Here is a 55952-nt window from a genome sequence, read left to right as displayed (position 1 = left end):
TAATCTGCGGGGCATAGAAGGTCTGTGCACCGCTCCAGCGGGCAGATGGAATGGAATTCAGGTGGATGCTCAGGAAAAAGTCTGCCTCGGATTCATTAATCATCTTAAGCCGCTGCTTAAGATCCTCCACTTTCCTCCTGCTGTAGCCTTTAGTACCCTCCGGAGCCAGGTCACGATCATCTTCCCTTGTCATAATGACAAGCGCCCCCTGCTCTTGCAGATAGTCCCTGACCTTTAAGGATACGTTCAATGCGATATCCTTCTCTAAAGCATTTGAGTCCCCGGCTCCGCCGTCCGGTCCGCCATGTCCTGGGTCCAGGAGAATGATTTCGCCTGTGAGCGGCAAATTCCATGACTTCCAGGAGTTATTTTCAAGAAAATCGTATCGAAAGATTAAAAATAGGATTATAAGTCCGGCTGCAAAAGCAGCCATCTGCAGTTTTCGCTTCATTGTCTAACCCATCCCTCCGCTTGTCCTCATTCATATATATGGGACAAGGGAAGGGGATAGAACATCTTTAGAGAGATCAATGAAGCCTCAGCTTATGCCGCCGCTGGCCTTTTTGAAAACCTTCCATCCACCAATGGCGCACATAATGCTCACATGTGCCAGCCAGCGACTCGTTCGCGGCCGCTTCTTCTCCGCTCCCCCAGTATAGGAGGAAATTATAGAGGGTATCAACAAAATGCTTTTCCTCGCTCCTGCATCTTTCGAGAACCTGTTCGACGCCTTCTCCATAATAGCCGAACCGGCTGAAATGGGCGCCAAGGAGGTAGGCTTCGATTGCGACATCATAACAGGCCTCCTCCACACCAGTATTCAGCAGGAGCCCCGACGTGAACCTTATACTTCCAAAATGCTGTTTGACGCTTTCCTTTAGAGATTTTATCGAAATGTCCTTCAGGACCGTTTTTTCATATTTGATCTGCTTTTCACGCTGTCTATCTGTAAAGGTTGTAATCACACTCACAGCTTTCTTCACCCCTTAAAGATAGTCTTCATCCGCCCAATGGGTGTCATTCAAGAAAGCACTGGCAATTTTGACAGAGAATATAGCGGATGAAGGCCAATCATTTTTCAAAAGCTATGGGTGTCTCTTTGCACATACAGCAAAAAAGACCCCCAGACATAAGCCTGGGAGCCTTTGATAGTGTAAAGATTAACGCTTTGAGAACTGAGGAGCACGACGAGCACCTTTAAGACCGTATTTCTTACGCTCTTTCATACGTGCGTCACGAGTCAATAGTCCAGCGCGCTTTAATGTTGGACGGAATTCCGGATCAGCTTGAAGCAATGCACGAGCGATGCCGTGACGGATTGCGCCAGCTTGGCCAGTGTATCCACCGCCATTAACGTTTACTAGGATATCGTAGCTGTTTAGTGTTTCAGTAGCAACAAGCGGCTGCTTAACTACTTCACGCAAAGCTGCGAATGGGATATAGCTTTCGATCTCACGACCATTGATGATGATTTTGCCATCGCCAGGAACTAAACGAACACGGGCAACGGAGCTTTTACGACGACCAGTACCGATATATTGAACTTGTGCCAAGATAATAACCTCCCTTTAAAAATTATCCACGAAGTTCGTAAACTTCAGGTTGTTGTGCTTGGTGCGGATGTTCGCTGCCAGCATATACGTGTAATTTTTTGAACATTTGACGGCCAAGTGAATTCTTTGGAAGCATGCCTTTGATAGCAAGCTCAAGCATTTTCACAGGATAGTTTGTACGCATCTCAAGAGCAGTTCTTGTTTTAAGACCGCCTGGGTGCATAGTGTGACGGTAATAGATCTTGTCAGTAAGCTTCTTACCTGTCAGTTCGATTTTCTCAGCGTTGATGATGATCACATTGTCACCAGTGTCAACGTGCGGTGTGAAAGTTGGTTTATTTTTGCCGCGCAGGACTGCTGCTACTTCACTTGCAAGGCGACCTAGAGTCTTGCCTTCAGCGTCAACAACATACCATTTACGCTCGATATTGTTTGCGTTAGCCATAAACGTACGCATGGATTTCCCTCCTAAATAATCAATCATATTCATGTTCTTTGATTTCGTATATTATCACACAGATAAGTTCCGGGGCTTATTTGTGGGGTTAAAATACATACCATATTATGATATATCCTATATAGTACAATGTCAAGGGAATGTTACGCCAGGTTTAGTTGTTTTGAAAAAAATAATTTTTTCCTTTTCCCCTTTAGTAAAATACCTTCCATAGATACAATCCCTCGGCAGGTGCTGTCTTGCCTGCCAGGCTCCTGTCTTTGCCTGATATGATTTCCGGGATGCTCCCCGGCTCTCTTGTTCCTGCTCCTGCTTCGAGGAGTGTGCCAGTCAGGATGCGGACCATATTATACAGAAAACCGCTGCCCGTAAAATGAAGCTCCAGCATATCCCCCGCTTCCTCGACACGAACCTTCCTGATTTCCCTTACTTTGTCCTCTACGTCTGTTTTGGAGGCGCAGAAGCTTGAGAAGTCGTGGGTGCCGAGAAGATGCTCCGCAGCTTCCCTCATCGCTCCGATATCAAGGTGATAAGGGTAGTGATAGGCATAGTGCCGCTCAAATGGGCTGCGTATTTTCCCTCTGTAGATAAAATACCGGTATTCCTTCCCGTTTGCATCAAAACGGGCATGAAAGCCTTCAGCGGCCTTCTCAGTGCTCCCCACGGCAATGTCCTTAGGGAGGAGGGAATTCAGGGCTGTCACCCATCTGTCCTCTGGAATGGCGAGCGGTGAGTCAAAGTGGATGACCTGCCCTCTCGCATGCACCCCGGCGTCCGTCCTGCCGGAGGCAAAGATCTTCACCGGGTTTCCTTTATGGATTTTGGCCAATGCCCTTTCCACTTCCAGCTGCACCGTCCGCTTTCCCGGCTGCACCTGGTAGCCGGAGAACTGTGAGCCGTCATAGGCAATCTCGCATTTGAATCTTTGCATTTGTTCACCCCATTATGTGCGGAATACAGCAAGCAGTGCCGCAACGGCAAGGAGCAGGATCAGCATAAGGGTGTCCCTTGTGCTCCAGTTCAGCTGCCGGTACTTCGTTCTGCCTTCCCCTCCGCGGTAGCCTCTTGCCTCCATTGCAGTGGCAAGCTCCTCAGCGCGTTTGAATGAGCTGACGAATAAAGGGATCAGCAGCGGGATGATCGATTTTACACGGTCCTTGATCGGTCCTCCTGAAAAATCGACTCCCCTGGCAGTCTGCGCCTTCATGATCTTATCTGTTTCCTGCATGAGGGTCGGGATGAACCGAAGCGAAATCGACATCATCAGAGCCAGCTCATGGACAGGGAACTTCACCTTGTTCAAAGGACCCAGCAGGCTTTCCAGCCCATCTGTAATTTCAATGGGGGTCGTCGTCAGGGTTAATAGCGACGTCATCATGATCAGCAGGAAAAAGCGCATAGAGATGAACAGTCCCTGCTTCAGGCCTTCTTCATATATTTTCAGCCAGCCAAGATCGAGGATGACCTCTCCGCCCTTTGTCATGAATACATGCAGCAGCAGGGTAAACAGCACAAGCCACAACACCGGCCGCAGTCCCATATAAATGAACCTGGCAGGCACCTTAGATGAGCTGACCATCATCAGCGTGTAAACAGTGAGGATAGCATAAGTCAGGATATTATTGGCTAAAAAGACAACACATACAAATAAAAAGATAATGGCAAGCTTGGCACGGGGATCCATCCGGTGAAGGACAGAGTCGGCCGGCACATAGCGGCCAAAGATCATTTTATCCATCATTTGGCCTCACCCCGCTTCACTGCGCCTGCGATCTCTTCAGTCAGCTGCTCCATCGTCAGGCAGGTCCTTTCGAGCTTCAATCCAAATGCCTTCTCGAACTTCTGCTGAAATTTGACAACTTCCGGAACATCCAGGCCGAGCTCAAGAAGTCCTGCCGGATCCGCAAAAATTTCTACCGGAACGCCTTTTCTGTATACCTCGCCTTTATGCATGATCACAATCTGATCGGCGTAGGCAGCAGCGTCCTCCATGCTGTGGGTCACCAGGATAGTGGAAAGTCCCCTTTCCTTATGAAGCGAATAGAACATCTCCATGATCTCTTTCCGCCCGCGCGGGTCCAGGCCTGCTGTCGGTTCATCCAAAACGATTACATCCGGGTTCATGGCCAGCACACCGGCAATGGCCACTCTCCTCATTTGGCCGCCGGATAGATCGAAAGGAGATTTCTCAAGTACGGACTCGGTCAGGCCAACCTGAATAATTGCCTTCCTTGCCCTTTCCTTAGCCTCAGCCTCACTGACGCCAAAGTTCATCGGTCCGAAGCAAATATCCTTTTCGACTGTTTCTTCGAAAAGCTGATGCTCAGGGAATTGAAAGACAATCCCCACCTTTTGGCGGACGGCCTTGAGGTTTTTCTCCTTTTTCCCGGCATTGATCACCCTGTCCCCTATTCTTACACTCCCTTTTGTCGGCTTTAAAAGGGCATTCAAGTGCTGAAGGACAGTAGATTTGCCTGAACCGGTATGGCCGATCAGGGCAAGATAGGTGCCTGTTGGGATATCAATCGATACATCCTTGATGGCCAGGCGCTCAAATGGTGTGTTTATCTGGTATCTATGCTCTACATTTTGGAGTGAGATGTCCATAGCTCTTCCACCAACTCTTCTTCTGTTAAGTAAAATTTCGGGATGGGCAGCCCTTTTTCACGCAGTGCCTTGCTCATCTTTACTGGGAATGGGATGTCCAGGCCGAGCTTTACGAGCTCCTCATCCATCTGGAAGATTTCCTCGGGTGTCCCTTCCCTGTATAATTGCCCCTGGTTCATGACGATGATCCGGTCTGCCTTGGCCGCCTCTTCGAGATCATGCGTGATGGAAATAACCGTCATCTGATGCTCGCTCTTTAACTCTCTTACCGTCTTCAGGACCTCTTCTCTTCCGCGGGGGTCCAGCATGCTTGTAGCTTCATCCAGTATGATCAGCGAAGGCCGAAGGGCAATAACCCCTGCAATGGCGACCCTTTGTTTCTGGCCGCCTGAAAGATGGTGCGGCTCTTGATCTAGAAATTGGCCCATATTGACCATCTCTAATGAGGAACTCACTCTTTCTTTCATCTCTCCCTGGGGGACACCATTGTTTTCTAAACCAAAAGCCACATCATCCTGCACCGTTGTTCCGACAAACTGGTTATCAGGATTTTGGAATACCATCCCTACAGCTCTTCTGACATCCCAGACGGTCTCTTCTGCCAGCTCAGTCCCCTTCACCAGGATCCTGCCTTCCTGGGCATACTGCAGACCATTTAACAGCTTGGCCAATGTAGACTTGCCCGAACCGTTGTGACCGACAATGGCAAGCCATTCCCCTTCATGTATGTTAAAGGAAACGTTTCTTAGGGCATACTGGCTGCCGGCATCGTATTGAAAAGAAATGTTTTCTAATTGAACAAGTGGATTTGACATAGGATCCTCCTCTCTGCTCTTCTTGCAGCTGCATATACAGCCTTGGCTTCACAGCTTCAGTGCCTGCCTTTTTTAAAGGGATGAGTTATTGCATAATATATCTCCCGAAAATAAAAATAACTCGCCTTTTGGCGAGCCTGATTTGCAGAAGACATTGAATTATTAGCTGAAGTCAGATGGCTGCCGGCACATATGCGCTTGTGTCGTTAATTGCATCAAAGCTCAATAATCGCTTTAGCTGCCTCTCTAATCTGTGCTCTCTGCCAAAAAAACTGAAACTTATAAAAAAGCCTGCACCTCATTCCGGCTGCAGAATTCTCATTCTGTGCGCATAAAACAGGTCCGGAAGAGGTGCATGAGCTAGACGAGACAAGTCAGGGATGCATATGCTGCATCCGTCAGTATGGAACTTGCACTGAGAGGCCCGAAATTCAGGCACAGCAGAATCTTGCTCATCGTAACGCTCGTGTTTGGCTTGAATATAAGGCTTATGAAGATAATGGAAGATAAGCCTTTTACAGAAAAAGGGCAAAGAACAAGTTCATGATAAACTGTCCAGCGCCCTTGTTATCTGCTGCAGCAATTATACTAACTCGATGATAACCATTGGTGCTCCGTCTCCACGACGAGGCCCAAGCTTCATGATTCGAGTGTATCCACCTTGGCGCTCTTCATAACGAGTTGCGATGTCGCTGAATAACTTTTGTACTGCATCTTGGTTTGTCTCAGCATTAGCTACCTCATTGCGAATGAATGCAGCTGCTTGACGGCGAGCATGCAGGTCTCCGCGCTTGCCTAAAGTGATCATTTTCTCAACAACTGAACGCAGCTCTTTCGCACGAGCTTCAGTTGTTTCGATGCGCTCACTGATGATTAAGTCTGTAGCTAAGTCACGTAGCATAGCTTTACGTTGAGCACTAGTGCGTCCTAACTTTCTGTATCCCATGAAAGTTTCCCTCCTTTGTTGAAGTGATCAGTCGGTGATAGGCCTAAAAGTGATAGATCCTAAGATCAGTCATCCTTGCGTAAGCCTAATCCCAGCTCTTCTAATTTATGTTTTACCTCTTCAAGAGATTTTCTGCCAAGGTTGCGGACTTTCATCATATCCTCTTCGGTCTTGTTGGCCAATTCCTGAACAGTATTGATGCCTGCGCGCTTTAAGCAGTTATATGAACGGACTGAGAGATCGAGTTCTTCAATGGTCATTTCAAGAACTTTTTCCTTTTGGTCCTCTTCTTTCTCAACCATGATTTCAGCATTTTGTGCTTCGTCAGTAAGGCCGACAAAGATATTTAAATGCTCAGTTAAAATCTTCGCTCCAAGAGCAACCGCATCTTGTGGACCAGTGCTTCCATCAGTCCATACATCGAATGTTAACTTATCATAGTTAGTCATTTGCCCGACGCGTGTATTTTCTACCTGGTAGGAAATACGCGATACTGGAGTGTAGATGGAATCGATAGGAATGACACCGATTGGTTGATCTTCTCGCTTGTTTTGATCAGCTGGTGTATAACCGCGTCCTCTTTTGGCAGTCAAGCGCATGCGCAAGTGCCCATTGGACCCAAGGGTAGCAATATGAAGATCCGGATTGAGGATCTCGACATCACTGTCATGCGTTACGTCAGCTGCAGTAACAGCACCTTCACCTTGAATATCAATTTCCAGCGTCTTTTCATCATCAGAATAGATTTTAAGAGCCAGTTTTTTAATATTTAAGATTACAGATGTTACATCTTCTACGACGCCTTCAATTGTTGAGAACTCATGAAGTACCCCATCAATTTGAATAGATGTGACAGCGGCACCAGGGAGTGAGGATAAAAGGATACGACGTAAGGAGTTACCCAAAGTAGTACCATACCCACGCTCAAGCGGCTCTACGACGAACTTTCCATACTTGGCATCATCGCTGATCTCAACCGTTTCGATTTTTGGTTTTTCTATTTCGATCATCAAAATATACCCTCCTTCAAAACGTCGAAACCCCGGCTAGCTTCTGCCTGCCGAAATTCCCCCATGTATACGTTCCCGTTTGTGCACAACAACTGGAATAAAGTTTCTGTATAACGGAAAATTGTATCATAACCCATTATAGACAAGGATACAAATTCTATACAGAAAAAATTATACGCGGCGACGTTTTGGCGGGCGGCATCCGTTATGAGGAACCGGAGTAACATCTCTGATAGCCGTTACTTCTAGACCAGCAGCCTGAAGGGCACGAATGGCAGCTTCACGTCCTGCACCAGGTCCTTTAACAGTAACTTCAAGAGTTTTCATACCATGTTCCATAGATGTCTTCGCTGCAGTTTCAGCAGCCATTTGAGCAGCAAATGGAGTAGATTTACGAGAACCTCTGAATCCAAGAGCTCCAGCACTTGACCAAGAAAGAGCGTTACCATGAACGTCTGTGATTGTTACGATAGTGTTATTGAATGTTGAACGGATGTGGGCGATACCACTTTCAATATTCTTTTTAACACGGCGTTTGCGTGTATTAGTTTTACGAGCCATTGTATATTACCTCCTTTACCGATTATTTCTTCTTGTTAGCTACAGTCTTACGAGGACCTTTACGTGTACGGGCATTGTTCTTAGTGTTCTGTCCGCGTACAGGAAGGCCACGGCGGTGACGAAGACCGCGGTAAGAACCGATTTCCATAAGACGCTTGATGTTGAGTGAAACTTCACGGCGAAGGTCACCTTCAACTTTAAGTCTGTCGATTACTTCACGGATTTTGTTAAGCTCATCTTCTGTAAGGTCGCGAACGCGAGTGTCTTCAGAAACACCAGCTTCAGCCAGTACCTTTTGAGCAGTATTTTTACCGATACCATAAATGTAAGTCAATGAGATTACTACACGTTTTTCACGTGGAATATCTACACCAGCAATACGTGCCATTCTATGCGCACCTCCTTGTTATTAGCCTTGTTTTTGTTTATGCTTAGGGTTTTCACAGATAACCATAACTTTACCACGTCTGCGGATAACTTTGCACTTTTCGCAGATCGGCTTAACTGATGGTCTTACTTTCATTATCCTAACCTCCTTGATATTACGGAGTGCAATCAGTCTATTTGAAGCGGTAAGTGATTCTTCCGCGAGTCAAGTCATATGGTGAAAGCTCAACTGTTACTTTATCTCCTGGCAGGATGCGGATGAAGTGCATGCGGATCTTGCCGGAAACATGAGCCAAAACAGTATGACCGTTTTCCAATTCTACCTTAAACATAGCGTTTGGCAAAGTTTCAATAACTGTGCCTTCTATTTCGATTACATCGTCTTTCGCCATCGAACATGTCTCCCTTCTTCTTTTCAGAATCTCACCTATTCATACGCTGCTTACGCAAAACGTAATTTTCCCTTCATTGCACGGCCGGTTTCATTTATGCTGCGTTCGATTTCCGGAGAAACATAATCAGTCAGCTCCAGATGCCGGATACTCTTCAGCAAAGGACTGCCGGACTTCCGCCTGGCTCCATCGGCTATAGAGACAAACCGTCCATCTATCAACCTTATAATTATATCATATTCACCGGCATCCCGCCCAATTTTAATCAAAACAATTTGATCGGGGATCAAATGATCTTGTCAGGGCTGCAGAACATTCTAAGAATCAGCTAATGCAATCACCTGAACATCAAGCTTTAGTGAGGATTTCATAGCCTGTTTCAGTAATGGCAATGGTATGCTCAAAATGCGCACACATGCTGCCGTCCACCGTAACGACTGTCCAGTCATCAGCCAAGGTCCTTACATACCTGCTTCCGGCATTGACCATCGGCTCGATGCACAGTACCATCCCCGGCTTAAGCACCGGCCCTTTATTAGGCGGACCATAGTGAGGGATTTGCGGTTCCTCATGTAAGTCTTGCCCGATTCCGTGGCCAACATACTCACGCACAATGGAAAAACCGTTTGCTTCCGCATACGTCTGAATCGCATGAGAGATGTTCGATAAACGCACATCCGGCTTTGACTCTTTAAGACCTTCATACAATGACTGCTCTGTGACATCCAGCAGCTGCTGGACTTGTCTGTCAACAATGCCTACTGGGTAGGTCCAGGCGGAATCGCCATGGTAGCCATTATACTCAGCACCAATATCGATGCTGATAATGTCGCCGTCGTTAAGCACCCGATCCCCGGGAATCCCATGCACAAGTTCATTGTTCACAGATGCACAGATGCTGCCACGGAAACCATTATAACCTTTAAAAGATGGAATTGCATTATGTTTGCGTATAAACGCCTCGGCAATTGTATCCAGCTCTCCGGTTGTAATGCCCGGTGCAACATGCTTCTGCAGCTCCTGGTGAGTCAGGGCAACAATACGCCCGGCTTCACGCATGATTTCAATTTCACGCGGTGTTTTGCAGATGATCATTAACGCAGGCCTCCGAGGAGCGCATCAAGATCAGTGAACACCTTGGAAATTTCCTGCTGGCCATCAATATTGCGCAGGTACCCTTTGGTTTCGTAGAAATCAAGAAGAGGCTTTGTCTGCTTAATGTTGACATCAAGACGGTTTTTAACAGTTTCGGCGTTATCATCAGCACGCTGATAAAGTTCGCCGCCGCACCGGTCGCATTCGTCTGCCTTTGCTGGAGGATTGAATACCAAATGGTATGTTGCCCCGCAGTTCTTGCAGATGCGTCTGCCAGTCAGGCGCTCCATTAAAATGCTTTGGTCAACGTCAATGTTGATGACATAATCAATCTTTTTATCCAATTCAGAAAGAATGACTTCAAGGGCATCAGCCTGGGCAACCGTTCGCGGGAAGCCATCAAGCAAAAAGCCTTTGCTGCAATCTTCCTTGCTTAGCCTTTCGCGGACAATGCCGATTGTCACCTGATCAGGGACAAGCTCACCTTTATCCATGAAAGATTTAGCTTCTAAACCTAGTTCCGTGCCTTCTTTAATAGCTGCACGAAACATATCTCCTGTTGAGATATGAGGGATGCCGTATTTCTCGACAATTTTCTCGGCTTGCGTACCTTTGCCGGCACCTGGGAGCCCCATCAATACTAAATTCACAAGATTTCCCCCTCAGTCTCTAATAAGGTTAATGGGAACTAAAAGTTCCCAAAACCGAATTATTTAATGAAACCTTTATAATGACGCTTAACCATTTGGGCTTCAAGCTGCTTCATAGTTTCGAGTGCAACACCCACAACAATCAGAAGGCTTGTTCCGCCAATCTGGGCTGATTGCGGCAGTCCGGCAAAATTAATGAAGAAAACCGGAAGGATCGCAATGGCAGTCAAGAAAAGCGCACCGACAAATGTCAAACGATATAAGACACGAGTCAGATATTCCTGAGTGTTTTTACCTGGGCGTATACCCGGGATATAGCCGCCTTGCTTTTTCAAGTTGTCGGCAACCTGCTCCGGATTCACCTGGATAAAAGCATAGAAATACGTAAAGGCGATGATCAATGCACTGTACACGATCATACCAATTGGGTGGGTATAGTCAAACACTCTTTGGATCCACATCGTCACATCGTTCTGCTCAAAGAAAGAAGCAATCGTTCTTGGCGTTACGATGAACGACACAGCAAAGATAACTGGAATAACTCCGGCTGCATTCACCTTTAAAGGCAAATGAGTTGATTGTCCACCCGCAGGATTGCCTCCTGTGGCCATACGCTTGGCGTACTGAATCGGAATTTTCCTTAATGCCTGCTGGATGAAGATCGTTCCAACGATGATGGCAATGACCGCAACCAGGATCAGTACTACTGTAACGATGCTAAGGAAAAGCTGTTCACCTGCATCTTCAATTTTCTGGGCGTAGATCTGGTTGACCGTTGAAGGTATGGCCGCTACGATACCAGCAAAAATGATGATGGAAATGCCGTTACCGACACCTTTGGATGTGATCTGCTCTCCAAGCCACATTAAGAAGGCTGTTCCTGCTGTCAGTACAGTTGCAATCAGAAGGTAAGTTCCGATGCCCGGATTTTCAATCAGCATGCCGCCGGCCATGTTATTAAAGCCGTAAGACATACCCAGCGCCTGGATGAATCCAAGCACGATGGTAAAGTAGCGGGTAAATTGGGCCAACTTACGGCGCCCCACTTCCCCTTGCTTTGACCATTCAGTAAACTTCGGGACTACGTCCATCTGCAATAGCTGAATGATGATCGAGGCCGTGATATACGGCATGATACCCATTGCAAGGATAGAGAAGTTGAGAAGCGCTCCTCCGCCGAATGTATTCAGGATACCGAATACGCTCAAGTCATCCTGTGCTTTTAACAGATCAGCATTCACATGCGGTACAGGAATGAAAGTACCGATGCGGAATACGATCAGCATTAAAAGGGTGAATAGGATTTTTCGTCTTATATCACCCACGCGCATAAAATTGGAGATTGTCTGAAACATTAGATCACCTCTGTTTGACCGCCGGCAGCTTCAATAGCTTCCTTTGCAGCAGAGGAGAATTTATGAGCTTTAACAGTAAGCTTTTTCTCTACTTTGCCTTTAGCAAGAATTTTCACTCCTGCTTTTTCGTTGCTTACGACTCCTGTTTCGATAAGAAGTTCTGGTGTAACTTCTGTTCCGTCTTCAAAACGGTTTAGTGCATCAAGGTTAACAACTGCATATTCTTTGCGGTTGATGTTTGTGAAACCGCGCTTAGGCAAGCGTCGGAATAAAGGTGTTTGACCACCTTCGAAACCAAGACGTACACCGCCGCCTGAACGTGCGTTTTGACCTTTATGACCTTTACCAGCAGTTTTACCATTGCCTGAACCGATACCGCGACCTTTGCGCTTGCGTTCTTGACGAGAACCCTCTGCAGGTTTTAATTCATGAAGTTTCATTTTGGCACCTCCTTATTGAAAAAATCGAACTTATTTCTCAGAGACCTTTACAAGGTGAGCAACCTTGTTGATCATGCCGCGGATAGCAGCATTATCCTGGTGCTCAACTGTTTGGTTCATCTTACGTAATCCTAGAGCTTTAACTGTTTCGCGCTGGTCTTGAGGACGACCAATCACGCTGCGAGTGAGGGTAACTTCTAGTTTATTCGCCATTTGATTTCCCTCCTTATCCTAACAGTTCTTCTACTGATTTACCGCGTAACTTAGCTACGTCTTCAGCACGTTTTAAGTTATTTAGTCCTTCAAGAGTTGCGCGAACCATGTTGATTGGTGTGTTTGTGCCTAATGACTTAGACAGGATATCAGCTACACCAGCCAATTCAAGAACCGCACGAACCGGACCACCAGCGATAACTCCAGTACCTTCAGAAGCAGGCTTCAAAAGGATTTCGCCAGCACCGAAATGACCGATGATTTGGTGTGGAATAGTTGTTCCAACCATAGGTACTTCGATAAGGTTTTTCTTAGCATCTTCAATTGCTTTGCGGATCGCGTCCGGAACTTCCTGGGCTTTACCAGTTCCAAAGCCTACATGTCCGTTCTTATCGCCAACTACTACAAGAGCAGTAAAACGGAAACGACGTCCACCTTTAACAACTTTCGCTACACGATTGATTGTAACTACGCGTTCTTCAAGTTCAAGTTTGTTTGGGTCAATACGAAGCATCTTTATGTGTCCCTCCTTCTATTAAAATTCTAAGCCGTTTTCACGAGCAGCATCTGCTAATGCTTTAACACGTCCGTGATACAGGTAGCCTCCGCGGTCAAAAACGACAGCTTTAACACCTTTTTCAACAGCGCGCTTAGCAACTAGTTCTCCAACCTTAACAGCAGCATCTGTGTTTCCTGTAGCAGTAAGTTCAACTTCTTTATCAAGTGTTGACGCACTTGCAACAGTCACTTTGTTCACATCATCGATCAGCTGAGCATAGATATGCTTGTTAGAGCGGAACACGTTTAAACGAGGACGAGCTTCAGTACCGCTAAGTTTAGCACGCACGCGGGCATGTCTTTTTTTGCGGACTTGATTTTTATCAGCCTTCGTAATCATTTAGGTCACTCCTTTCGTTTGCCTATGCGGCATTACTTACCTGTTTTACCTTCTTTACGACGCACATATTCGCCTTCGTAGCGGATACCTTTACCTTTGTAAGGCTCTGGAGGACGAACGTCACGAATGTTAGCAGCAAGTGCACCAACACGTTCTTTGCTTGTGCCTTTTACGATAACCTTCGTGTTAGAAGGCACTTCGATCTCGATTCCTTCTTCAGGAACGATTTCAACAGGGTGAGAGTAGCCAACGTTCAGGATCAGGTTCTTCCCCTGCTTTTGAGCACGGTAACCGACACCGATAAGCTCAAGGCCTCTTTCGAATCCTTTAGAAACACCTTCAACCATGTTTGCGATCAGGGCGCGAGTAGTTCCGTGCAGTGCGCGGTGCTCCTTCGCTTCTGATGGACGAGAAACATTAATGATGTTCTCTTCCACGCTGATTGCCATATCAGGGCTGAATGAACGAGTTAATTCGCCTTTAGGGCCTTTAACTGTCACATTGTTATTATCTACAGTGATTGTAACACCACTTGGAATTTCAATTGGTTTTTTACCTACGCGAGACATTTATTGCACCTCCATTCTTGAGAAACTCTATTACCAAACGTATGCTAATACTTCTCCGCCAGCTTGCTTAGCGCGGGCTTCTTTATCTGTAAGAACTCCTTGAGAAGTAGATACTAATGCGATTCCTAGACCGTTTAACACGCGAGGAACTTCGTTTGATTTTGCATATACACGAAGACCAGGCTTACTGATGCGCTTAAGACCAGTGATTACGCGCTCATTGTTTGCACCGTATTTAAGGAAAATGCGGATGATGCCTTGTTTATTGTCTTCGATAAACTCAACATCACGAACGAAACCTTCACGCTTAAGGATTTCAGCGATTTCTTTCTTGATATTAGAAGCAGGAACCTCTAATTTTTCGTGACGTACCATATTCGCATTACGGATGCGTGTAAGCAAATCTGCAATTGGATCTGTCATGACCATTGTTTTTACCTCCTTCCCAGACTTTGGGTTTTACCAGCTAGCTTTTTTCACACCAGGAATTTGTCCTTTGTATGCTAATTCACGGAAACAGATACGGCAAAGCTTAAATTTACGGTATACAGAATGTGGACGCCCGCAGCGTTCGCAGCGAGTGTATTCTTGTACCGGATATTTAGGCGTGCGTTTTTGTTTCGCAATCATTGACTTTTTAGCCACGTTGTCGCCTCCCTCTATTTAGCGATTACTTTTGGAATGGCATTCCAAATTGAGTTAAAAGTTCACGAGCTTCTTCATCTGTGTTAGCTGTAGTAACGATAACGATATCCATACCACGAACTTTGCTTACTTTATCGTAATCAATCTCAGGGAAGATTAACTGTTCTTTCACACCAAGAGTGTAGTTGCCGCGGCCGTCAAAGGATTTCTTTGAGATCCCGCGGAAGTCACGTACACGTGGAAGAGATACAGATACTAATTTATCAAAAAACTCGTACATGCGCTCTCCGCGCAGAGTAACTTTCGCACCGATAGGCATGCCTTCACGAAGACGGAACCCAGCGATTGATTTTTTAGCACGGGTTACAACCGGCTTTTGGCCGCTGATAACCGCAAGCTCTTCAACAGCATTGTCAAGTGACTTTGCGTTTGCAACAGCATCACCGACACCCATGTTGATAACGATTTTTTCAAGCTTTGGTACTTGCATGATTGATTCGTAGTTAAACTTGCTCATTAGAGCAGGTGTAATTTCATTTGAAAACTTCTCTTTTAGGCGGTTCATTCTTGTACCTCCCTTCTTCAGTTACTTATTTATCTAGAACTTCACCGGATTTTTTCGCAACGCGAACTTTCTTGCCATCAACCTCTTTGTAACCAACACGTGTCGGGTTACCTGACTTAGGGTCGATTGGCATCACGTTTGATACATGAATAGGTGCTTCTTGGCTGATGATTCCGCCTTGCGGATTCACTTGGGATGGCTTAGAGTGCTTCTTTACTACGTTCACACCTTCAACAAGCACACGGCTTTGTTTAGGGAAAGCAGCAAGGATCACACCTGATTTGCCTTTATCCTTACCAGAAATGACCATGACTTTGTCACCTTTTTTTACATGCATCTGTCGCACCTCCTTAAAGGCAATTTGTTTGAATTATAGTACTTCTGGAGCTAGTGATACAATTTTCATAAAGTTGCTGTCGCGCAATTCACGTGCAACTGGGCCAAAGATACGTGTTCCGCGTGGACCCTTATCGTCACGGATAATTACACATGCGTTTTCATCAAAACGGATGTAAGTACCGTCATCACGGCGGACACCGCGCTTAGTTCTAACGATAACTGCTTTAACGACGTCACCTTTTTTAACAACGCCACCTGGTGTTGCTTGTTTTACAGTACAAACGATAACATCACCGATATTAGCTGTCTTGCGGCCAGAGCCACCAAGGACTTTAATTGTCAGTACTTCACGAGCACCTGAGTTGTCAGCAACTTTCAAACGTGATTCTTGTTGAATCATGCGTGTAACCTCCCTTCGGGATGAAGCTTATTCCGAACCATTAGATTATAACTGCTTTTTCTACTACTTCTACAAGACGGAAGCGTTTAGTCGCAGAAAGTGGACGAGTTTCCATAATACGAACCACATCGCCAATTTTTGCTTCGTTTTGCTCGTCATGAGCTTTAAACTTTTTAGAGTACTTAACGCGCTTACCATAGAGCGTGTGCTTTTTGTATGTTTCAACAAGAACAGTGACTGTTTTGTCCATCTTGTCGGAAACAACGCGTCCAGTGTAAACCTTGCGTTGGTTACGTTCACTCATTGTGCGAACCTCCTATCAATTATCGATTGTTAACGCCGATCTCTCTCTCACGAATAACAGTTTTCATGCGAGCAATCGCTTTGCGTACTTCACGAATGCGAGCTGTATTTTCAAGTTGTCCAGTCGCCAATTGAAAGCGCAGGTTGAATAGCTCTTCTTTTAAAGATTTTACTTTTTGTTCTATTTCAGCAGTGGTAAGGTCACGAATTTCATTAGCTTTCATTTGATTCACCACCAATTTCTTCTCGTTTTACAAACTTGCACTTTACAGGAAGTTTGTGTGATGCAAGACGTAATGCTTCACGAGCTACCTCTTCAGATACGCCGGCAATTTCAAACATGATTTTCCCTGGCTTAACTACTGCTACCCATCCTTCAGGAGCACCTTTACCAGAACCCATTCGGACTTCTAGAGGCTTTGCAGTGTAAGGCTTGTGAGGGAAGATGTTGATCCATACTTTACCGCCACGTTTCATGTAACGAGTCATCGCGATACGGGCAGATTCAATCTGACGGTTGGTGATCCAAGAAGCCTCAAGAGCTTGAAGGCCAAATTCACCGAAGTTCACTTCAGTACCGCCTTTTGATTGTCCACGCATTTTTCCGCGGTGTACACGGCGATACTTAACGCGTTTTGGCAATAACATATTATTTGCCTCCTTCCTCAGTTTTCTTCTTTGTAGGAAGCACCTCTCCACGATAGATCCATACTTTAACGCCTAATTTACCGTATGTTGTATCTGCTTCTGCAGTAGCATAGTCGATATCAGCACGAAGTGTATGAAGTGGAACAGTACCTTCGCTGTAAGATTCAGAACGAGCGATATCAGCACCGCCAAGACGGCCAGATACCATTGTTTTGATACCTTTAGCGCCAGCGCGCATTGCACGTTGGATAACTTGCTTTTGAGCACGACGGAAAGATACGCGGTTTTCCAATTGACGAGCAATGTTTTCCGCAACTAACTTCGCATCGATGTCTGCTTTTTTGATTTCAAGAATGTTGATGTGTACACGTTTGCCAGTAAGTGAGTTAAGAGCTTTACGAAGAGCTTCAACTTCAGAACCGCCTTTACCGATAACCATACCAGGCTTAGCAGTGTGGATAGTGATGTTTAAACGGTTAGCTGCACGCTCGATCTCAACTTTAGAAAGTGATGCATCGCTTAAACGCTTCGTAATGTACTCACGCACTTTAAGGTCTTCGTGTAAAAGTTCAGCATAGTCTTTGCCTGCGAACCATTTTGACTCCCAATCACGGATGACACCGATTCGCAAACCGACTGGATTTACTTTTTGACCCACTGATTATCCCTCCTTCTTTTCTGATAAAACGATAGTAATATGACTAGTACGTTTGTTGATTGCACTTGCACGGCCCATAGCACGCGGACGGAAACGCTTCAAAGTTGGTCCCTCGTCAACGAACACTTGAGATACTACTAAATTATTAACGTCCATTTCGTAGTTATGCTCAGCATTTGCCAATGCGGATTTCAATAATTTTTCAACGACAGGAGAAGCTGCTTTTGGCGTATGGTTTAAGATAGCCACCGCTTCACCTACTTGCTTACCTCGAATTAAATCTACGACTAAACGAGCTTTACGAGGAGCAATACGAACTGTTCTTGCAACAGCTTTAGCTTGCATCAGGATGCCCTCCTCTCATTAACGTCTTGTTTTCTTATCATCATTGCCATGGCCTTTGTAAGTACGAGATGGAGCGAATTCTCCAAGCTTGTGCCCTACCATGTCTTCTGTCACATATACAGGTACATGTTTACGACCATCATAAACTGCGATAGTGTGACCAATGAATTGCGGGAAGATCGTAGAACGGCGTGACCAAGTCTTTACCACTTGCTTGCCTTCGTTTTCATTTAACTTTTCGATCTTTGTCATTAAATGCTCATCAACAAAAGGTCCTTTTTTTAAGCTGCGACCCATGATTGAACCTCCCTTCGTGATCGTTCTACGGTTCTCTTGTGGAACCGTAGCTCAATCCCGTTATTTTTTACGACGACGTACGATAAACTTGTCGGATTTGCTCTTCTTCTTGCGTGTTTTGGCACCAAGAGTCGGCTTGCCCCAAGGTGACATTGGTGATTTACGTCCGATAGGAGCGCGACCTTCACCACCACCGTGCGGGTGATCATTCGGGTTCATTACAGAACCACGGACAGTTGGGCGCTTGCCTAACCAGCGTGAACGACCGGCTTTACCGATGTTGATAAGTTCGTGCTGCTCGTTGCCCACTTGGCCTACTGTAGCGCGGCAAGTAGCAAGGATCATGCGAACTTCACCAGAGTTTAAACGAACCAGAACATATTTGCCTTCTTTACCCAATACTTGAGCAGAAGTACCTGCTGAACGTACAAGCTGTCCGCCTTTGCCAGGTTTCAGTTCGATGTTGTGGATAACAGTACCCACTGGAATGTTTGCAAGTGGAAGTGCATTCCCCACTTTAATGTCAGCTTCAGGTCCAGACATTACTTCAGTGCCCACAGAAAGGTTCTTAGGAGCAAGGATGTAACGCTTTTCTCCATCCACATAGTTGATTAGTGCAATGTTGGCTGAACGGTTTGGATCATATTCGATCGTAGCAACGCGTCCTGGAATGCCATCTTTATCACGTTTGAAATCGATGATGCGATATTGACGTTTATGTCCGCCGCCTTGGTGACGAACTGTTAACTTACCTTGGTTGTTACGGCCGCCTTTACGCTTTAAAGGTGCAAGCAGTGATTTTTCCGGCTTGTCTGTAGTAATCTCAGCAAAGTCAGAAGTAGTCATGCCGCGACGACCGTTGGAGGTAGGTTTATACTTTTTAATCGCCATTTCGTTTCCCTCCTCTTCTAGTTATGGTTATCAGACTTCAAAGAATTCGATTTCTTTGCTGTCTGCAGTTAGTTTTACGATAGCTTTACGACGTTTGTTCGTGTAGCCGCCGAATTTACCCATGCGCTTGAACTTGCCTTTGTAGTTCATGATGTTTACTTTCTCAACTTTCACGCCAAAGATTTCTTGGATAGAATCTTTAACTTGAGTTTTGTTAGCTCTAACATCAACTTCAAAAGTATACTTCTTGTCAGCCATCAGGTCAGTAGAACGTTCAGTGATAACGGGGCGCTTAATGATATCGCGTGCATCCATTATGCAAGCACCTCCTCTACTTTTTCAACCGCTGCTTTAGTCATGATAAGCTTATCATGGCTTAGAACATCCAAAACATTGACGCCTGTTGCAGTTACAACAGTCACTCCAGGGATATTGCGAGCAGATAATGCTACGTTCTCATCAAGATCAGCTGTTACGATAAGTGCTTTCTTATCAACAGACAGACCTGTAAGGACACCCTTGAAGTCTTTTGTTTTAGGAGTTTCTAAAGCAAGGTTTTCTAATACTAGAATGTTTTCTTCTGCCACTTTAGAAGATAGTGCAGATTTGATTGCTAAACGGCGTACCTTTTTAGGCAGCTTATAGCTGTAGCTGCGTGGAGTAGGACCGAATACTGTACCGCCTCCGCGCCACTGTGGTGAACGGATAGAACCTTGACGAGCGCGTCCAGTTCCTTTTTGGCGCCATGGCTTGCGTCCGCCGCCGGCTACTTCAGAACGAATTTTAGTTTTATGAGTTCCTTGACGTAAAGAAGCTCTTTGCATTACAACAGCTTCGAATAGTACGTGGTTGTTAGGCTCAATACCGAAGATGGTTTCATTAAGCTCGATTTCTCCAACTTGTGAACCAGCTTGGTTTAACAATGCTACTTTAGGCATTCTATTTCCTCCTTTCTGACTGGATTAATTATGCTTTAACCGCAGTTTTAATTTTTAGAAGAGCTTTTTTCGCTCCAGGCACGTTACCTTTGATCAGAAGCAGGTTGCGTTCTGCATCAACTTTAACGATTTCCAGGTTTTGAACAGTGATCTGATCTCCGCCCATGCGTCCTGGCAATGCTTTGCCTTTGAATACACGGTTAGGAGCTACAGGTCCCATTGAACCAGGGCGACGGTGGTAGCGTGAACCGTGTGACATAGGTCCGCGTGATTGTCCGTGGCGCTTGATAGAGCCTTGGAAACCTTTACCTTTAGAGATTCCTGTTACATCAACAGTATCGCCTTCTGCGAAAATATCTACTTTGACTTCCTGACCAACTTCATATGCTGCTAAGTCAACTCCGCGGAATTCGCGAACGAAGCGCTTAGGAGCAGTATCAGCTTTTGCGACATGTCCTTGTTCAGGTTTGTTGGAAAGCTTTTCACGCTTATCTGCAAAGCCAAGCTGGATTGCTTCATATCCGTCAGTGTCGACAGATTTCACTTGAAGAACAACGTTTCCTGTAGCTTCTACAACAGTTACCGGGATAAGGTCGCCATTTTCAGCAAATACTTGAGTCATACCGATCTTTCTTCCTAAGATTCCTTTGGTCATTAGTCACACCTCCTGAGAATTTAATTATTTATTTCATTATAATTTGATTTCGATATCTACACCTGATGGCAGGTCTAAGCGCATCAGTGAATCAACTGTTTGTGGAGTTGGGTTGATGATGTCGATCAGACGCTTATGCGTGCGCATTTCGAACTGCTCACGTGAATCTTTATACTTATGGACCGCACGCAGGATTGTGTAAATTGACTTTTCAGTCGGCAATGGGATCGGGCCGGACACAGCCGCACCAGAACGCTTTGCAGTTTCAACAATCTTTTCAGCAGACTGATCAAGGATCCTGTGATCATACGCTTTTAAACGGATACGAATTTTTTGTTTTGCCATTATTTTCCCTCCTTTTCGCCTATATTGATATAGACATTCTCCGTGAAAATTTCCCACACACTCGCCATGGCAAAGCGGCCGGGTGTGTCAGCAACCTTTCACTTCATCGCAGTCAAAGACCAACATTGTCTATTATACAGAAACCATTTAAGAATTGCAACATGAAATGTTTTATTCTTTTATGTTTCGCACACTTTTACTATTATAGCGGGTATAACGCAGGTTTTCAAGGGGATTGGAAGAAGTCTAACAATTCACTGTGCCCCTAGGAAAAATAAAATGTATTCATAAAAACTGCTGATTTTCAAGTTATCCTGTCATTGCTTTTCCTTAATGCTGAAGCTGCATAACCTGTTTCTTCTATAGTATAGGAGCAATGTTGCACTGGCAGCAGCACCCGCCAACGCCAATAAGTTTTCTGAAGAGGAAATATTATTGATCCTGTGAAGTCACGGAACAGAATTACAGGCTTAAAACGTAAGAATCAGCTCAGATAACGTTGGAGTTGGCTGCCACTCATTACAGTTAGAGCGAAAGTTCATGCAGAGAAATCCTAAGGTATAGTTTAGAATCCAAAGAAAAAAAGAAGCAGATGGATCAAATCCACCTGCTTCTTTATATATGAATCAAAGATTACTCAGTGATTGTAGCTACAACGCCAGCGCCTACAGTACGTCCACCCTCACGGATAGAGAACTTAGTACCTTCTTCGATAGCGATTGGAGCGATAAGCTCAACAGTCATTTCGATGTTGTCGCCAGGCATAACCATTTCTACACCTTCAGGAAGGTTGCAGATTCCAGTTACGTCAGTTGTACGGAAGTAGAACTGAGGGCGGTAGTTAGTGAAGAATGGAGTATGACGTCCACCTTCTTCTTTAGATAGAACGTAAACTTCAGCTTTGAATTTTACGTGTGGAGTGATTGAGCCTGGCTTAGCCAAAACTTGACCACGCTGGATGTCTTCACGTGCTACACCACGAAGAAGGGCACCGATGTTGTCACCAGCTTCTGCGAAGTCAAGAAGCTTACGGAACATTTCAACACCTGTTACAGTTGTTGATTTTGGCTCTTCAGTAAGACCGATGATTTCGATTACGTCACCGACTTTAACTTGTCCACGCTCAACACGTCCTGTAGCAACAGTACCACGGCCAGTGATTGAGAATACATCCTCAACAGGCATCATGAATGGCTTGTCAGTGTCACGTGTTGGAGTTGGGATGTACTCGTCAACTGCAGCCATAAGCTCGTTGATTTTATCTTCCCAAGCAGCGTCGCCTTCAAGAGCTTTAAGAGCAGAACCTTTGATAACAGGAATGTCATCACCAGGGAACTCATACTCAGATAGAAGGTCACGGATTTCCATTTCAACTAGTTCAAGAAGCTCTTCATCGTCAACCATGTCACACTTGTTCATGAATACAACAAGGTAAGGTACACCTACTTGACGAGAAAGAAGGATGTGCTCACGAGTTTGTGGCATTGGGCCGTCAGAAGCAGATACTACTAGGATACCGCCGTCCATTTGAGCAGCACCAGTGATCATGTTTTTAACATAGTCAGCGTGTCCTGGGCAGTCAACGTGTGCGTAGTGACGGTTAGCAGTTTCGTACTCAACGTGTGCAGTAGAGATTGTGATACCACGCTCTCTTTCTTCTGGAGCACCGTCGATTTGGTCGTAAGCGCGTGCTTCAGCTCCACCAGTCTTAGCAAGAACTGTAGTGATAGCAGCAGTTAGAGTTGTTTTTCCGTGGTCAACGTGACCAATTGTACCAATATTAACGTGGGGTTTTGAACGGTCGAATTTAGCTTTACCCATTAGGAAAATCCTCCTTTAATTTTAAAAAGTTAAGTATTTTTAGAGCTGCTGTCAGGCAAGCCGATCAGCAGCTTGGTTCTACAATAGTAGTTATACTTGATTATAAAGGTAAAATCAATTATTCACCTTTATTTTTTTTGATGATTTCTTCAGAAATTGACTTCGGTACTTCTTCATAGTGGTCAAAGTGCATGGAGAATACTCCACGGCCTTGTGTGCTTGAACGCAGGGAAGTTGCATATCCGAACATTTCAGACAGCGGAACCATTGCACGGACAACTTGAGCGTTGCCGCGGGCATCCATACCTTCTACACGTCCACGACGGGAAGTGACGTTACCCATGATATCTCCCAGATATTCTTCTGGAATGATAACTTCTATCCTCATGACTGGCTCAAGGATAACAGGGTTACATTTTGAAGCAGCGTTTTTCAGTGCCATTGAAGCGGCAATTTTGAACGCCATTTCTGATGAATCGACATCATGGTAAGATCCATCGAACAGTCTTGCTTTAATATCAACTAGCGGATATCCAGCAAGAACACCTCTGTCAAGGGAATCTTCCAGTCCAGCTTGGACAGCCGGGATGTATTCACGAGGAACAACACCGCCGACGATGCCGTTTTCGAATTCAAAGCCTTTTCCTTCTTCGTTTGGAGAGAATTCAATCCAAACGTGTCCGAATTGTCCGCGTCCACCAGATTGGCGTGCGAATTTACCTTCAACCTTAGCTGAAGCGCGGAAAGTTTCACGATATGCAACCTGAGGCGCACCTACGTTTGCTTCCACTTTAAATTCACGTTTCATACGGTCAACAAGGATATCAAGGTGAAGTTCACCCATACCCGCAATGATAACCTGTCCAGTTTCCTGGTCTGTATGCGCACGGAATGTAGGATCTTCTTCTTGAAGCTTTTGAAGAGCAGTTGTCATTTTGTCCTGGTCTGCCTTTGACTTAGGCTCGATAGACAATTGGATAACCGGCTCAGGGAATTCCATGGACTCAAGGATTACAAGGTTCTTCTCATCACACAGAGTGTCACCAGTAGTAGTGTCCTTAAGACCTACGGCAGCAGCGATATCCCCTGCGTATACTTCAGAGATCTCTTCACGGGAGTTGGCGTGCATCTGCAGGATACGTCCTACACGCTCGCGCTTTCCTTTTGTAGAGTTCTGTACATATGAACCGGAGCTCAAAGTACCAGAGTATACACGGAAGAATGTAAGCTTACCGACATAAGGGTCAGTCATAACTTTAAATGCAAGAGCTGAGAATGGCTCATCGTCACTTGAAGGACGAGTAACTTCTTCTTCAGAATCCGGTAGAGTACCTTTGATTGCAGGTACGTCCAGTGGAGACGGAAGGTAGTCAATTACTGCATCAAGCATTTTCTGAACACCTTTGTTTTTGAACGCTGATCCACAGATTACAGGGTAGAATTCAACGTTTACAGTACCTTTACGAATAGCTGCTTTCAGCTCGTCGTTAGTGATTTCTTCACCGCCAAGGTATTTCTCCATTAATTCTTCATCAAGCTCAGCTACCGCTTCAATCAGCTTTTCACGGTATTCTTCAGCTTGCGCCTTGTATTCTTCCGGGATTTCACGGTCTTCGATGTCTGTACCAAGGTCGTTGCCGTAGAAAGTCGCTTTCATCTCGATCAGGTCGATGATTCCTTCGAACTGGTCTTCAGCACCGATTGGCAGCTGAATAGCTGCTGCATTGGCTTGCAGACGATCGTGGAGTGTACCGAGTGAGTAAAGGAAATCTGCACCCAGTTTATCCATTTTGTTTACGAATACCACACGTGGTACACCATAAGTAGTAGCCTGGCGCCAAACTGTTTCAGTTTGAGGCTCAACTCCTGATTGTGCATCAAGGACTGCTACTGCACCATCAAGTACACGAAGTGAACGCTCAACTTCAACTGTGAAGTCTACGTGCCCTGGTGTATCGATGATGTTTACACGGTGGCCCTTCCACTGTGCAGTTGTTGCTGCAGAAGTGATTGTGATACCGCGTTCCTGTTCCTGTTCCATCCAGTCCATTTGTGAAGCACCTTCGTGTGTTTCACCGATTTTGTGGATACGGCCAGTGTAGTAAAGTACGCGCTCAGTCGTAGTTGTTTTACCGGCATCGATGTGGGCCATGATGCCGATATTACGAGTATTATCCAAGGAGAACTCTCTTGCCATTGGGTCTTTCTCCTTCCTAGTAAATGTGATAGTTTGTTTGTGGGTTCGATCCTACCAGCGGTAGTGAGCGAATGCTTTGTTAGCTTCAGCCATTTTATGAGTATCTTCACGCTTCTTCACAGATGAACCTGTGTTGTTGGCAGCGTCAAGGATTTCGTTAGCTAAACGCTCTTCCATTGTTTTCTCACCGCGAAGACGAGAATAGTTAACCAACCAGCGAAGACCAAGAGTCGTACGGCGGTCTGGGCGCACCTCAACTGGTACTTGATAGTTCGCACCACCTACACGGCGCGCTCTTACTTCTAGAACCGGCATGATGTTCTTAAGTGCTTGATCGAACACTTCCATTGGCTCTTTTCCGCTGCGCTCGCTGATGATATCAAATGCTGAATAAAGAATAGCTTGAGATTTACCTCTCTTGCCATCAACCATCATTTTGTTGATAAGACGGCTAACTAGCTTTGAATTGTAAATCGGATCTGGTAATACGTCTCTTTTTGCTACAGGACCTTTACGTGGCATGTAATTTCCTCCTTTCGAAAAAACTGAATATTATTTGTGGTCTGGCATTATTTTTTAGCTGCTTTAGGACGCTTAGTACCGTATTTTGAACGGCCTTGCATACGGTTGTTAACACCGGCAGTGTCAAGCGCGCCGCGCACGATGTGGTAACGTACCCCTGGTAAGTCCTTTACACGTCCGCCGCGGATTAATACTACGCTGTGCTCTTGAAGGTTGTGTCCGATACCAGGAATGTAGGCAGTAACCTCGATTCCGTTAGTCAAGCGTACACGAGCATATTTACGCAACGCTGAGTTTGGTTTCTTCGGAGTCATTGTACCAACACGAGTACATACACCGCGTTTCTGTGGAGATGATACGTTAGTTTGTGCTTTTTTGAAGCTGTTGTAACCTTTGTTAAGCGCAGGTGATTTTGACTTTTCCTCTTTTGTCTTACGAGGCTTGCGCACTAATTGGTTAATTGTAGGCATGATTTTTCCTCCCTTCGTCTTTTGTGTAAGCCCACACATCCAGGTGGTTCATTTTGTTGCAAAAACAAAGTCCTTGCAGATCTTCATCTACAAAAACAGTTTTTAAATAGATATTGCAACAGCTGCCGCACCTACGTCGATTCCGCAGGCCTTTCCCAATGATTTCATCGAGCCGGCCCGGGTGACCGGAACTTTATATTCAAGCGCCGCGTTGATCACTTTTTCAACAGCCCTATGGTCTGCATCTTCTGCGATCAGCACTTCGCTGATTGTTCCTGATTTCAGAGCTTTTACTGTTTGCTTTGTTCCTACTATAATATTTCTTGCCTGCAATACTTTATCATAAGACATGATATATCCTCCAAAGTATCCGGTAAATAGGAGCACCTTTGCTATAGTACCATCGCACAGGAATATTGTCAACATCACGGCAAATATTTTTTTAAAATCATGCATATTTCCATTCAGTCTATCTATGAACCTGTGCGTCCAATTGCTTAGCTATTACTATAAAATGCGGTGCCCCCTATTCGGCAGGCACCGCATTTCTATTATTCCACTGTAACTGTTTCTTCGGATGCTTCTTCTGCAGTGAATGGTTCAGCTCTGCGGTAGCGCTGCATTCCAGTTCCCGCAGGGACCAGCTTACCGATGATGACATTCTCTTTAAGACCAAGCAATTCATCACGCTTGCCTTTGATGGCAGCATCTGTAAGCACCCTTGTTGTTTCCTGGAAGGAAGCGGCTGACAGGAAGGAATCCGTCTCAAGTGAAGCTTTAGTGATACCGAGTAGTACAGGACGGCCAGTCGCAGGCATTTTGCCGTTTAACAGAGCCTTTTCATTGGCATCTGTGAACTGGTGGATATCAAGAAGCGAGCCAGGCAGCACTTCTGTTTCCCCTGCATCGATGACACGCACCTTGCGAAGCATCTGGCGGACCATTACCTCGATGTGCTTATCGCCGATTTCAACACCCTGCATGCGGTATACCTTCTGAACTTCGCGAAGCAGATACTCTTGTACAGCATTTACATCTCTTACTTTAATCAATTCTTTAGGGTCAATAGAACCTTCGGTCAATTCCTGTCCGCGGTCTACCCTGTCATCAACAGCCACTTTCAGGCGCGCTGTATATGGAGCAGTGTATGTGCGGGACTCAACCTCGCCCTGCACGACAATTTCATGCTGGCGGTCGCGTCCTTCATTGATGCCAACGACAACACCTTCAAGCTCTGAAATGACAGCCTGACCTTTAGGGTTACGCGCTTCGAAAATTTCCTGGATACGCGGAAGACCTTGAGTAATATCGTCTCCTGCTACGCCTCCTGTATGGAAAGTACGCATTGTAAGCTGTGTTCCAGGCTCGCCGATGGATTGGGCTGCGATGATTCCGACGGCTTCGCCCACTTCAACTTCCTGGCCTGTTGCCAGGTTGCGCCCGTAGCATTTCTTACATACGCCATGGCGTGTATTACAGGTAAAGGCAGAACGGATCCAAACAGTCTCAATGCCTGCTTCTACGATTTCAACAGACAAATCTTCTGTAATAAGATCATTTTCTTTTACGATTACAGCGTTTGTTTCAGGATGCTTGATATCTCTGCGTGCATAGCGGCCAATCAGGCGCTCATCCAGCGCTTCGATAACTTCTGTGCCATCCTTCAGGGCGCTTATCTGCAGACCTCTGTCTGTACCGCAATCATCATCACGGACGATGACATCCTGTGCAACGTCAACAAGACGGCGGGTCAGATAGCCGGAGTCAGCTGTCTTAAGTGCTGTATCGGCCAAACCTTTACGCGCTCCGTGTGTGGAGATGAAGTACTCAAGTACTGTCAGTCCTTCACGGAAGCTGGACTTGATCGGAAGTTCAATGATCCGGCCGGCCGGGTTGGCCATGAGTCCGCGCATACCGGCTAACTGTGTAAAGTTAGATGCGTTACCACGGGCACCGGAGTCACTCATCATAAAGATCGGGTTGGATTTATCCAGGGACTTCATCAGCTTGGCCTGGATAGTGTCCTTCGCAGCACTCCAGATGGAGATAACACGGTCATAGCGCTCATCCTCAGTGATGAGACCCCGCCTGAACTGTTTAAGGACATTATCAACCTTGCCTTGTGCTTCAGAAATGATTTCCTGCTTTTCTTTAAGAACGACGATATCCGCCACACCGACAGTGATGCCGGCTTTAGTGGAATGTCTGAAGCCGAGATCCTTCATGCGGTCAAGCATTTTGGATGTTTCAGTTATCTTAAAGCGCTTGAAGACTTCCGCAATGATGTTTCCAAGAATTTTCTTCTTGAAAGGATCAACAAGCGGCATATTTTTAATAGCTTCTTTTACATCAGTACCCCGTTCTACAAAGTAGCGGGCAGGCGTTTCTTCTTCAAGATTCGTCTTTGTCGGCTCATTGATGTATGGGAATGATGTCGGCAGGATTTCGTTGAAGACAAGCTTTCCGACAGTCGTGATAAGAAGCTTTTTCCTTTGTTCTTCTGTGAATGTTTCATTGTTCAGTGTACCTGCATTCACTGCTACGCGGGTATGAAGGTGGACATAGCCATTCTGATAAGCAAGCAATGCTTCGCTTGTATCATTGAAAATCATACCTTCGCCCACTGCACCTTCTCTTTCCATAGTCAGGTAATAGTTACCAAGCACCATATCCTGGGAAGGTGTAACAACAGGTTTTCCATCCTTAGGGTTCAGGATGTTCTGGGCTGCAAGCATAAGAAGACGCGCTTCTGCCTGAGCTTCAGATGAAAGCGGTACGTGGACCGCCATTTGGTCACCGTCAAAGTCGGCGTTGTATGCTGTACATACAAGCGGATGGAGACGGATCGCGCGCCCTTCAACCAAAGTTGGTTCAAAGGCCTGGATTCCGAGCCTGTGAAGGGTCGGTGCACGGTTCAGCAGAACTGGATGCTCTTTGATTACCTCTTCAAGCACATCCCAGACTTCAGGCTGGACCCTTTCAATTTTGCGTTTTGCTGATTTGATATTGTGAGCCAGTCCTTTTTCCACCAATTCCTTCATGACGAAAGGCTTGAACAGCTCAAGCGCCATTTCCTTCGGCAGACCGCACTGGTACATTTTCAGGTTAGGACCTACTACGATAACAGAACGTCCGGAGTAGTCAACACGCTTTCCGAGCAGGTTCTGACGGAAACGCCCCTGCTTCCCTTTCAGCATGTGTGAAAGAGATTTAAGCGGCCTGTTTCCAGGACCTGTTACAGGACGTCCGCGGCGGCCGTTGTCAATCAGGGCGTCTACGGCTTCCTGAAGCATACGTTTTTCATTCTGGACGATGATGCTTGGAGCACCGAGGTCCAGTAAGCGCTTCAGGCGGTTGTTCCGGTTGATGACACGGCGGTACAGATCGTTCAGGTCAGAAGTCGCAAATCTTCCTCCGTCAAGCTGGACCATTGGACGAAGCTCAGGCGGGATGACAGGAAGTACATCCAGGATCATCCATGATGGTTCATTTCCAGATCCACGGAAGGCTTCAAGTACCTCAAGGCGCTTGATAGCGCGTGTACGGCGCTGGCCCTGGGCAGTTGTAAGCTCTTCTTTAAGCGCGTCTACTTCTTTGTTCAGGTCGATATCGGAAAGCAGCTTCTTGATGGATTCTGCACCCATGGATGCCTGGAACTTATTGCCGTACTTTTCACGGTAAGCGCGGTATTCCTTCTCAGACAGAAGCTGTTTTTTCTCTAATGCTGTATCGCCGGAATCAGTTACCACATATGAAGCAAAGTAGATGACTTCTTCAAGCGCACGCGGTGACATATCCAGAACAAGGCCCATGCGGCTCGGGATTCCCTTGAAATACCAGATATGCGATACAGGAGCAGCAAGCTCGATATGGCCCATTCTTTCGCGGCGGACCTTGGCGCGGGTGACTTCCACTCCGCATCGGTCACAGACTACGCCTTTATAGCGCACTCTTTTGTATTTTCCGCAATGGCATTCCCAGTCTTTCTGAGGTCCGAAAATACGCTCGCAGAATAAGCCGTCTTTTTCAGGCTTTAATGTACGATAGTTGATTGTTTCAGGTTTTTTGACTTCACCAAAAGACCAGGAACGGATCTTATCAGGTGAAGCAAGACCGATCTTCATATACTCAAAATTGTTTACATCCAGCAAGGGGCCTACCTCCCTTTCAATCTCGGGTTATACCCTTATTGCTAATCCGGCAATAATATGCCGCCCTCCGCCCGTTAAGACGGAGCGGCAGTCAAATTTATATAGTTATGCTGTTTATTCTTTGCTAGCTACTTTTTCAGTGTTTGCTTCCTCTGTGTCCGGTGCGATGGTCAGCGATTCAGCCTGCTGCACATCATCATCGTCCTCAAGGTCGCGCATTTCGATTTCCTTTTCATCACCTGACAGGATCTTAACATCCATACCCAAGCTCTGAAGCTCTTTCATCAATACACGGAAGGATTCCGGCACTCCAGGCTCCGGTACATTCTCGCCTTTGACGATCGCTTCGTACGTTTTCACACGTCCGACAACGTCATCTGATTTAACTGTCAGGATTTCCTGCAATGTATAGGCAGCACCGTAAGCTTCAAGCGCCCAGACCTCCATCTCCCCGAAACGCTGTCCGCCGAACTGGGCTTTACCGCCAAGAGGCTGCTGCGTAACAAGTGAGTAAGGGCCTGTTGAGCGGGCATGGAGCTTGTCATCAACCATGTGGGCCAGTTTGATCATGTACATGACGCCGACAGATACACGGTTGTCGAACGGTTCTCCCGAACGGCCGTCGTACAGGACTGTCTTCGCATCCCGGGCCATGCCGGCTTCTTCGATTGTTGACCAGACATCTTCCTCGCGCGCTCCATCGAATACCGGTGAAGCGACGTGGATGCCTAGTGCTCTCGCAGCCATGCCGAGGTGGAGTTCAAGCACCTGCCCGATGTTCATACGGGAAGGAACCCCCAATGGATTCAACATGATGTCGACAGGTGTGCCATCTGGAAGGTAAGGCATATCTTCTTCCGGAAGGATCCGGGAGATAACCCCTTTATTTCCGTGGCGCCCCGCCATTTTATCTCCCTCGGAGATCTTACGCTTCTGAACGATATATACACGTACAAGCTGGTTCACGCCTGGCGGCAGCTCATCTCCGTCTTCACGGTTGAAGACTTTGACATCAAGCACAATTCCGCCTCCTCCGTGAGGAACACGAAGGGAAGTATCACGCACTTCACGGGCTTTCTCTCCAAAGATGGCATGCAGAAGGCGCTCTTCGGCAGTCAGCTCTGTTACACCCTTAGGAGTAACCTTACCAACAAGCAGGTCGCCATCCTTTACTTCAGCGCCCGTACGGATGATTCCGCGCTCATCAAGATTGCGGAGTGCATCTTCACCGACATTCGGGATGTCACGGGTGATTTCTTCAGGCCCAAGCTTGGTGTCTCTTGATTCTGATTCATATTCTTCAATATGGATGGAAGTATAAACGTCGTCTTTTACAAGACGTTCGCTCATGATGATCGCATCCTCATAGTTATAGCCGTCCCAAGTCATGAAGGCAACAAGCACGTTGCGGCCAAGCGCAAGCTCGCCAAGCTCCATGGAAGGCCCGTCAGCAAGGATTTCGCCCTTTGTCACACGGTTTCCAACAGCAACAATCGGGCGCTGGTTATAGCATGTTCCCTGGTTGGAGCGGATGAATTTAAGCATCCTGTACTTATCAAGGTCGCCTTTGACTTCCTGGCCATTGACCTCGGAAATGCGGCGCACCCAGACTTCACGTGCTTCAACATGCTCGACGATTCCTTCATGCTTACAGATGACAGCTGCACCGGAGTCTTTCCCGGACACATACTCCATTCCTGTACCTACACGAGGTGCTTCAGGCTGCAGCAATGGTACTGCCTGACGCTGCATGTTCGCTCCCATGAGGGCACGGTTGGAGTCATCGTTTTCAAGGAAAGGAATACATGCTGTCGCGGCTGATACTACCTGCTTTGGCGATACATCCATATAGTCAACGCGGTCTTTCGGTACAACCGTATTTTCCCCGCGGAAACGCGCGACGACTTCATCGTCAAGGAAAGTACCGTCATCACCAAGGCGCGCATTCGCCTGTGCAACAACATAGTTATCTTCTTCATCAGCTGTCAGGTAATCGATTTGGTCTGTCACTCTGCCGGTCTCAGGATTGATGCGGCGGTATGGCGTTTCGATGAATCCGAAGCGGTTAACCTTTGCAAAGGATGATAATGAGTTGATCAGACCGATGTTCGGTCCTTCCGGCGTTTCAATCGGACACATGCGGCCATAGTGTGAATAGTGAACGTCACGGACTTCAAAGCCGGCGCGCTCACGAGTCAGACCGCCAGGCCCTAATGCAGATAGACGGCGCTTATGCGTCAGTTCGGCAAGCGGGTTTGTCTGGTCCATGAACTGTGAAAGCTGTGAGCTTCCAAAGAACTCTTTGATTGATGCGATAACAGGCCTGATGTTGATCAGCTGCTGCGGTGTAATTGTATTGGTATCCTGGATGGACATCCTCTCGCGGACAACACGTTCCATTCTGGAAAGTCCGATTCGGAACTGGTTCTGGAGCAGTTCGCCAACTGAACGAAGACGTCTGTTCCCCAGGTGGTCGATATCATCTGTATCGCCGACTCCGTGAAGAAGGTTGAAGAAATAGCCAATCGACGCAATGATATCAGAAGGAGCGATGTTCTTGACCGCTTCCTCAACATAGGCATTGCCGATGATATTGATCTCTTTCTCTCCGTCTTCATTAGGGGCATAGACCTTGATGGATTGAAGAAGGACCTCGTCCTCCACCACTCCGCCTGAAGGAGCTGCTGTCCTGAAGCCGATATTATTTTCAAGATTAGGGATGATGCGGTCCAGGTTGCGGCGGTCCAGCATAGTCCCTTTCTCTGCGATGATTTCGCCTGTTTCAGGATCAACCAGTGTCTCAGCAAGGCGCTGGTTGAACAGTCTGTTTTTAATATGAAGCTTCTTGTTGATCTTGTAGCGTCCAACATTCGCTAAATCATAGCGCTTTGGATCAAAGAATCTGGAAACGAGCAGGCTTTTTGCATTTTCTACAGTCGGCGGCTCGCCCGGACGAAGACGCTCATAGATTTCCAGAAGGGCTTTATCTGTACTTTCTGTGTTGTCTTTTTCAAGCGTATTGCGGATATATTCATTGTCTCCGATCAAATCAATGATTTCTTGATCAGAGCCGAACCCAAGTGCACGCAAAAGAACCGTAACGGGCAGTTTCCGAGTACGATCTATTCTAACGTATACGACATCCTTGGCATCTGTTTCATATTCAAGCCAGGCGCCGCGGTTCGGGATAACAGTAGCAGAGAAGCCTCTTTTCCCGTTTTTATCCAGCTTTCCGCTATAGTATACACTCGGTGAACGTACTAACTGAGAAACGATGACGCGTTCTGCTCCATTGATCACAAACGTACCTGTTTCTGTCATAAGCGGGAAGTCACCCATAAAGACATCCTGGTCTTTAACTTCGCCTGTTTCTTTGTTTACAAGACGCACTTTAACACGCAAAGGTGCTGAATATGTAACATCTCGTTCTTTCGATTCCTCAACGGAATACTTTGGATCGCCAAGGCTGTAATCAATAAATTCAAGCGATAAGTTACCAGTAAAGTCTTCAATTGGCGAAATGTCCTGGAACATTTCACGAAGACCCTCATCAAGAAACCATTGATAAGAAGAGGTTTGGATTTCAATTAGATTAGGCAAATCCAAAACTTCACTGATTCGTGCGTAACTTCTACGTTGGCGGTGTCGTCCATACTGAACTAGTTGACCTGTCAACTGATTCACCCCTCAAATCAAGCGTTATTTATCGAAAAGCGCAAGCACCCTGTCCAAAAGAGAAACCGGCATTTAAACAAACCGGCATTGCCAATCCCCCTCGGGCGCAGACAGCTTTTACTTTTCATAAGACAAAAAGAAAAAGGGTTTTCAACTCAAAAACCACATTTTCACATTTCGACTATTATTTTATTAGCTTTCCCATTATAGCCAAATTTATACAGAACGACTGCAAAATAGCAAATAAATCGGAAAGTATTATGTTGGCATTTTACAATACTATCATAGAGAAAAAGTCAAGTCAACTTTTTTTCGCTTTTAAAATAAAGTAGCCTTTTTTCTTTTCTACGGTTTCGACCTCTGAAAAAAGCGAGTCCAGTTTCTCAATTGCCGAAGGGGCACCCTGCTTTTTCTGGATGACAACCCAGAGCTCGCCGCCCGGCAGCAAACGCTCGAAGCTTTGTTCAAAAATGTCGTGGACAACCTGCTTTCCGGCGCGGATTGGCGGATTTGTCAGGATGGCCGCAAACTTGCCACCGCCAACACCGGTTAAGCGGTCACTTTCATAGATGGCAGTATTGCCAACTGAATTTCCAGCCGCATTTTCCTTTGCAAGCTCGATCGCCCGGAGATTCACATCAACCATGTGGACCGTCCTTTCCGGAAAGCTTTTGGCAATGGCCAAGCCAATCGGCCCATATCCGCAGCCAACATCCAGGATATTGCCTTCAGGCTCCGGCAGTGTGAACGCTTCAACAAGAAGCCTTGAACCAAAATCCACTTCTCTCTTTGAAAACACACCGTTATCGGTTTTAAAACGGAAAGAATGCCCTCTTAGCGGAAAATTCCAATACGCAGGATCACTTTCAGTTTTTGATATGCGGGAATAGTAATGTTCGGTCATAGAATCACCTCCAACCTGAGGAAACACATTGAGAATCATGCATCCTGTTCGGACGAATTATAAATCAAACAAAAGAAAAAAGCAAAAAGCCCGCTGGGCAGCGGGCTTTTCAAAGTTGGCATTACTTAACTTCAACGCCAGCTCCAACTTCTTCAAGCTTAGCTTTGATTTCTTCAGCCTCTTCTTTAGAAGCGCCTTCTTTAACAGGCTTAGGAGTGTTGTCAACAAGTTCTTTTGCTTCTTTAAGACCAAGACCTGTGATTTCACGAACAACTTTGATAACTTTGATTTTTTGGTCGCCTGCAGATGCAAGAACAACGTCAAATTCAGTTTTCTCAGCTGCAGCATCTCCGCCAGCAGCGCCACCCATTACAGCTACAGGAGCTGCAGCAGTTACGCCAAACTCTTCTTCGATTGCTTTTACTAGGTCGTTAAGTTCTAGAACAGTCATGCTTTTGACTGCTTCAATGATTTGTTCTTTAGTCATGATAAAATTTCCTCCTTATGATTGGTTTGATTTTTTTATGAAAAGACTAGCTTACGCGCCTTGTTCTTCTTTTTGGTCTGCAACAGCTTTTGCAGCAAGAGCAAGATTGCGGATAGGTGCTTGAAGTACGCTGAGTAGCATAGACAGCAAGCCTTCGCGTGATGGAAGTTCAGCAAGAGCTTTAACATCCTCAACAGAAGCGATGTTGCCTTCGATAACACCAGCTTTGATTTCAAGAGCCTCATGTTTTTTAGCGAAATCGTTTAGGATTTTCGCAGGTGCAACTACATCTTCATTACTGAATGCAATCGCATTTGGACCTGTCAGTGCTTCGTTCAAGCCAGAAAGCTCAGAAGCTTCTGCAGCACGGCGAGCCATGCTGTTTTTGTAAACCTTGAACTCGATTCCCGCATCACGAAGCTGTTTACGAAGTTCAGTTACTTCAGCAACAGTCAGTCCGCGGTAGTCAACTACAACCGTTGATTTGCTTGCTTTGAATTTATCGGCAATCTCATCAACGATCAATTTCTTTTGTTCAATAGCGCTGCTCATCCTTACACCTCCTGTAGATTTTTTCATTTATACCGTCCAAAGAAAAACCTCCACATCTTGCAGACATGGAGGAAGTATACAATAGCCGTTCAAAAGAAAATCTATCGTATGACCTCGGCAGGAAATTAAGCTGTCGCACCTGCTGTCTACGGTACAAATGTTATTTTATTTTCACAACAGTTTAGATTATATGAAATAATCAAGCTGTTGTCAATTGGTATTATTTTACTGCAGCTGTAGAAGGATCAACTTTGACGCCAGGGCCCATAGTTGTTGTTACAGTTACAGATTTTACGTAAGTTCCTTTTGCTGCAGCAGGCTTAACCTTCAGCATAGTATCGTAGATAGTGTTGAAGTTTTCAGCAAGCTTCCCATCTTCGAATGAAGTTTTTCCGATTGGAACGTGGATGATTCCAGCTTTGTCCAGACGGTACTCAACTTTACCAGCTTTGATTTCGTTTACTGCTTTTTCTACATCAAAAGTAACTGTTCCAGTTTTAGGGTTTGGCATTAAGCCTTTAGGACCTAATGTACGTCCAAGCTTACCAACTTCACCCATCATGTCTGGAGTAGCAACGATTACATCAAATTCGAACCAGCCTTGGCTGATTTTGTTGATGTACTCGGAATCGCCTACGTAGTCAGCTCCGGCAGCTTCAGCTTCCTTCGCTTTTTCACCTTTAGCGAATACTAATACACGCTGAGTTTTACCAGTTCCGTTTGGAAGCACGACTGCTCCGCGGATTTGCTGGTCAGCTTTCTTAGGGTCAACCCCAAGACGGAAAGCCACTTCAACAGTTGCATCGAATTTCGCATAGTTTGTTTTCTTAGCAAGCTCAATCGCTTCAGCGACTGGGTAAGCTTTAGAACGATCTACAAGCTTAGCAGCTTCTAAATACTTCTTACCTTTTTTAGCCATTATTATTTCCTCCTTGAATTGTGGTTTTAGCGGAATAACCTCCCACGTCCCAAAAGCAGGGGCGCCCTCCCTCGAAAAGGCCGGGCGCCCGGGCTTTACAGAACAAAGGTTGCGAGTGAATCCAATTCAGCCGCAACCCCATTAGAACCTAATCTTCGAGCATGGATTAGTCTTCGATGACGATACCCATGCTGCGTGCAGTACCTTCTACCATGCGCATAGCGGATTCAACGCTAGCAGCATTTAAGTCAGGCATTTTAGTCTCAGCAATCTCGCGTACTTTATCACGCTTAACTGTTGCTACTTTATTACGGTTTGGTTCACCAGAACCAGACTCGATTCCAGCCGCTTTCTTAAGAAGAACGGCAGCAGGAGGAGTTTTCGTAATAAATGTAAATGAACGGTCTTCAAAAACCGAGATTTCAACAGGGATGATCAGTCCAGCCTGTTCAGCTGTACGAGCATTAAACTCTTTACAGAATCCCATGATGTTAACACCGGCTTGACCCAATGCAGGACCAACTGGCGGCGCTGGATTTGCTTTACCAGCAGGGATTTGCAATTTAACTACCTTGATAACTTTTTTAGCCACGAGACACACCTCCTTAAAGTCCGTGATGTGGTAATAGGGAATTTCCCTCCCACTCAACTTGTAGTCTTTATATTAAAAATAAAGAACATAGCAATTTGTCCAGCCTCGTTGTCCGAGACATACTGACCTATGAAATAGTAACATTTTTAAAAGCAGATTTCAAGTTTTTCAGGCTATAATTTTTCAATTTGTGTAAAATCGAGCTCGACCGGAGTTTCCCGCCCGAACATATTAACCAAAACTTTGATCTTCGCCTTGTCTTTATCGATCTCTTCGATAGAGCCCGTGAAGTTCGCAAAAGGACCTTCGTTCACCTTGACGGTTTCGCCAATTTCAAAGTCGATGTCCACACGCTTTTCATCAACGCCCATGCGCTTAAGAATAACATTTACTTCCTCAGGAAGCAATGGCGTCGGCTTTGAGCCCGACCCTGCCGAACCGACGAATCCTGTAACGCCCGGCGTATTCCGGACAACATACCAGGAATCGTCCGTCATGACGATCTCGACAAGCACATATCCTGGGAATACCTTTCGCTTCACAACTTTTTTCTTGCCGTTCTTAATATCTGTTTCTTCTTCTTCAGGCACAATCACGCGGAAAATCTTATCTTGCATCGCCATTGTTTCCACCCGTTTTTCCAGGTTGGCTTTTACTTTGTTTTCATAACCTGAATAAGTATGGACTACATACCAGTTTTTTTCCATTCAAGAGGACTGTTCGTCCTTCCCTCCCTGTCTAAATAAAATCAAACTTCCCTCTGTAGGTTTCCAATATACCTGCGAACACGGCCGGATAAAGTTTCCTCCTCCGGCTCCCTTAAAGAGTTCCGCTCTTCCTAGGCCAAAACAGGCGCGGATGCCTGTCTTTTTTTAAGCAAATGAAAAAACCCGTTTCCGGGCTTTGCAGAAGTTTCCTGTGTTATTCTCCATTATACCATGAGATTACAGGAGTTATTCAAGAATTAAACGAATCAATTCAGAAATACCTAAGTCAAGAACGGCGAAGAAAAGGGCGAAGAACGTTACTGTCACAAGGACTGTTATCGTATAGCTGGTGAGCTCCTTGCGCTTTGGCCAGCTGACCTTTCTCATTTCGCGTCCAATATCACGGAAAAAATTCACGGTTCGTAACCTCCAACTTTCAAGGGTTGCTTGCTGATCTATGAATGAGTGCTATTGCTATTTTGTTTCCCGGTGGACAGTATGAGCCTTGCATGTATCACAGAACTTTTTTAATTCCATACGCTCTGATTCTTTATTGCTCATGGTCGAATAGTTGCGGGACCCGCATTCTGCACAAGCCAGTACAACTTTTTTCCTCATATCGGCACCTTCTTATTGCTTGTCTGTTTCCTTACAAACTTTAACATGGCACCCCTATCATGTCAATAAGAGTCAGAATCATAGGAAATAAGGATCTATTTGTAGTAATTGCCTTTACAATGAAAATTCACGGACTTCAAGATATCTCTCCAGCTTCCTTTTGACCCGCTGCAGGGCGTTGTCGATCGACTTCACATGCCGGTTCAGCTCCTCGGAGATTTCCTGATAGGACTGCCCGTCAAGATAGAGGGCAAGAACTTTCCTTTCCAGATCGCTCAGGAGCTCGGACATTTTCACTTCGATGTTGTCGAATTCCTCCTGGTTGATGATCAGCTCTTCCGGGTCCATCACCTTGGCGCCGGATATCACATCCATCAGCGTCCGGTCCGATTCTTCGTCATAAATCGGCTTATCAAGCGAAACATAGGAATTGAGCGGTATATGCTTCTGCCGGGTGGCGGTTTTGATTGCTGTTATGATCTGCCTGGTAATGCACAGCTCGGCAAACGCCTTGAAGGAAGACAGCTTGTCTTCTTTGAAGTCCCTGATGGCCTTATAGAGGCCGATCATGCCTTCCTGGACGATGTCTTCTTTATCAGCGCCTATCAGGAAATAGGACCTTGCCTTGGCACGCACGAAATTCCGGTACTTTTGGATTAGATAATCCAAAGCCTCGCTCTCGCCCTTGTGAACCAATTCAATTATCTCTTCATCTTCGAGCTGAAGATAATTCTTTTCCTCTTCGTTAGTCATCGCCTTGAAATCGGTACTCACACAGATCCCCCTGACCGCACAAACCACTGGATAGGAATTATTATACAGCAGGAAAAATTTGAGCGTCAACCGCTCATTTCTGTCCTCTGCGCCATTTTTCAAAAATTTCTGCCACTTCATCTGTGAGCGGGATCTTTGAAACCGGCTTTTTTTCCTGAATTTTCTTTACCTTTTTTTCGATCCTTTTTTCCGTGCTTTCCATCTCGATCAAGAGCTCCCGCGCGGATATGCGCAGGGCGCCCTGTCCGAAGATGGCCCATTGCTCGGTATAGTCGGACGTAGCGACATGGATTTGGGTCTTGATATTGTTCAGGCTGATGGCGAGCTTTTCAATCCGTTCATCTGCAGACTCATTTTCTTTTGTAAAGACAACCTCGACTTTATAGTTCTTGAACTTTTTCTCTGTCCCTTTGACATAATGGGCATCAAAGACGATGATGACACGGTATCCTGAGTATCCCTGGAATTCCGCCATCTTTTCTACAAGCTTGTCCCTTGCTGCACCGAGATCCTTGTTCTTCAGTTCCCTGAGATCAGGCCAGGCGCCAATGATGTTATAGCCGTCCACTATAAGGATGTCCATCTTTTATCCCTCTAGCGGATGGCGTTTGCGGTATACCTCATACATTAAAAGTGCTGCTGCAACAGAAGCGTTCAGGGATGTTACATGTCCGGCCATCGGCAAATGGATCAGAAAATCGCACTTGTCGCGGATCAGGCGGCCCATCCCCTTCCCTTCACTGCCGATCACAAGGCCCAGCGGCATTGTTCCATCAAAACGGCGGTAATCCTCGCTTCCCTTTGCATCCGTTCCGGCGATCCAGACACCTTTTTCCTTCAGCTCATCAATCGTCCTGGCCAAATTGGTCACTCTTGCGACGGGGATATGCTCGATTGCGCCGGTCGATGCCTTCGCCACGGTGGCGGTCAGCCCCACTGCCCTTCTTTTCGGAATGATGATGCCATGGGCGCCGACAGCATCGGCCGTCCTCATGATGGAACCCAGATTATGGGGGTCTTCAATCTCATCCAGCAGAAGGAAGAACGGAGTTTCATTCTTTTTCTCCGCTGCCGCGAAGAGATCATCCACCTCGGCGTACTCATAGGCCGCGACCGCTGCCACGACGCCCTGGTGAATTCCTTCTGCCATCTGGTCAAGCTTCTTCTTCGGCACAAATTGCACAAGCACCCCGTTTGTTTTGGCAAGGCCGATAACCTGCTGCATTTGCCCGCCCTGGGATCCTTCCGCTATAAAAATCTTGTTGATATCCCGCTCAGCCCTCAAGGCTTCCAACACGGGATTTTTCCCAATAATAAAATCCTGGCTCACTTTCCTTGCCCCCCTTTCCTTTCTTCGGCGTGAAGGAAGGCGGCAGAGATGATTTCCTCCAGCCGCTCCTCCGCTCCAGATAAATATAGATAGCCAATCAGCGCTTCAAATGCAGTGCTGTACCGGTATGTCTGCACATCAGTATTCTTCGGGATGGTTCCGGACTTGGCGTTCCGCCCCCTCCTGACAACAGCAGCTTCCTCTTCATCCAGAAAGTCCGCTTCAAGGAATTTATGGATTACATAGGACTGCGCCTTGGCGGATACATAAGCCGTCGCCTCTTTATGAAGGAAGTTCGGCCTCACGGTTCCCTTCTGGATCAAGTGATTCCGTACATACTGCTCAAATACAGCATCGCCCATATAGGCAAGCGCGAGGCTGTTCAGCTGCTTTTCATTGATCTTATTTTCGTAGCGAAGCATGACGTCAGCCTCTTTTCCATCTTGTGCCCTGGGCCGTATCTTCCAGAATGATGTTCATTTCCTTCAGCTGGTCGCGGATCTGGTCAGAAAGCTGGAAGTTCCGTTCTTTCCTCGCCTGATTGCGCTTCTCAATCAGCGCATCGATCTCATCATCCAGCAGCTCTTCGCCGCCAAGCGACAGTCCGAGAACATCGAACAGAACTTCAAATTCTTTCATAAAGGCATCAATTACTTCGATGCTCGTATTCTTTTCGAGCAGATAATAATTCGCCTGCCTGGAAAGCTCGAACAGCACGGAGATCCCATTCGCAGTATTGAAGTCATCATCCATTTCCTTGATGAATTCACCATGGAGAGCTTCAATCTTCTTCAGCCATTCGCTGTTGTTATCTGTCAGCTCGGCGCTTGCTTCCTTCCGGTGTGCAAGGTTCTGATAAGAAGTTGTGATTCTTTCCAGCCCGCTGCGTGTATTTTCAAGCAGCTCATCGCTGTAATTGATCGGGTGACGGTAATGGACAGAAAGCATGAAGAATCTCAATACCTGCGGATCATGCTTTTTGATGATGTCATGCACAAGGACAAAATTGCCAAGCGACTTGGACATCTTTTCATTATTGATATTAATATACCCATTATGCATCCAATAGCGCGCAAATGTCTTGCCTGTCAGCGCTTCGGACTGGGCGATTTCATTTTCGTGGTGCGGGAACGAGAGATCCTGGCCGCCGGCATGGATATCAATTGTGTCGCCAAGATATTTCCTCGCCATGGCAGAGCACTCGATATGCCAGCCCGGACGTCCTTTGCCCCACGGGCTTTCCCAGGATATTTCCCCTTCTTTCGCCGTTTTCCAGAGTGCAAAGTCAAGGGCATCCTGCTTTTTCTCCCCTACAGCAATCCTGGCGCCGACACGGAGCTCATCAATGGATTGCTGTGACAGCTTGCCGTATTCATCGAATCTTCTGGTGTGGAAATACACATCACCATTTGATTCATAGGCAAATCCTTTTTCAATCAAGGCCTCGATGAACTGAATGATGAGATCCATGCTCTCAGTAACGCGCGGGTGCACATCCGCCCGTTTGCACCCAAGCGCTGAAACATCCTCAAAGTAAGCATCGATAAAACGCTCGGCAATGGATGGAACATCCTCCCCAAGCTCCTTGGCAGCTCTGATCAGCTTATCATCCACATCTGTAAAATTGGAGATATACTGTACATCATAGCCCCTGAACTCCAGGTATCTTCTTACCGTATCAAAAACGATCGGCGGACGGGCATTTCCTATATGGATATAGTTATATACGGTCGGTCCGCATACATACATTTTGACTTTCCCTTCTTCAAGGGGAATAAACTCTTCCTTCTGCCTGGACATTGTATTATAAATAGCAATAGCCATTATTTAAGGCTCCTTTCTCTTCTCAAATCCTCCAGTTCAACCTGCATCTCCTGAAGCTTCTTTTCCATCTCAACCAGCCTGTCGCTCACTGGATCAGGCAGATCGCTGTGGTTGAGATCCTTCTTGAGCTTCACGCCATCTTTGATGACAACCTTGCCCGGAATACCCACTACCGTTGAATTGGGGGGAACATCCCTTAGGACGACCGAACCCGCTCCCACCTTCGAGTTCTCTCCGATGGTGATGGATCCCAAAACCTTCGCACCGGTGGCTATCAGGGCATTATCTTTGATTGTCGGGTGGCGCTTACCTTTTTCCTTGCCGGTCCCGCCGAGGGTGACCCCCTGGAACACTGTCACATTATCACCGATTTCGCATGTCTCGCCGATCACTACGCCCATTCCGTGGTCAATGAAGAAACGCCGGCCGATTTTTGCGCCAGGATGGATCTCGATACCCGTAAAAAATCGGCTGATCTGGGAAACAACCCGGGCCCAAAAATAGAATTTCCTTTTGAACAGGGCATGTGCCAGCCTATGTGCCCAGATGGCATGGACTCCGGAATACGTAAGTATGACTTCAATATAGCTCCTGGCTGCAGGGTCCTGGTCAAAAACCACCTCTATATCCTCTTTAAGCCTTCGGAACATTTGTTCTCCCCTCCCTGTTTTTGCATATCTGACGGTTGAAATTTTTCTCCAGACGGCCAGCATCCTTCCGGGAAATCCTTTCCGGAGCGGCTAATATACGAGGGTCCGGGCGCTGGAGCAGGCCTTAAGCAGTTTACTCTAAGCCCGGCAAGCTTTTGATCATAACAACAAAAAAGCGCCCCTGTCATAATGACAGAGACGCTGCAAGCGCGGTTCCACTCTGTTTAGGCACATGTAAAAGAGCCTCAACTTTGCCCTGTTAACGGAAGGGAATCCGCCCAAGTCTACTCTGGATTTCGAAATGGGGCTCAGAGGGGCACTTCAAAAAATGAGGGGCCTGAACCACTTTCAGCCGGTGATGGTTCTCTCTTTCAGCCTAACCCTTAATGCGCGGGCAAGGCTATTGAAGCGTCATTTTTCTACTCTTCCTCTTCAACACTTTTGGATCATTAAATTTGAATTACTCTTACTATATTACATTTTTGCCAAGATGTTAATCATTAATGCTTGCCAAACGATTTTTTACCTTGTCTTTTCCTAAAAGAGCGATGGCCTTAGGAAGATCCGGTCCATGCGTCTGTCCTGTGATGGCTGCACGTACAGGCATGAAAAGCTTCTTGCCTTTATGGCCTGTGCCTTTCTGGACTGCCTTCAGCGCTGCCTTGATTTCCTCCGCCGTGAAGTCTTCCAGGGAGCTGATTTCGCCGAGGAAGGCAGAGAGCACTTCCGGCACCTGCTCTTCGCTCAGAACTTCTTTCGCTTCTTCATCATAGCTGACTTCCTCTGTGAAGAAGATACCGGAAAGGTCCACGATTTCAGCACCATAGCTCATTTGGTCCTGATAAAGGGAAATAAGCCCGCGCACCCACTCTTCATCCGCGCTTGTCAGTTTTTCACTGACTTTTCCAGCATTGATAAGATGAGGAAGTGAAATTTCGACTAGCCTGTCGAGTTCTTCCTGCTTGATGTATTGGTTATTCATCCATGTCAGCTTTTGCTTATCAAACAGCGCCGGCGATTTTGAAAGCCGGTCCGCCTCGAAGATATTGATCAGCTCTTCCTTCGTGAAGATCTCTTCTTCTCCTGCAGGCGACCAGCCAAGCAGGGCGATAAAGTTGAACAATGCTTCCGGAAGATAGCCCAGCTCCTCGTACTGCTCGATGAACTGGATGATAGATTCATCCCGCTTGCTGAGCTTCTTGCGGCTTTCGTTGACGATGAGCGTCATATGTCCGAAAACAGGGGGCTCCCAGCCAAAGGCCTCATAAATCATCAGCTGCTTCGGTGTATTTGAAATATGGTCATCCCCGCGCAGCACATGGGAAATCTTCATCAGATGGTCATCTGCAGCAACGGCAAAATTATACGTCGGGATTCCATCTTTCTTTACGATGACAAAATCGCCAAATCCGTCTGATTCGAAGGAAACCTCGTCCTTTACCATATCATTGAATGCATAGACCTTCCCTTTTGGAACGATGAAACGGATGCTCGGCCTGCGGCCTTCAGCCTCAAGCTTTTCCCTGTCCTCCTGTGACAGGTGGCGGCATTTGCCGGAATACTGAGGATTGTCTCCCCTTGCCATCTGCTCTTCGCGCTCTGCTTCAAGCTCTTCCTCTGTACAATAGCATTTATAAGCAAGCTCTTTATCGAGCAGCTCCTGATACAGCTTTTGGTAGATATCATTACGTTCTGACTGGCGGTATGGGCCGTATCCCCCATCCTTATCAATGCTTTCATCCCAGTCAATGCCAAGCCACTGCAGATATTTCAGCTGGCTTTCCTCTCCGCCTTCAATATTCCTCTTAAGGTCGGTATCCTCAATCCTGATGATGAATCTCCCGCCTTTTGAGCGTGCAAACAAATAGTTGAACAGCGCCGTGCGGGCATTGCCTATATGTAAATGTCCGGTTGGGCTTGGTGCATAGCGGACCCTGATTTCATTAGACATGGATAAGCCTCCTATTGTAGTCATTTTCCTTCTTCTTTGCTATATTCTAACACCGTGTTTTTGCCTTATAAAGCTAATTTTTCCGGGCTCAGTCCTTTTTCTGCAGCAGGACGGCAGCCTGTGAAGCAATCCCTTCGCCCCTGCCCGGAAAACCGAGCTTTTCTGTTGTCGTTGCCTTGACATTGATGCGGTCCGCATCTGCCTGCAGCAGCTTGGCAATCCGCTCTCTCATTTGACCGATATAAGGCGCCATTTTCGGCTTTTGCGCAATGATGGTGCAATCAGCATTCACAAGCTTATACCCTTTCTCATCTACAATCTTCCATACATGCTCCAGCAGCTTGGCTGAATCAGCATCCTTGAACTCAGGATCTGTATCCGGAAAATGCCTGCCGATATCGCCTTCCCCGATTGCCCCGAGGCATGCGTCTGCAATGGTATGAAGAAGCACATCCGCATCAGAATGGCCCAGCAGCCCCTTTTCATAGGGAATTTCAATACCGCCGATAATCAGCGGCCTTCCTTCGGTTAATTGATGTACATCAAAGCCCTGTCCAATTCGAAACATAGTATATTCCCCTTTATGTTATTTCCCTTGAGCTTCACGCTTCCGGATGATCGCTTCTGCAAAGTACAGATCCTCCGGAGTAGTGAGCTTGATATTATCATAATTTCCTTCAATGATTTTTACAGGGATGCCGAGCCGTTCAGCCAGGCTGGCATCATCGGTGCCGAGGTAATCTTCCTCAGCGGCTTTCTGGTGGATGTGCAGGAGGGTGGAAACACGAAAAGCCTGTGGGGTTTGGACTGCCCACAGACTTGAACGTTCAACTGTTTCCAGGATTTGATTGCCGACAGCCTTTTTCACAGTATCCTTCACCGGAACAGCCAATACTGCGCCAGCATCCTGATCCGCAGCCTCCGTCAGCTCCCGGATCAAGTGCCGGTCAATGAAAGGGCGGGCCGCATCATGCACCATGGCAATGCCATCGCCCTGCAGCTCCTTCACCGCATTATAGACGCTGTATTGGCGTTCGGATCCCCCGGGAATGAGCCCGGCGGCTTTTTTGATATTGTATAAGGCAAGAAGCGCTTCAATCTCCGCTTTCTCGGACGGATTGACCGCAAGCAGGATGCCTGTGCAATCCGGATCGCTTTCAAACACCCTGAGCGTGTGGATGAATACCGGCACACCGCGGATCTCAAGCAAAAGCTTATTTTTGCCGGCACCCATCCTCTTCCCCTGGCCTGCAGCAGGAATAATTACCTGATAAGGCATAAACAGTCTCCCAACTCTCTTTTATAAAGCTTTTTCAAGCAGCTTAGGCTTTGCAAATATCATGCGGCCCGCAGAGGTCTGGAGCACGCTGGTGACAAGAACGTCGATGTGCTTGCCGATATAATCACGGCCATCTTCTACGACAATCATTGTGCCATCATCCAGGTAGGCAACACCCTGATTATGCTCTTTCCCGTCCTTGATGACCTGCACCTTCATCTCTTCCCCCGGCAGCACTACCGGCTTGACCGCATTGGCCAAGTCATTGATATTGAGCACAGATACCTTCTGCAGCTCGCATACCTTGTTAAGATTGAAGTCATTTGTCACCACAACACCGTTCGTCAGCTTTGCCAATTTCACAAGCTTGCTGTCCACTTCCTGGATTTCCTCAAAGTCCCCTTCATATATCTCGACCTTGATGGAAAGCTCTTTCTGGATGCGGTTCAGGATATCCAGACCCCGCCTCCCCCTGTTCCTTTTCAATACATCTGAAGAATCAGCTATATGCTGAAGCTCCTCAAGGACAAACTGGGGAATGACGATGGTTCCTTCAAGGAAGCCCGTCTGGCAGATATCCGCAATCCTGCCGTCAATGATCACACTTGTATCCAGAATCTTTAATGCGTTTTTCTCAACTGGCTCTGCTTCCTCTTCACCGGATTTCTTTTTCCGGCTCGTAAATAATCCCAGAAGCTCATCGCGCTTTTTGAAGCCCACCTGGAAGCCAAGATAGCCAAAAATCAGCGTCAGCAGGATCGGGGCGACCGTGTTGACAATCGGAAATTCGATTGCATTGAGCGCAAAGCCGATCAAAAATGCCACTATCAGGCCGAAAGCAAGGCCCACACTGCCAAAAATAATATCTGTTATAGGCGCTTTCACCAATGATTCCTCTACCCATCTCACGAAATTGGTTACATAATCAACTGCCCAAAAAGATATAAGATAAAAAATAATGGCACCTAAAATAGCGGACACATACGGATTATTTAAAAGAGGAATGTCGTCCAAAGCAACTAGCCCGAGCAAGTCCGGAATCAAAAAGATCCCAAGGGTCCCCCCGGTAATAAGAAAGCATGCCTGTACAATGCGTTTTAACATTCCTTCACCTCCTTTTAATCATTATAAACAAATTCCCTGAATTGAAACCTGCAGAATATGTTAATTTGGTTTTTTGTAACATTATTTAAATATAATAATATCGGAGGTTTTATATACTGATACACCTTAAGCGTAGCACCGTGCAAACAGAGTGTCAAATAATATAAAACCACCATTTTAGCATACTGTATAGGCCAATTCAATGGGCAATTAAAGCTGACGGTCCGCAAACAGCTGCTCTTTGACCAGCTTGAGGCCCTCACGGATTTTTCTTGCCCTGACTTCACCGATGCCTTCCACCTCATCAAGATCCTCTACTGAAGCTGCTGTGATTTCAGGAAGCTCCTGAAATCTGGTGATGAGATTTTCAATAATGATTGGCGGGAGCCGGGGGATTTTATTAAGCATCCGGTACCCTCTTGGACAAATCCCTTCATCCAGGTGGACATAGCCGTTATAGCCGATCAGCTTCAGGAGGATGCTGTCCTCGATCGTTTCACCACTTGCCAGCTCCTGCATTTTGCTGATGGCTTCCTTCGTGCTGACATCCTTATCAAAGGCATAGTCTTTGATGATTAAAGAAGTTTCCTTTTCCATGTCAGTCAAGAGCTCGTTCATCTGCAGGCGGATCAGCCTGCCTTCTGTACCCAACTCACTCAGGTAGGACATCAGTTCCTGCTTGATCTTCAGCACCATCTCATAGCGGTGCAGCACCTGAAGAACATCGCTGTAGGTCACAAGCTCTTCAAACTCAAGGATCCCGAGGCTTGCGATGCTCTGCTCCAGCACCACTTTGTATTTCTCAAGCGTCTGGACTGCCTGGTTGGCTTTTGCGAGAATGACGGCGATGTCTTTCAATGCATATCTGAAATGGCCCTGGTAGAGTGTGATGACTGTCCGCCGCTGTGAAATGGCAACGACAAGCGCCCCTGTCTCCTTTGCCACCCGCTCTGCCGTCCGGTGCCGCATCCCGGTTTCCGAAGAAGGGATGCCCGGGTTCGGGGCAAGCTGGGCATTGGCTATAAGAATCTTGCTGCCTGTCTCATTCAGGACGATGGCGCCATCCATTTTGGCCAGCTCATACAGATAACTTGGCGTGAAAGGGCAATTAATCTGAAAGCCCCCATCTACAATCGCCTTCACCTTTTCATTGCAGCCCAGTACAATCAGTCCGCCTGTGTTTGCACGCAGGACATTATCGATCCCTTCGCGTATCGGTGTTCCCGGTGCCAGAAATTTCAAAATGTCGCTCCGGGTCTTTTCGCCCAGCTTTTTATTGTCCATATCTTATCCTCCTAATGCCGCTTTTAAGGCCTCGCTGACTGTATTAACCCCGATTAGCTGCACGCCCGGCGGAGAGTCCCAGCCTCCAAGGTTCTTAGCAGGAAGGATGATCCGTTCAAACCCAAGCTTAGCAGCTTCCTGGACACGCTGTTCAATTCTGGAGACGCGGCGTACCTCGCCGGTCAAACCAACCTCTCCGATGATGCAGTCCGACGCCTGTGTCGGCTTATCCCTGAAGCTTGACGCAATGCTGACGGCAATCGCCAGGTCTATCGCAGGTTCATCCAGCTTAACGCCGCCTGCCACCTTCAAATAAGCATCCTGATTTTGCAGAAGCATTCCGACACGCTTCTCAAGCACAGCCATTAAAAGCGGGACTCGGTTATGATCAATCCCTGTGGCCATCCTCCGCGGATTCCCGAAGCTCGTTGGAGAAATCAGCGCCTGGATTTCAACCAGCACCGGCCTCGTCCCTTCCATGGAGGCAACAACTGTCGATCCGGATGCCCCCTGGGAGCGCTCTTCAAGGAATATTTCCGATGGATTTTCCACCTCTTCAAGGCCGAATTCCTTCATTTCAAAGATGCCCATTTCATTGGTCGATCCGAAACGGTTCTTAACAGCCCTGAGAATGCGGTACGTATGATGCCTTTCACCCTCGAAGTAGAGGACTGTGTCAACCATATGCTCGAGCAGCCTCGGGCCGGCAATTGATCCTTCCTTCGTGACATGCCCCACGATAAAGATCGCGATGCCTTTGGTCTTTCCGATCCTCATCAGCTCCGCGGTACATTCCCTTACCTGCGAGACGCTTCCAGGGGCCGAGGTGATATCCGGATGAAAAACAGTCTGGATTGAATCAATGATCACAAAGCTGGGATTTTCATTTTCAATGGTCCGGCTGATTTCCTCGAGATTCGTTTCTGCATATACGAGCAGCTTATCTGATACAACCCCAAGCCTGTCAGCCCTGAGCTTTGTCTGCCTCATGGATTCCTCACCGGAAATATAAAGAACAGAATGATCCTTCCGGGCCAGCTGGTTAGATACCTGCAGAAGAAGCGTCGACTTCCCGATTCCGGGATCGCCCCCGATCAGAACAAGGGAGCCCCTTACCACCCCTCCGCCCAGAACGCGGTTGAGCTCCTTCAGGTCTGTATAAATCCGCGGTTCATTAACTGTCTCAATTGATGTAATTGGCGTGGCTTTAGAAGCAAGCGTTGCGCCTGCCGAATGGGCAAAGGCACCCCTTCTTCCTGCAGCTGCAGGCTTCTCTGTTTCCTCCACCATTGTATTCCACTGCCCGCAGGCAGGACATTTGCCCATCCACTTGGCGGACTCATAGCCGCATTCCTGGCAGATGAATTTAGTCTTTCTTTTTGCCATCCGTTTCTCCCTTTCTATCTCATTCTCTTCTATTGTGAAAAGTGCACCATTAGTTTCATTATAGGGAAAGTATATTATACTTCCCGGCTTATATAAAAATGCCTGTCCAAGGAAAGTAGTGGAAATAGCTGATTTTTATTCAAAAGCAGAGCGAAATGCCTTGAATGGAAAAAAGGTACACGCATTGTGCACCGTGTACCTTTTCATTATATAATATGACGTTTATTTAGATAAGTTTGTTGCAGTTTCAGGAGATTCTTCTGTTTTCACGACAAATTCCCCATCTTCTACATCGATGATGACATTCTGCCCTGTCAGCACCTGGCCCTTCAGCAGCTCCTCTGACAAGCGGTCCTCGATATGCTTTTGGATCGCACGGCGGAGCGGCCTTGCACCATATTCAGGATCATAGCCTTCCTCGGAAATTTTCTCTTTTGCCTTATCTGTCAGGCCAAGGACGATTTCCTGTTCCTGCAGGCGTTTAACCAGCTGGTCGGAAAGCAGTGTAACGATTTCCTTGAGATGTTTTTTCTCAAGGGCATGGAACACGATGATTTCATCGATCCGGTTAAGGAATTCAGGGCGGAAAGCCTTCTTAAGCTCTTCCATTACCTTGCCTTTCATATCCTTATAGTCCTGCTCTCCATCCTGGATGTTAAAGCCGACATATTTATTGCGTTTCAGCGCTTCTGCCCCGACATTGGATGTCATGATCAGGACTGTGTTGCGGAAGTCGACTGTCCGGCCTTTAGAATCTGTCAGGCGTCCATCTTCAAGAACCTGGAGGAGAATATTGAATACATCCGGATGTGCTTTCTCAATCTCATCCAGAAGGACAACTGAGTATGGCTTTCTGCGGACCTTTTCTGTCAGCTGGCCGCCTTCCTCATAGCCTACATATCCCGGAGGTGAACCAACAAGGCGGGAAGTTGAGTGCTTCTCCATATATTCAGACATATCAATGCGGATCATCGCATCTTCATCGCCGAACATCGCTTCAGCTAGCGCACGCGCAAGCTCGGTCTTACCGACACCGGTAGGGCCGAGGAATACAAAGGAGCCGATCGGACGCTTAGGATCTTTTAGTCCGGCACGCGCACGGCGGACCGCTTTGGAGATCGCCTTGACTGCTTCTTCCTGGCCAATGACACGGGAATGAAGAATTTCTTCCATGTTCAGGAGCTTGGCTGTTTCGGTCTGGGCCAGCTTCGCCACAGGAATCCCAGTCCAGCTTGCCACAACATGTGCAATATCATCCACTGTAACTTCGCTGTTTTCCTTCCCCTGCTTCTCTTTCCAGCTCTTCTTTGTTTCCTCCAGCTGCTCGCGCAGGCGCTGTTCAGAATCTCTGAGAGATGCAGCTTTCTCAAACTCCTGGCTTTGGACGGCAGCATCTTTTTCCTTCCTGACTTCTTCAAGCTTCATTTCAAGCTCTTTGAGGTTAGGAGGAGTAGTGTAAGAACGCAGGCGTACTTTTGAACCTGCTTCATCAATCAGATCGATTGCTTTATCCGGGAGGAACCGGTCTGAGATATAACGGTCAGAAAGCTTAACAGCAGCCTCGATGGCTTCGTCTGTAATGGACACTCTGTGATGGGCTTCATAGCGGTCGCGCAGCCCCTTAAGGATCTGGACTGACTCATCTGCTGTCGGTTCATCTACCGTAATCGGCTGGAAACGCCTTTCGAGCGCAGCATCCTTTTCGATATATTTTCTGTATTCATCCAGGGTAGTGGCGCCGATGCACTGCAGCTCGCCCCTTGCAAGAGATGGCTTCAGGATATTGGAAGCATCAATTGCCCCTTCTGCTCCGCCTGCACCGATCAAAGTATGAAGCTCATCGATGAAGAGAATGATATTGCCTGCCTGGCGGATTTCATCCATCACTTTCTTTAAGCGGTCTTCAAATTCGCCCCTGTATTTTGTTCCGGCTACAACCGTTCCCATATCAAGCGTCATGACCCGTTTGTCGCGGAGGATTTCCGGCACTTCATTGTTGATGATCTGCTGTGCAAGGCCTTCAGCGATGGCTGTCTTACCGACGCCAGGCTCTCCGATCAGAACCGGATTATTCTTTGTCCGGCGGCTCAGCACCTCAATGACGCGCTGAATTTCCTTGCTTCGGCCGATGACCGGATCAAGGCTGCCTTCCCTGGCAATGGCCGTCAGATCTCTTGCAAGACTATCAAGGGTAGGTGTATTGGCGCTTGCCGCCGATCCTCCCTGATGGCTTCCTGAATCATTGCTGCCCAGAAGCTGGAGCACCTGCTGCCTTGCTTTATTCAAGCTTACTCCCAGATTGTTCAGCACCCTTGCGGCAACTCCCTCACCCTCGCGGATTAGGCCGAGCAGAATATGCTCTGTGCCGACATATGAGTGGCCCAGTTTTCTTGCCTCATCCATTGAGAGCTCGATGACCTTTTTGGCCCTTGGTGTATAGTGGGGAGTCTGTGAGGAGTCCTGGCCGCGGCCAATGAGGTTCTCCACCTCTTTTTGGATCTTTTCAGAGCCCAGCCCGAGTGCATACAGCGCCTTTGCGGCAATCCCCTCTCCTTCACGGACGAGGCCGAGCAGGATATGCTCTGTGCCGATATTGCTGTGTCCTAAGCGAATGGCTTCCTCCTGTGCTAATGCCAATACTTTTTGAGCTCTTTCGGTAAATCGTCCGAACATCATATTTTCATCCTCCCGACTATTGTTTTTCCATTTTCAATCTTTCACGTATAAGTGCAGCCCTTCTAATATCACGTTCTTCAGGCCGGAGCGGCCCGCCGGCATATTGCTGCAGAAAACCGGGCTGTGTAAGAATCATCAATTCATTTAAAATATTTTTTGAAATATCTTTGATGTATCCCATATCTATACCCAGCCGGACATCAGATAAGCATTTTGCCGCTTCTTTTGATTCAATGATCCGGCTGTTGGAGAGAATCCCATAGGAACGGTACACTCTGTCTTCTAATTGTATGTTTGAAGTCTTTGCTAATGCTTCCCGGGCATATCTTTCCTGGGCGATGAGCTGGCCCACGACACTCTTCAGATCTTCTACGATATCTTCCTCAGACTTTCCGAGCGTGATCTGATTGGACACTTGAAAAATATTGCCCAGCGCCTCGCTTCCTTCGCCATATGTCCCTCTCACCACAAGCCCCAGCTGATTGATGGCCGGGATGATCCGGTTCATCTGATGGGTGAGCATCAGACCTGGGAGATGCATCATGACAGAAGCCCTGAGCCCTGTTCCGACATTGGTCGGGCAGCTGGTAAGATACCCGTAGTCTTCATCAAAGGCAAATTCAAGGTTCTCCTCCAGCCAGTCATCCAGCTTATTGGCCATCTCAAGTGCCTCGGTCAGCCTGAATGCAGGAAACAGGCATTGAATCCGGATATGGTCTTCCTCGTTGACCATGATGCTGACCTCTTCATTTTCTGACAGGAGACAAGCCCCGTAAGGAGACTGCTCAGCCAGATTGGGGCTGATCAGATGCTTTTCAACCAGAACTCTTTTCTGGAGGGGCTGGAGGCTTCCCATCTCTAAAAGCTCCATTCCGCCAAGCCCTTTGAAAGGCTTCTCTTCCGAAATCTTCCGGATATCTTCAATGATGCTTTGTGCTTCCTCATTTGAAAATAGAGTCGGAAATTTATATACATTCATATTCCTTGCCAGACGGATGCGGGAGCTTAGCACAATATCAGAATCAGGGCCTTCCGCACTCATCCAGGAACTGACCGCCTGGCTGATAAAACGTTCCAGTGACACGATATCAGTCCCCCTCCCTGCCGCTGCTCAGCTGCTTTTCAAGGGACCGTATCTCATCCCTGCGCTCGGCAGCTTTTTCAAACTCTTCCTGCAGGATCAATTCCTTCAATTCTTTTCTCATGTCCTCAATCTTTCTCCTGAGCTGAATGCTCCCGCCGGCTCTTGCCGGTATCTTTCCTCTATGGGACCAGTTTCCGCTGTGGAGGCGCTTCAGAATCGGGTCAAGCTGCCCTTTGAATTCCGAATAGCAGTGGGCACATCCAAAACGTCCGATTTTAATGAACTGCTTAAAAGTCATCTGGCATTTGCTGCACTGCAGAATATGCTCCTGCGGCCTTTGCTCTTTTTTCGGCTGCTGCAGACCCGGCTCGATATTCAGCAGCCCCGCCAGCAGGCTGTTAAGGGAAAAGCCGGAAGCCTGATTATTGATCATGAACATTTCGCCTTTTTCCTTGGCGCAGACCTCGCATAGATGGAACTCGATCTTCTCTCCATTTATGCTTTTTGTAAAATGCAGCGTTGCCGGCCTCTGATTGCATTCTTGGCAAATCATGCACTCACCTCTCCAGCTGCTTAATCTTTACTTATACTTCAACGAAGTCAGCATTGCTCTCAGCATTCTTGATCGCAATTCATCGCGGAACGGAAGCTCTATATATAAAACCGACCGGTCGATTACACTGAGCATGATTTTAGCTTCACGGTGTGTGATGACTTCCTCTTCAACCAGGCGCAAGATGACGCTCTCGGCGCTTCCCTGCGATATCCTGCTTTGGATGAGCATTAGCAGCTGGTCAATCAAATCCGCATGATCATAGGACTGTACCTTCATGATCCGGATATATCCTCCGCCGCCCCGCTTGCTTTCAACAATATATCCTTTTTCGATTGTAAATCGGGTATTGATGACGTAATTGATCTGCGAGGGGACACATTGGAATTTATCAGCCACTTCGCTCCTTTTGATCTCGACACTTTCCCGTTCACTAAGCTCCAAGACTTCCTTCAGATATTTCTCGATTATGTCGGATATATTCCTCACCAGGCCTCCTCCTCCCTGACTTTGACTATATTTGACTTTAATTATAAATGAATTATGTAAAAAGTTGCAAGATGGATGCCTTATTAATTTTCCCATTTAATAAATATCTCAAACGTAACAAGAGTAAATTCTTCCAGCTGTATAGAGTATTCAGATGATGGGCTTTTGGGTGCTTGTCATAGGTGGGATAGTTGATTTTGGAGAGAGGCAGAACGTGTAGCCGGGATAATTTGCAGCTGGTGGGGCAGAGGCGGACGGGATGTATGGGATGTGCGTGTTATGTTGGTGACGGGGAGAGTGGGTGATTCGTCCTTTGCGGATTGGCTGGACGGCGGGTGGCCTTTTAGTGCCCTTGCTTTGGAGTTGGGCTCTCTGGATGGTATTTTGGGGGAAATGGTAAAATAAATGGTGGTTGGTAAATTAATCGGTCAATTGATTAAATAAGCCGCTAAGTTGGTAGATTATCGGGTGAATTGATGAAATTTATGGTTAAAGCAGCTGCTTTAACCGTTATTTTAATCAAAGACACTTCTATATTGATCCGGTATGCTATTTCAGCAATCTAGCGGCAGGCTATGGGTGTTTTGGGGCAAATGGTAGAATAAATGCCGAAGTTGGTAAATTAATCAGCCAATTGATTAAATAAACCGCCAAGTTGGTAGATTATCGGGCCAATTGATGAAATTCGCAACCCAAAGCAGCTGTTCTTCCCACTATTCCAATCAAAAACCCTGCTCATCTGCCCGTCCCGGCCACTAATTTCTGCACAAGAACCTTTTTCTTATTAAAACCTTCTCATTTTCATAAAAAAAACGCAAAAAAAGAACAGTCCCGCAGACTGTACTTCGTTTCGCCCGGCAGCGTCCTACTCTCACAGGGGGAGAGCCCCCAACTACCATCGGCGCTGAGAAGCTTAACTTCCGTGTTCGGTATGGGAACGGGTGTGACCTTCTCGCTATCGCCACCAGACTATTTA

Annotated in this window: 69 protein-coding genes, 1 rRNA gene and 1 other annotated feature (1 of these 71 running past the window's edge); all 70 genes read right to left on the bottom strand. The window is 46.8% G+C overall.

Features of this window, described 5'->3' with window-relative positions; translation table 11 throughout:
• A protein-coding gene (gene cwlD, locus ACQCVH_RS24655) for an N-acetylmuramoyl-L-alanine amidase CwlD (RefSeq protein ID WP_426838264.1) crosses the window boundary here: on the bottom strand, positions 1-451 show its 5' portion. Its footprint begins 269 nt before the window's first position; the window shows 451 of its 720 coding nt (coding positions 1-451); it begins with the start codon at positions 449-451; its stop codon lies off the left edge, out of view.
• A 76-nt stretch (positions 452-527) separates the two neighbouring features.
• Positions 528-971 carry a YbaK family protein gene (locus ACQCVH_RS24650; protein ID WP_257989234.1) on the bottom strand — a complete coding sequence of 148 codons (444 nt, stop codon included), beginning with the start codon at positions 969-971 and terminating at the stop codon, positions 528-530.
• A 189-nt stretch (positions 972-1160) separates the two neighbouring features.
• Positions 1161-1553: a 30S ribosomal protein S9 gene (gene rpsI / locus ACQCVH_RS24645; protein WP_009791292.1), complete on the bottom strand. Its 393-nt coding sequence runs from the start codon at positions 1551-1553 to the stop codon at positions 1161-1163.
• Positions 1554-1575: 22 nt separating this feature from the next.
• Entirely contained in the window at positions 1576-2010 is a 435-nt protein-coding gene (gene rplM, locus ACQCVH_RS24640) for a 50S ribosomal protein L13 (protein WP_009791293.1), read from the bottom strand.
• A 193-nt stretch (positions 2011-2203) separates the two neighbouring features.
• Positions 2204-2941, bottom strand: a complete 738-nt coding sequence (gene truA, locus ACQCVH_RS24635) for a tRNA pseudouridine(38-40) synthase TruA (RefSeq protein ID WP_426838262.1) — start codon at positions 2939-2941, stop codon at positions 2204-2206.
• Positions 2942-2953: 12 nt separating this feature from the next.
• On the bottom strand, positions 2954-3751 hold the full coding sequence (locus ACQCVH_RS24630) for an energy-coupling factor transporter transmembrane component T family protein (protein ID WP_426838260.1): 798 nt from the start codon (positions 3749-3751) through the stop codon (positions 2954-2956).
• Positions 3748-4617 (bottom strand): energy-coupling factor ABC transporter ATP-binding protein, encoded by an 870-nt coding sequence (locus tag ACQCVH_RS24625; protein WP_426838259.1) that lies wholly within the window; start codon positions 4615-4617, stop codon positions 3748-3750. The genes ACQCVH_RS24630 and ACQCVH_RS24625 overlap by 4 nt, the downstream gene beginning before the upstream one ends.
• Positions 4593-5432 (bottom strand): energy-coupling factor ABC transporter ATP-binding protein, encoded by an 840-nt coding sequence (locus tag ACQCVH_RS24620; RefSeq protein ID WP_426838257.1) that lies wholly within the window; start codon positions 5430-5432, stop codon positions 4593-4595. Before ACQCVH_RS24620 ends, ACQCVH_RS24625 begins: the two co-directional genes overlap by 25 nt.
• Before the next feature lie 583 nt (positions 5433-6015).
• Entirely contained in the window at positions 6016-6378 is a 363-nt protein-coding gene (rplQ, locus tag ACQCVH_RS24615) for a 50S ribosomal protein L17 (protein WP_009791300.1), read from the bottom strand.
• 65 nt (positions 6379-6443) lie between these two features.
• The gene (locus tag ACQCVH_RS24610) at positions 6444-7388 is read right to left on the bottom strand and encodes a DNA-directed RNA polymerase subunit alpha (protein WP_009791301.1); all 945 of its coding nucleotides are present in this window, start codon (positions 7386-7388) and stop codon (positions 6444-6446) included.
• Between the two features lie 171 nt (positions 7389-7559).
• Positions 7560-7949, bottom strand: a complete 390-nt coding sequence (rpsK, locus tag ACQCVH_RS24605; RefSeq protein WP_009791303.1) for a 30S ribosomal protein S11 — start codon at positions 7947-7949, stop codon at positions 7560-7562.
• 22 nt (positions 7950-7971) lie between these two features.
• Positions 7972-8337 carry a 30S ribosomal protein S13 gene (rpsM, locus tag ACQCVH_RS24600; protein WP_009791304.1) on the bottom strand — a complete coding sequence of 122 codons (366 nt, stop codon included), beginning with the start codon at positions 8335-8337 and terminating at the stop codon, positions 7972-7974.
• A gap of 21 nt (positions 8338-8358) precedes the next feature.
• Positions 8359-8472, bottom strand: coding sequence for a 50S ribosomal protein L36 (gene rpmJ, locus ACQCVH_RS24595; protein ID WP_000868344.1), 114 nt, complete (start codon positions 8470-8472; stop codon positions 8359-8361).
• Between the two features lie 37 nt (positions 8473-8509).
• Positions 8510-8728, bottom strand: coding sequence for a translation initiation factor IF-1 (gene infA / locus ACQCVH_RS24590; RefSeq protein WP_009791305.1), 219 nt, complete (start codon positions 8726-8728; stop codon positions 8510-8512).
• Between the two features lie 348 nt (positions 8729-9076).
• A complete protein-coding gene (gene map / locus ACQCVH_RS24585; RefSeq protein ID WP_366161752.1) occupies positions 9077-9823 on the bottom strand; it encodes a type I methionyl aminopeptidase in 747 nt (248 codons plus the stop codon).
• Positions 9823-10473, bottom strand: coding sequence for an adenylate kinase (locus tag ACQCVH_RS24580; RefSeq protein ID WP_426838256.1), 651 nt, complete (start codon positions 10471-10473; stop codon positions 9823-9825). The genes map and ACQCVH_RS24580 overlap by 1 nt, the downstream gene beginning before the upstream one ends.
• Positions 10474-10532: 59 nt before the next feature.
• Positions 10533-11828: a preprotein translocase subunit SecY gene (gene secY, locus ACQCVH_RS24575; RefSeq protein WP_224906023.1), complete on the bottom strand. Its 1296-nt coding sequence runs from the start codon at positions 11826-11828 to the stop codon at positions 10533-10535.
• Entirely contained in the window at positions 11828-12268 is a 441-nt protein-coding gene (gene rplO / locus ACQCVH_RS24570) for a 50S ribosomal protein L15 (protein ID WP_426838255.1), read from the bottom strand. Before rplO ends, secY begins: the two co-directional genes overlap by 1 nt.
• Positions 12269-12298: 30 nt before the next feature.
• Complete coding sequence (gene rpmD / locus ACQCVH_RS24565) at positions 12299-12481, bottom strand: 50S ribosomal protein L30 (protein ID WP_009791311.1); 183 nt, start codon at positions 12479-12481, stop codon at positions 12299-12301.
• Positions 12482-12494: 13 nt separating this feature from the next.
• The gene (rpsE, locus tag ACQCVH_RS24560; protein ID WP_009791312.1) at positions 12495-12995 is read right to left on the bottom strand and encodes a 30S ribosomal protein S5; all 501 of its coding nucleotides are present in this window, start codon (positions 12993-12995) and stop codon (positions 12495-12497) included.
• Between the two features lie 21 nt (positions 12996-13016).
• A complete protein-coding gene (rplR, locus tag ACQCVH_RS24555) occupies positions 13017-13379 on the bottom strand; it encodes a 50S ribosomal protein L18 (RefSeq protein ID WP_009791313.1) in 363 nt (120 codons plus the stop codon).
• A gap of 32 nt (positions 13380-13411) precedes the next feature.
• On the bottom strand, positions 13412-13948 hold the full coding sequence (gene rplF, locus ACQCVH_RS24550) for a 50S ribosomal protein L6 (RefSeq protein ID WP_009791314.1): 537 nt from the start codon (positions 13946-13948) through the stop codon (positions 13412-13414).
• A 30-nt stretch (positions 13949-13978) separates the two neighbouring features.
• Positions 13979-14377: a 30S ribosomal protein S8 gene (rpsH, locus tag ACQCVH_RS24545; RefSeq protein ID WP_148977006.1), complete on the bottom strand. Its 399-nt coding sequence runs from the start codon at positions 14375-14377 to the stop codon at positions 13979-13981.
• Positions 14378-14407: 30 nt separating this feature from the next.
• Positions 14408-14593 carry a type Z 30S ribosomal protein S14 gene (locus ACQCVH_RS24540; protein WP_009791316.1) on the bottom strand — a complete coding sequence of 62 codons (186 nt, stop codon included), beginning with the start codon at positions 14591-14593 and terminating at the stop codon, positions 14408-14410.
• Between the two features lie 25 nt (positions 14594-14618).
• Positions 14619-15158: a 50S ribosomal protein L5 gene (rplE, locus tag ACQCVH_RS24535; RefSeq protein WP_009791317.1), complete on the bottom strand. Its 540-nt coding sequence runs from the start codon at positions 15156-15158 to the stop codon at positions 14619-14621.
• A gap of 25 nt (positions 15159-15183) precedes the next feature.
• Positions 15184-15495, bottom strand: a complete 312-nt coding sequence (rplX, locus tag ACQCVH_RS24530; protein WP_009791318.1) for a 50S ribosomal protein L24 — start codon at positions 15493-15495, stop codon at positions 15184-15186.
• A 33-nt stretch (positions 15496-15528) separates the two neighbouring features.
• Positions 15529-15897 (bottom strand): 50S ribosomal protein L14, encoded by a 369-nt coding sequence (rplN, locus tag ACQCVH_RS24525; RefSeq protein WP_009791319.1) that lies wholly within the window; start codon positions 15895-15897, stop codon positions 15529-15531.
• 40 nt (positions 15898-15937) lie between these two features.
• A complete protein-coding gene (gene rpsQ, locus ACQCVH_RS24520) occupies positions 15938-16201 on the bottom strand; it encodes a 30S ribosomal protein S17 (RefSeq protein ID WP_009791320.1) in 264 nt (87 codons plus the stop codon).
• Positions 16202-16220: 19 nt separating this feature from the next.
• Complete coding sequence (gene rpmC / locus ACQCVH_RS24515; protein WP_003351417.1) at positions 16221-16424, bottom strand: 50S ribosomal protein L29; 204 nt, start codon at positions 16422-16424, stop codon at positions 16221-16223.
• Positions 16414-16848, bottom strand: a complete 435-nt coding sequence (gene rplP / locus ACQCVH_RS24510; protein WP_009791321.1) for a 50S ribosomal protein L16 — start codon at positions 16846-16848, stop codon at positions 16414-16416. Before rplP ends, rpmC begins: the two co-directional genes overlap by 11 nt.
• A 1-nt stretch (position 16849) precedes the next feature.
• A complete protein-coding gene (gene rpsC, locus ACQCVH_RS24505) occupies positions 16850-17506 on the bottom strand; it encodes a 30S ribosomal protein S3 (RefSeq protein ID WP_009791322.1) in 657 nt (218 codons plus the stop codon).
• Positions 17507-17509: 3 nt separating this feature from the next.
• Entirely contained in the window at positions 17510-17851 is a 342-nt protein-coding gene (gene rplV, locus ACQCVH_RS24500; RefSeq protein ID WP_009791323.1) for a 50S ribosomal protein L22, read from the bottom strand.
• A gap of 18 nt (positions 17852-17869) precedes the next feature.
• Positions 17870-18148, bottom strand: a complete 279-nt coding sequence (gene rpsS, locus ACQCVH_RS24495; protein ID WP_009791324.1) for a 30S ribosomal protein S19 — start codon at positions 18146-18148, stop codon at positions 17870-17872.
• 60 nt (positions 18149-18208) lie between these two features.
• A complete protein-coding gene (gene rplB / locus ACQCVH_RS24490; protein ID WP_009791325.1) occupies positions 18209-19039 on the bottom strand; it encodes a 50S ribosomal protein L2 in 831 nt (276 codons plus the stop codon).
• 30 nt (positions 19040-19069) lie between these two features.
• Positions 19070-19357, bottom strand: coding sequence for a 50S ribosomal protein L23 (rplW, locus tag ACQCVH_RS24485; RefSeq protein ID WP_426838274.1), 288 nt, complete (start codon positions 19355-19357; stop codon positions 19070-19072).
• Positions 19354-19977 (bottom strand): 50S ribosomal protein L4, encoded by a 624-nt coding sequence (rplD, locus tag ACQCVH_RS24480; RefSeq protein ID WP_009791327.1) that lies wholly within the window; start codon positions 19975-19977, stop codon positions 19354-19356. Before rplD ends, rplW begins: the two co-directional genes overlap by 4 nt.
• A gap of 28 nt (positions 19978-20005) precedes the next feature.
• A complete protein-coding gene (rplC, locus tag ACQCVH_RS24475) occupies positions 20006-20632 on the bottom strand; it encodes a 50S ribosomal protein L3 (protein ID WP_426838250.1) in 627 nt (208 codons plus the stop codon).
• A gap of 36 nt (positions 20633-20668) precedes the next feature.
• Positions 20669-20977, bottom strand: a complete 309-nt coding sequence (rpsJ, locus tag ACQCVH_RS24470) for a 30S ribosomal protein S10 (RefSeq protein ID WP_009791329.1) — start codon at positions 20975-20977, stop codon at positions 20669-20671.
• A 633-nt stretch (positions 20978-21610) separates the two neighbouring features.
• Positions 21611-22798, bottom strand: a complete 1188-nt coding sequence (gene tuf, locus ACQCVH_RS24465) for an elongation factor Tu (RefSeq protein WP_426838249.1) — start codon at positions 22796-22798, stop codon at positions 21611-21613.
• A gap of 118 nt (positions 22799-22916) precedes the next feature.
• Positions 22917-24995: an elongation factor G gene (fusA, locus tag ACQCVH_RS24460; protein ID WP_426838248.1), complete on the bottom strand. Its 2079-nt coding sequence runs from the start codon at positions 24993-24995 to the stop codon at positions 22917-22919.
• A 51-nt stretch (positions 24996-25046) separates the two neighbouring features.
• Complete coding sequence (rpsG, locus tag ACQCVH_RS24455) at positions 25047-25517, bottom strand: 30S ribosomal protein S7 (RefSeq protein WP_009791333.1); 471 nt, start codon at positions 25515-25517, stop codon at positions 25047-25049.
• 47 nt (positions 25518-25564) lie between these two features.
• Complete coding sequence (rpsL, locus tag ACQCVH_RS24450; protein ID WP_009791334.1) at positions 25565-25987, bottom strand: 30S ribosomal protein S12; 423 nt, start codon at positions 25985-25987, stop codon at positions 25565-25567.
• 102 nt (positions 25988-26089) lie between these two features.
• Entirely contained in the window at positions 26090-26338 is a 249-nt protein-coding gene (locus ACQCVH_RS24445; protein WP_022543219.1) for a 50S ribosomal protein L7ae-like protein, read from the bottom strand.
• A 200-nt stretch (positions 26339-26538) separates the two neighbouring features.
• Complete coding sequence (gene rpoC / locus ACQCVH_RS24440) at positions 26539-30138, bottom strand: DNA-directed RNA polymerase subunit beta' (RefSeq protein WP_224906006.1); 3600 nt, start codon at positions 30136-30138, stop codon at positions 26539-26541.
• A 114-nt stretch (positions 30139-30252) separates the two neighbouring features.
• A complete protein-coding gene (gene rpoB / locus ACQCVH_RS24435; protein WP_035401163.1) occupies positions 30253-33813 on the bottom strand; it encodes a DNA-directed RNA polymerase subunit beta in 3561 nt (1186 codons plus the stop codon).
• Positions 33814-34114: 301 nt separating this feature from the next.
• A complete protein-coding gene (locus ACQCVH_RS24430) occupies positions 34115-34717 on the bottom strand; it encodes a class I SAM-dependent methyltransferase (RefSeq protein WP_426838244.1) in 603 nt (200 codons plus the stop codon).
• Between the two features lie 121 nt (positions 34718-34838).
• Positions 34839-35204, bottom strand: a complete 366-nt coding sequence (rplL, locus tag ACQCVH_RS24425) for a 50S ribosomal protein L7/L12 (protein ID WP_022543217.1) — start codon at positions 35202-35204, stop codon at positions 34839-34841.
• Between the two features lie 51 nt (positions 35205-35255).
• Positions 35256-35756, bottom strand: a complete 501-nt coding sequence (rplJ, locus tag ACQCVH_RS24420; protein WP_022543216.1) for a 50S ribosomal protein L10 — start codon at positions 35754-35756, stop codon at positions 35256-35258.
• A gap of 32 nt (positions 35757-35788) precedes the next feature.
• Positions 35789-35926 (bottom strand) — a sequence feature (ribosomal protein L10 leader region).
• Between the two features lie 50 nt (positions 35927-35976).
• Positions 35977-36675 (bottom strand): 50S ribosomal protein L1, encoded by a 699-nt coding sequence (gene rplA, locus ACQCVH_RS24415; protein WP_148976997.1) that lies wholly within the window; start codon positions 36673-36675, stop codon positions 35977-35979.
• Between the two features lie 166 nt (positions 36676-36841).
• Positions 36842-37267, bottom strand: a complete 426-nt coding sequence (rplK, locus tag ACQCVH_RS24410) for a 50S ribosomal protein L11 (protein WP_141195060.1) — start codon at positions 37265-37267, stop codon at positions 36842-36844.
• Between the two features lie 173 nt (positions 37268-37440).
• A complete protein-coding gene (gene nusG / locus ACQCVH_RS24405; RefSeq protein WP_009791553.1) occupies positions 37441-37974 on the bottom strand; it encodes a transcription termination/antitermination protein NusG in 534 nt (177 codons plus the stop codon).
• 246 nt (positions 37975-38220) lie between these two features.
• Positions 38221-38391, bottom strand: a complete 171-nt coding sequence (gene secE, locus ACQCVH_RS24400; protein ID WP_009791552.1) for a preprotein translocase subunit SecE — start codon at positions 38389-38391, stop codon at positions 38221-38223.
• Between the two features lie 57 nt (positions 38392-38448).
• Positions 38449-38592, bottom strand: coding sequence for a 50S ribosomal protein L33 (rpmG, locus tag ACQCVH_RS24395; protein WP_009791551.1), 144 nt, complete (start codon positions 38590-38592; stop codon positions 38449-38451).
• Positions 38593-38706: 114 nt separating this feature from the next.
• Positions 38707-39345 (bottom strand): RNA polymerase sporulation sigma factor SigH, encoded by a 639-nt coding sequence (sigH, locus tag ACQCVH_RS24390; protein WP_426838272.1) that lies wholly within the window; start codon positions 39343-39345, stop codon positions 38707-38709.
• A 94-nt stretch (positions 39346-39439) separates the two neighbouring features.
• Complete coding sequence (locus ACQCVH_RS24385) at positions 39440-39949, bottom strand: NYN domain-containing protein (protein ID WP_009791549.1); 510 nt, start codon at positions 39947-39949, stop codon at positions 39440-39442.
• Between the two features lie 3 nt (positions 39950-39952).
• Positions 39953-40696, bottom strand: a complete 744-nt coding sequence (rlmB, locus tag ACQCVH_RS24380; RefSeq protein ID WP_224905998.1) for a 23S rRNA (guanosine(2251)-2'-O)-methyltransferase RlmB — start codon at positions 40694-40696, stop codon at positions 39953-39955.
• Positions 40693-41118 (bottom strand): Mini-ribonuclease 3, encoded by a 426-nt coding sequence (locus ACQCVH_RS24375; protein ID WP_224905996.1) that lies wholly within the window; start codon positions 41116-41118, stop codon positions 40693-40695. Before ACQCVH_RS24375 ends, rlmB begins: the two co-directional genes overlap by 4 nt.
• A gap of 4 nt (positions 41119-41122) precedes the next feature.
• On the bottom strand, positions 41123-42520 hold the full coding sequence (cysS, locus tag ACQCVH_RS24370; RefSeq protein WP_426838242.1) for a cysteine--tRNA ligase: 1398 nt from the start codon (positions 42518-42520) through the stop codon (positions 41123-41125).
• Entirely contained in the window at positions 42520-43170 is a 651-nt protein-coding gene (gene cysE, locus ACQCVH_RS24365) for a serine O-acetyltransferase (RefSeq protein ID WP_009791545.1), read from the bottom strand. The genes cysS and cysE overlap by 1 nt, the downstream gene beginning before the upstream one ends.
• Before the next feature lie 493 nt (positions 43171-43663).
• A complete protein-coding gene (gltX, locus tag ACQCVH_RS24360) occupies positions 43664-45121 on the bottom strand; it encodes a glutamate--tRNA ligase (protein WP_426838240.1) in 1458 nt (485 codons plus the stop codon).
• A gap of 88 nt (positions 45122-45209) precedes the next feature.
• On the bottom strand, positions 45210-45689 hold the full coding sequence (gene ispF, locus ACQCVH_RS24355; RefSeq protein WP_426838238.1) for a 2-C-methyl-D-erythritol 2,4-cyclodiphosphate synthase: 480 nt from the start codon (positions 45687-45689) through the stop codon (positions 45210-45212).
• Between the two features lie 18 nt (positions 45690-45707).
• Positions 45708-46400, bottom strand: coding sequence for a 2-C-methyl-D-erythritol 4-phosphate cytidylyltransferase (gene ispD / locus ACQCVH_RS24350; protein ID WP_426838236.1), 693 nt, complete (start codon positions 46398-46400; stop codon positions 45708-45710).
• Between the two features lie 21 nt (positions 46401-46421).
• A complete protein-coding gene (locus ACQCVH_RS24345) occupies positions 46422-47504 on the bottom strand; it encodes a PIN/TRAM domain-containing protein (RefSeq protein ID WP_009791540.1) in 1083 nt (360 codons plus the stop codon).
• Between the two features lie 210 nt (positions 47505-47714).
• Complete coding sequence (gene disA, locus ACQCVH_RS24340) at positions 47715-48788, bottom strand: DNA integrity scanning diadenylate cyclase DisA (RefSeq protein ID WP_426838234.1); 1074 nt, start codon at positions 48786-48788, stop codon at positions 47715-47717.
• A gap of 3 nt (positions 48789-48791) precedes the next feature.
• Entirely contained in the window at positions 48792-50174 is a 1383-nt protein-coding gene (gene radA / locus ACQCVH_RS24335) for a DNA repair protein RadA (RefSeq protein ID WP_426838232.1), read from the bottom strand.
• Positions 50175-50396: 222 nt separating this feature from the next.
• The gene (clpC, locus tag ACQCVH_RS24330; protein ID WP_148976990.1) at positions 50397-52850 is read right to left on the bottom strand and encodes an ATP-dependent protease ATP-binding subunit ClpC; all 2454 of its coding nucleotides are present in this window, start codon (positions 52848-52850) and stop codon (positions 50397-50399) included.
• A gap of 16 nt (positions 52851-52866) precedes the next feature.
• Positions 52867-53934, bottom strand: coding sequence for a protein-arginine kinase McsB (gene mcsB, locus ACQCVH_RS24325; protein WP_426838230.1), 1068 nt, complete (start codon positions 53932-53934; stop codon positions 52867-52869).
• A gap of 4 nt (positions 53935-53938) precedes the next feature.
• Positions 53939-54487 (bottom strand): protein-arginine kinase activator protein McsA, encoded by a 549-nt coding sequence (mcsA, locus tag ACQCVH_RS24320; RefSeq protein WP_257989217.1) that lies wholly within the window; start codon positions 54485-54487, stop codon positions 53939-53941.
• 27 nt (positions 54488-54514) lie between these two features.
• Positions 54515-54979, bottom strand: coding sequence for a CtsR family transcriptional regulator (locus ACQCVH_RS24315; protein WP_426838271.1), 465 nt, complete (start codon positions 54977-54979; stop codon positions 54515-54517).
• Between the two features lie 849 nt (positions 54980-55828).
• Positions 55829-55945 (bottom strand): 5S ribosomal RNA (rrf, locus tag ACQCVH_RS24310).
• Positions 55946-55952: the final 7 nt, after the last annotated feature.

Source organism: Bacillus infantis, from assembly GCF_050107595.1.
GTDB lineage: Bacteria > Bacillota > Bacilli > Bacillales > Cytobacillaceae > Bacillus_AB > Bacillus_AB infantis_C.
This window is presented reverse-complemented; position numbering and strand designations above follow the sequence as displayed.

What these genes read in the sequence shown, in the direction of transcription:
- rplF (WP_009791314.1), bottom strand. Translation starts at nt 13,948, where the DNA reads ATGTCTCGCGTAGGTAAAAAACCAATTGAAATTCCAAGTGGTGTTACA.
- tuf (WP_426838249.1), bottom strand. Translation starts at nt 22,798, where the DNA reads ATGGGTAAAGCTAAATTCGACCGTTCAAAACCCCACGTTAATATTGGT.
- rplJ (WP_022543216.1), bottom strand. Translation starts at nt 35,756, where the DNA reads ATGAGCAGCGCTATTGAACAAAAGAAATTGATCGTTGATGAGATTGCC.
- cysE (WP_009791545.1), bottom strand. Translation starts at nt 43,170, where the DNA reads ATGTTCCGAAGGCTTAAAGAGGATATAGAGGTGGTTTTTGACCAGGAC.
- rpsK (WP_009791303.1), bottom strand. Translation starts at nt 7,949, where the DNA reads ATGGCTCGTAAAACTAATACACGCAAACGCCGTGTTAAAAAGAATATT.
- secY (WP_224906023.1), bottom strand. Translation starts at nt 11,828, where the DNA reads ATGTTTCAGACAATCTCCAATTTTATGCGCGTGGGTGATATAAGACGA.
- rpmJ (WP_000868344.1), bottom strand. Translation starts at nt 8,472, where the DNA reads ATGAAAGTAAGACCATCAGTTAAGCCGATCTGCGAAAAGTGCAAAGTT.
- rplM (WP_009791293.1), bottom strand. Translation starts at nt 2,010, where the DNA reads ATGCGTACGTTTATGGCTAACGCAAACAATATCGAGCGTAAATGGTAT.
- rplX (WP_009791318.1), bottom strand. Translation starts at nt 15,495, where the DNA reads ATGCATGTAAAAAAAGGTGACAAAGTCATGGTCATTTCTGGTAAGGAT.
- infA (WP_009791305.1), bottom strand. Translation starts at nt 8,728, where the DNA reads ATGGCGAAAGACGATGTAATCGAAATAGAAGGCACAGTTATTGAAACT.
- rpmG (WP_009791551.1), bottom strand. Translation starts at nt 38,592, where the DNA reads ATGAGGAAAAAAGTTGTACTGGCTTGTGCAGAATGCGGGTCCCGCAAC.
- ACQCVH_RS24610 (WP_009791301.1), bottom strand. Translation starts at nt 7,388, where the DNA reads ATGATCGAAATAGAAAAACCAAAAATCGAAACGGTTGAGATCAGCGAT.
- rpsM (WP_009791304.1), bottom strand. Translation starts at nt 8,337, where the DNA reads ATGGCACGTATTGCTGGTGTAGATATTCCACGTGAAAAACGTGTAGTA.
- nusG (WP_009791553.1), bottom strand. Translation starts at nt 37,974, where the DNA reads ATGGAAAAAAACTGGTATGTAGTCCATACTTATTCAGGTTATGAAAAC.
- rpsH (WP_148977006.1), bottom strand. Translation starts at nt 14,377, where the DNA reads ATGGTCATGACAGATCCAATTGCAGATTTGCTTACACGCATCCGTAAT.
- rplV (WP_009791323.1), bottom strand. Translation starts at nt 17,851, where the DNA reads ATGCAAGCTAAAGCTGTTGCAAGAACAGTTCGTATTGCTCCTCGTAAA.
- rpsL (WP_009791334.1), bottom strand. Translation starts at nt 25,987, where the DNA reads ATGCCTACAATTAACCAATTAGTGCGCAAGCCTCGTAAGACAAAAGAG.
- fusA (WP_426838248.1), bottom strand. Translation starts at nt 24,995, where the DNA reads ATGGCAAGAGAGTTCTCCTTGGATAATACTCGTAATATCGGCATCATG.
- rplN (WP_009791319.1), bottom strand. Translation starts at nt 15,897, where the DNA reads ATGATTCAACAAGAATCACGTTTGAAAGTTGCTGACAACTCAGGTGCT.
- truA (WP_426838262.1), bottom strand. Translation starts at nt 2,941, where the DNA reads ATGCAAAGATTCAAATGCGAGATTGCCTATGACGGCTCACAGTTCTCC.
- gltX (WP_426838240.1), bottom strand. Translation starts at nt 45,121, where the DNA reads ATGTCTAATGAAATCAGGGTCCGCTATGCACCAAGCCCAACCGGACAT.
- rplC (WP_426838250.1), bottom strand. Translation starts at nt 20,632, where the DNA reads ATGACCAAAGGAATCTTAGGAAGAAAGATCGGTATGACTCAAGTATTT.
- ACQCVH_RS24620 (WP_426838257.1), bottom strand. Translation starts at nt 5,432, where the DNA reads ATGTCAAATCCACTTGTTCAATTAGAAAACATTTCTTTTCAATACGAT.
- rplL (WP_022543217.1), bottom strand. Translation starts at nt 35,204, where the DNA reads ATGACTAAAGAACAAATCATTGAAGCAGTCAAAAGCATGACTGTTCTA.
- ACQCVH_RS24385 (WP_009791549.1), bottom strand. Translation starts at nt 39,949, where the DNA reads ATGGACATCCTTATAGTGGACGGCTATAACATCATTGGCGCCTGGCCT.
- rplA (WP_148976997.1), bottom strand. Translation starts at nt 36,675, where the DNA reads ATGGCTAAAAAAGGTAAGAAGTATTTAGAAGCTGCTAAGCTTGTAGAT.
- ACQCVH_RS24345 (WP_009791540.1), bottom strand. Translation starts at nt 47,504, where the DNA reads ATGTTAAAACGCATTGTACAGGCATGCTTTCTTATTACCGGGGGGACC.
- rpmD (WP_009791311.1), bottom strand. Translation starts at nt 12,481, where the DNA reads ATGGCGAATAAACTAGAAGTTACCCTCACTCGCAGCGTGATTGGTCGT.
- rpsE (WP_009791312.1), bottom strand. Translation starts at nt 12,995, where the DNA reads ATGCTTCGTATTGACCCAAACAAACTTGAACTTGAAGAACGCGTAGTT.
- rpsS (WP_009791324.1), bottom strand. Translation starts at nt 18,148, where the DNA reads ATGGGTCGCAGCTTAAAAAAAGGACCTTTTGTTGATGAGCATTTAATG.
- ACQCVH_RS24430 (WP_426838244.1), bottom strand. Translation starts at nt 34,717, where the DNA reads ATGACCGAACATTACTATTCCCGCATATCAAAAACTGAAAGTGATCCT.
- ispD (WP_426838236.1), bottom strand. Translation starts at nt 46,400, where the DNA reads ATGCCTTATCAGGTAATTATTCCTGCTGCAGGCCAGGGGAAGAGGATG.
- map (WP_366161752.1), bottom strand. Translation starts at nt 9,823, where the DNA reads ATGATCATCTGCAAAACACCGCGTGAAATTGAAATCATGCGTGAAGCC.
- rplE (WP_009791317.1), bottom strand. Translation starts at nt 15,158, where the DNA reads ATGAACCGCCTAAAAGAGAAGTTTTCAAATGAAATTACACCTGCTCTA.
- cysS (WP_426838242.1), bottom strand. Translation starts at nt 42,520, where the DNA reads ATGGCTATTGCTATTTATAATACAATGTCCAGGCAGAAGGAAGAGTTT.
- rplQ (WP_009791300.1), bottom strand. Translation starts at nt 6,378, where the DNA reads ATGGGATACAGAAAGTTAGGACGCACTAGTGCTCAACGTAAAGCTATG.
- radA (WP_426838232.1), bottom strand. Translation starts at nt 50,174, where the DNA reads ATGGCAAAAAGAAAGACTAAATTCATCTGCCAGGAATGCGGCTATGAG.
- sigH (WP_426838272.1), bottom strand. Translation starts at nt 39,345, where the DNA reads ATGACTAACGAAGAGGAAAAGAATTATCTTCAGCTCGAAGATGAAGAG.
- rplP (WP_009791321.1), bottom strand. Translation starts at nt 16,848, where the DNA reads ATGTTATTGCCAAAACGCGTTAAGTATCGCCGTGTACACCGCGGAAAA.
- mcsA (WP_257989217.1), bottom strand. Translation starts at nt 54,487, where the DNA reads ATGATTTGCCAAGAATGCAATCAGAGGCCGGCAACGCTGCATTTTACA.
- clpC (WP_148976990.1), bottom strand. Translation starts at nt 52,850, where the DNA reads ATGATGTTCGGACGATTTACCGAAAGAGCTCAAAAAGTATTGGCATTA.
- ispF (WP_426838238.1), bottom strand. Translation starts at nt 45,689, where the DNA reads ATGTTTCGAATTGGACAGGGCTTTGATGTACATCAATTAACCGAAGGA.
- ACQCVH_RS24630 (WP_426838260.1), bottom strand. Translation starts at nt 3,751, where the DNA reads ATGATGGATAAAATGATCTTTGGCCGCTATGTGCCGGCCGACTCTGTC.
- ACQCVH_RS24625 (WP_426838259.1), bottom strand. Translation starts at nt 4,617, where the DNA reads ATGGACATCTCACTCCAAAATGTAGAGCATAGATACCAGATAAACACA.
- rpsG (WP_009791333.1), bottom strand. Translation starts at nt 25,517, where the DNA reads ATGCCACGTAAAGGTCCTGTAGCAAAAAGAGACGTATTACCAGATCCG.
- rplO (WP_426838255.1), bottom strand. Translation starts at nt 12,268, where the DNA reads ATGAAACTTCATGAATTAAAACCTGCAGAGGGTTCTCGTCAAGAACGC.
- ACQCVH_RS24445 (WP_022543219.1), bottom strand. Translation starts at nt 26,338, where the DNA reads ATGTCTTATGATAAAGTATTGCAGGCAAGAAATATTATAGTAGGAACA.
- rpsJ (WP_009791329.1), bottom strand. Translation starts at nt 20,977, where the DNA reads ATGGCAAAACAAAAAATTCGTATCCGTTTAAAAGCGTATGATCACAGG.
- disA (WP_426838234.1), bottom strand. Translation starts at nt 48,788, where the DNA reads ATGGACAATAAAAAGCTGGGCGAAAAGACCCGGAGCGACATTTTGAAA.
- rpsQ (WP_009791320.1), bottom strand. Translation starts at nt 16,201, where the DNA reads ATGAGTGAACGTAACCAACGCAAGGTTTACACTGGACGCGTTGTTTCC.
- rplR (WP_009791313.1), bottom strand. Translation starts at nt 13,379, where the DNA reads ATGATTACGAAGGCTGATAAAAATCAAGTCCGCAAAAAAAGACATGCC.
- ACQCVH_RS24375 (WP_224905996.1), bottom strand. Translation starts at nt 41,118, where the DNA reads ATGCTTCGCTACGAAAATAAGATCAATGAAAAGCAGCTGAACAGCCTC.
- rplB (WP_009791325.1), bottom strand. Translation starts at nt 19,039, where the DNA reads ATGGCGATTAAAAAGTATAAACCTACCTCCAACGGTCGTCGCGGCATG.
- rplD (WP_009791327.1), bottom strand. Translation starts at nt 19,977, where the DNA reads ATGCCTAAAGTAGCATTGTTAAACCAAGCTGGTTCACAAGTTGGAGAA.
- rpmC (WP_003351417.1), bottom strand. Translation starts at nt 16,424, where the DNA reads ATGAAAGCTAATGAAATTCGTGACCTTACCACTGCTGAAATAGAACAA.